The following is a 57,671-nucleotide window of genomic DNA, read 5'->3' on the forward strand; positions in this document are numbered from 1 at the left end:
TAGTTTATCTGTATCGTATGTTCTTTATGCCGGATCAGGATATAGTTGTATTCAGACCCTGGGAAGGCTTCATATGGAGAACGGTACAGTTTTTCTCCGGCTTTTTGAAGTAAATTACATAACAATAAAGACCCTGCGGCGTTACAGCCAAAGTGCTGTTGAAGGGTCGTTATGGAGTCGGTTGTTTGCGGAATTAATTTAAAGGACGCCTTTGTGGGAAGGCGGCCGGAAGAGGGGTAATTATGTTTTGCACGAATTGCGGAACCGAAGTAAATGATGGATCGAAATTCTGTCCTGTCTGTGGCAACAATTTGCAAGCGCAGAATAATGCTCAGGGTGTTGCAGGCGAAGCTGCGGAAGATACTGCAGCAGTAGTGAATGAAGCAGCAGAATCAGCTGAGGCTGCTGTGAATACAGTGGATGGGGCAGCGTCTGCAGAAGATGCTGGTGCTGCTATAGCTGAAGAGACAGCGGATAATGCTGCAGAAGGCGCAGGAACTGTTGATACTGCTGCATCAGAAAATATTCCGGAGGCTGGTGTTAATACGGCGGGAGTTGCAGCAGGTTTTGCGGCCGGAGCGGCGGTTGTCGGAAATGCTGTTTCGGATATGACTGAAGCGGCTGTACAGCCGGAGGGAGAGGCAGTTTCAGGATCCGATGCTTCAGGAAATGTAACTGCTCAGTATGCAAAACGAATCGAGGAGCAGAAAGCGGCATATTCAGGATCATATACAGGCAATCAGTCGGCCCAGAACAGCCAGTACGGCGCACAGCAGGACCAGTTCAACGGTCAGAACAGCCAGTACGGCGCACAGCAGGACCAGTTCAACGGTCAGAACAGCCAGTATGGTGCACAGCAGGGCCAGTTCAACGGTCAGAACAGCCAGTACGGCGCACAGCAGGGCCAGTTCAACGGTCAGAACAGCCAGTACGGCGCGCAGCAGGGCCAGTTCAACGGTCAGAACAGCCAGTACGGTGCACAGCAGGGCCGGTTCAGCGGTGAGACAGCACAGTTTAACTCACAGCACAGTCAGTTTAATCAGGGACAGGCAAATAGTGGTTTCAATGGGGCACCTTATGGTAATCAGCAGTTCAATACAGCCGCAGCTCAGCCTAAGAGCGGTATAGTGACTGCGGGAATGGTGCTTTGCATTATCGCTCTTGTTCTTTCCTTCTTCCAGATCTTCTATGTGCTTGGAGGAGTTTTTGGAATATTCGGCGGAATAGGCGATGAAGGATTCTTCGGATTTATTTTCGGTGTCATAAGTTTTGTTCTCCATGTGATCAAGCTTTGCGGTCTTCTGGGTTCAGCTCTTATCATGTATCTCATCTGGAAGAAGTGGGATGACAGCAAAGCAGAGCCGCTTATGGCCGGAGCGCTTACAGGCGGTCTTGCAGTGATTTTGACAGTGGTTCTGAGAGCGATATTTACTGCTGTTTTTAACGGCGTAATTTTCGGATATACCTATGCCGGTATGTTTTCGGGAGCTTTCCTGAGCGTTGTGTTTGCTATCGCCATGATGGTTGCTACTTATGTTCTTATCAATGAGAAGAAGATAAATCCTATTGCGGGTCTTCAGGGAGGAAACCCCGGTGATGTTCTGAAGAACGATCTTAAGGCGGTCTACGATATGGCTATGGAAGCAAAGGACGAATTTCAGTCAGGGAAGAACGGTTCTGCCAATGCCGGCGCTTACAGCAATGTGAACCAGAATGCCGGATACGGAAATCCTGTGAACGGTCAGCCTCAGCCAAACAACTTTGGCGGTGGTATGCTTTCAACAGACAGAAGCATAGTTGCATATATCCTTCTCGGTCTTGTTACCTGTGGTATCTATGATCTGTATATGCTTCACTGCATCATTCAGGATGTGAACATTACCTGTGCGGGCGACGGAAAGAAGACTGCTGGAATTCTGGAGTACATCCTTTTTGGTATTCTTACCTGTGGAATTTACGATTACATCTGGCTGTACAATCTCGGAAACCGTCTTCAGAACAATGCTCCGCGCTATGGAATGAATTTCCAGGAGGGTGGTGCAACTATCCTTTTGTGGTGGATATTCGGAGCATTCCTTTGCGGAGTCGGTCCGTTTGTGGCAGCTAACATCATTATCAAAAATTCAAATGCATTAAATGCAGCGTATAACAACATGGCTGCACAGCAGAACGGAAATTTCTGATCCTGAGATAAAGCGGTCGGAATTGTGAAAATCCCTGTGAGAGTTTGAGGCATCATTCTCCGCAGGGATTTTGCTAATGGAGAAAATAAATGGTTTTCATTTTTACAGCATTGTACCCTGAGGCGAAGCCTCTCATAAAAATGTTTGGATTGAAAAAACGTACAGACAGAAGCAGGTTTCAGCAGTTTGTGCCGGAGGATTATATCAAAGCGGCGTCCGGAACTGATGGAATGGAGAAGGAGAACAAGGAAGGAAAAATAAAACCCGGAATGGTGCTTGCAATTACGGGAGTCGGACCGGTCAACGCGGCTGCGGCGGTTTCTTCTGTTCTCACGGAATATAATGCGGGATCCGGAGACCAGCTTCTGTCCTTCGGAACTGCGGCGGCTTTGCATGGACGGAAAGAAGGCTCTGAGAATCCTGAGGGGACTATGTTCCTTCTTAATAAGCTGTTGGATCAGAATTCTGACAGATGCTTTTATCCGGATATGCTTATTGATGCCATGGTCCCTGAGGCATCAGCGGTAACGGGCAGCTCGGTTCTTTCTGAAAGGGCTGCCGCGTTTATGGATATGGCGGCCCGGGACTATGATCTTTATGACATGGAGGCGGCAGCTGTGTATCAGACAGGAGCATTTTATATGGGGCCTCATCAGATGAGCTTCATGAGAGTAGTCACTGACATGGGCGTTTCTGATAATGTTTCTGACGTGAGGATGCTGTCTGACCGGGTAACCGGATCCGTCGAAAAGAATGTGGAGCAGATCCTTGGTTATGTGGAAAAGCTTCGCGAGATTTCTCTTGAGGATGAGAAAAGAATGAAGATATTCGGGGATGGTGAGGAGAAATATGTGGAAAAAGTCATTGCAGATGCACATTTCTCAAAGGTTATGAAGGACAGTTTTACACAGTATGTGAAGTATGCGGCTCTCAGCGGCATAAACTGGAGAAGGATAGTGGAAAAGCTCTATGATGAGGGCGTGCTTCCGACTATAGATAAACGTAACGGAAAGAAGGTGCTTGATGTTGTCAGAAATGTCATTTCGGAATAAACCTTTTTCTCATATATATGTTGAGGAAAAGGTTATGGCGGATCCTTTATGCAGGGAAAAAGCTGAAGAAATAATCAGACATTTTCCAAAGGCGGAGATCATTAAAATAAACCATTATAAGGATGTATTTAACAGACACAAACAGAACTGTGTCAGGCAGCATGAATCCCAGGCATTGATACTTGCAGTGAAACAGGGAAAACTTGTCTATCCCGGTGCGGAGGTGTGCCAGAATATGGGACATAAGCATTTTTACTATACCTCCTGCATGATGAACTGTCTTTTTGACTGCGAGTACTGCTACCTTAAGGGCATGTACCCTTCCGGGAATATGGTGATATTTCTGAATCTCGGGGACATCTTCAAAGAGGTGGAAGATCTTCTTTCCGAACATCCTGTTTATCTCTGCGTTTCCTATGATACCGATCTTATGGCTATAGAGGCACTAACGGGATATGTGGGAGAATGGATAAGGTTTACAGAAGAACATCCGGATCTTGTGATAGAGGTGAGGACAAAGGCCGGAAATATTGATTTTGGAAAACTGCCGGCAAAGGGTACAGGAAAAAGCATTTTTGCATTTACGGTATCGCCGGATTATGTTGTGGAGCATTATGAACACAAGACCGGAAGCCTCTCTGACAGGATCAAAAGCATTAAAAGGGCTATGGAACTGGGATTTACCGTAAGGCTGTGTTTTGACCCTATGATTTATTGTCCGGACTGGAAGACGGAGTACGGGAAAATGATGGATAGAATAACTTCTGAGATAGACATGGACAGGATCCATGATGTCAGCGTGGGGAGTTTCAGACTGTCGGAAGATTATCTCAAGGCCATGCGGCGAAATATGCCTGGAAGTGCGGTTGTACAGTATCCGTATCAGAATGACCATGGAGTTTATCATTACAGTGAGAAACTGACGAATGAGATGGAAAACTGGATGGTGAATCGTCTCAGGGAGTTTATTCCTGATGAACGGATTTTTCGCTGGAAAGAGCAGGAGGGATAGAGGCGGTTTACGATAAGCGTTAAAATCCGGCATTGAAGCGATTTGTGCTGAGGGCTACCGGGAGACAGGCTTATGATACTTATGTCATAAAACAAACGCTATAGCTGATATGTAAAAATTGGTATGAATTATGTGAAGGAAAATGGGGTATAGTATGAATGAAACAGCAAAAAAGAAAACTGCCATCGTGACCGGAGCCTCATCGGGTATCGGAAAAGCCATAGCACACAGGCTCGTGAAAATGGGGTATGAGGTTTACGGCATAGGAAGAAACTTTGATGAGGAAGAAATACCGGGATTCCATCACGTTATCTGTGATCTGAGAGAAACCCGGGAGATGCTTGCGGCTATAAAGCGGATAGTTAAGACTCCTGGCACTGAACCGGAGGTTCTGGTAAATAATGCCGGTTCCGCATACTATGGCCTTCATGAAGAATTGAATCCGGAGAAGATACAGGAGATGGTGAGAGTCAATCTTGAGATTCCCATGGTCATCACCCAGCAGCTTCTCAGAATTCTGAAAGAGAATAAAGGGTATATCTTCAATATCTCCTCTGTTACGGCCATATCCAGCAATCCCCACGGAGCGGCATATGGTGCAACCAAAGCAGGGCTCCTGAGTTTTGGCCGAAGCCTTTTTGATGAGGCGAGAAAATACGGAATAGGCGTTACTTCTATTCTGCCTGATATGACGGATACGGCACTTTATCGAAATGCTGATTTTGAAGCTGATGCTGCCATGGATGCCCATCTGGAACCGGAAGATGCGGCAGATGCCGTGGAGTATGCATTAAGCGTGAGAAAAGGAGTTTGCGTGCCTGAGATAGTTATAAGGCCACAGCTTCACAGAATTAAAAAGAAAAGCAGGGATTTTTGCAGATAAAAAAAGTAAGGATCCAGCTCATGGACAAAGGGGGATTTGTCTACAAGTTAGACCCTACTATCTATGATTTTAATCTTAAATCAATGAAAGTCAAATAAATAAAGTATAAAATTTATTCAAAATATTGCGGTTTTTACGGAGGAGAGGTGCGGTAATGGAGAATATGAAAATAACGGTTGCCGGAGTCGGAGCCATCGGAGGATTGCTCGCGGCTATGCTTGGAAGAAAGTATGAAGACCGTATTACGCTCATTGCGAGAGGCGAACATGCAAAAGCCCTGAGAGAGAAGGGACTCACCATGGAGAGCGAGTTTTACGGTGACAGCTTCATGAAACCGGCGGCGGTAGCGGAAAAAGGAGAGGAGATACCGGTACAGGATCTGGTGCTGATATGCTGCAAGAATTATTCTCTTGACCAGCTTTCAGAGCAGATCAGGCCATGTATAGGTCCTGATACCATAGTGATGCCTGTTATGAACGGTGTGGAGCCGGGGGACAGAGTACGTGAGAAGTTTCCGGAAGCCATATGCATAGATGCGCTTATTTATACCATAACAGCAAAGGCTTCCGACCATTCTGTTAAACAGTCGGGTCCTTACACGCACATGTTCATCGGCTCAAAGTTAAAAGATGAGCGCCATACCGAAGCTGCGAAAAAGGTACATGAGCTTTTTAAAAGCGTGGGATTTGATGCAAGATACAGTGATGACATCATGTCGGAGATATGGCAGAAGTTCATCCTGAATTGCGGTTTCAATGTCATAACCGCGAGATATCTCACCAATACGGGAGGTGTCCGCAGAAACAGTGAGTGGGCAAAGGATTTTCATGAGCTTATGAAAGAGGCGGAAGCAGTCGGACGTATGGAAGGCGTGAATATTCCGGAAGGAACAGCAGAGAAGAAATATGAGTATTGTATGGAAAATCAGAAAGATGATGCTACCTCTTCTCTAAAGAGGGATGTGGAAGCCGGAAGGCAGGCGGAACTTGATGCCTTTCTCGGGGCTGTGATCAGAAAGGCCGGGAAATACGGCATAGAGGTGCCGTATTCCGAAAAGTACCACAGGGAACTGTCGGGAATGATAGATGCATACATGGCATAAGTGTTATATCATAAATAATAATTAACGGAGACTCCAATGGCGGATGAACAATCTGCAGATGGAGTCTCCTTTTTTATCTGCCATAAGGCTGTCATGTCACCGGAACAGGTACCGGTGCTAAAAAACCGGATAGGAATTACCTATGATTATGAGAAGAAATACCTATAATTATAACGGACACGAATGGTCATGTCTGTTATAAACCTTTGTGCTGTTTTTTAAACAAAATTGAAAAAATAATAAAAAACAGGTTGATTTTGCGAGGGTTTGAACTTACTATATAACTATGATTCAAATATGTTTTGAAGAGATATAACCAAGAGAAGGGGGTAAACAAAGTGAAACAGGGAAATCAAGTCCTTAATCAAGTCCTAAAATACGGTGATCAGGCAATTGACGCAGGTGATGCAGTTCAGGGTTTCAAGGAAGAAACAAAGGTGAACTCAAAGAAGAGCGGAAGCGGGGCTTTGCTGGGTGCAGCATTCCTCATGGCAACCAGTGCCATCGGTCCGGGATTTTTGACACAGACCTCATCATTTACAGGTCAGCACCAGGCAAGCTTTGGATTCGTTATTCTGGCATCGGTCCTTTTGGCAGCCATCGCACAGCTAAACATCTGGAGAGTTCTCTGTGCCACAGGCCTGAGAGGACAGGACATAGCAAACAAAGTCCTTCCGGGACTCGGATATTTTCTTTCCGCACTGATCGTTCTCGGCGGTCTGGTATTCAATATCGGTAATGTCGGCGGCGGTGCTCTCGGATTCAACACATTACTGGGTATCCCCACAACAGTTGGTTATGTGCTTACAGGTGCCATTGCCATCGCGGTATTCCTTTCCAAGAATGCAAAGGGGGTTATGGATACCCTGGTTAAGATTCTCGGCGGAATCATGATTGCAGTTATCTTCATCGTTATCCTCATCGTAAAGCCGCCTGTAGGTGATGCTGTAAAGAACACTGTGATTCCTGCAACAGGCTATGGCGCATTGTTCCCGGCTATACTTACACTCCTTGGAGGAACAGTAGGCGGATACATCACATTCTCAGGTGCTCACAGACTCATCGATGCAGGAATGACAGGTGAGAGCAAGATGAAGGAAGTAACCAAGAGTTCGGTTACGGGTATCTTGATTGCAGCCCTGGTAAGAGTATTTCTTTTCCTTGCGGTTCTCGGAGTAGTAGCAAAGGGAGCGACACTGGACAGCGGAAATCCTGCAGCGGATGCTTTCAGACAGGGAGCAGGAGAAATAGGTTACAGATTTGCGGGACTGGTTCTTCTTTGCGCAGCAGTAACATCGGTTATAGGTGCAGCTTACACATCGGTTTCTTTCCTTAAGACCTTTAGCAAGAAGATAGCAGATCATGAGAATCTCTGGGTTATCGGATTCATCGCAGTTTCAACACTGGTAATGATCATTTCCGGTTCACCTGCAGCTCTCCTCATTATCGCAGGAGCTGTAAACGGACTGATTCTTCCTATATCCCTCGGTATCTCACTGGTGGCTTCCCAGAAGAAGTCAATCATGGGAGCTGACTACAAGCATCCTACAGTTCTCCTTGTTCTCGGTATCCTCGTAGTTATCATATCAGCTTATGTGGGTATCACATCCCTTGGAAACTTCAGTAAGCTTTTCAGCTGAGTACAGGTTTTTAGGAAAACATGTTGATGAGTTATATACGGGTCTTAAAGAAATCGACTTGTATGGTTTACGGATGTAAAATGTAAAATAGATACAGATATTCATGGAAGGTTCCGTGAATGTTTGGCCGGGTTAAGCCGTCGAATGCTGAAGCATGTTATCATGCATTTCATTCGGCGGCTAACGTTCAAGTAGGAGAAGTTTCCTGTCTGAACCAGGCTGTTTATATGGATCGGGAATGGATAGTTCCCGGTTGGATTAGGAGAAATATATATCTATGCAGAAGATAAAAATCGTGCCGGAGGGAGATTCTTCAATTCTTGTGGTATTTGAACAGACCATCTGTCCGGAGGTCAATCAAAAGATCGCAGCTGCGGCAAAGCTCATTAAGGCACAGCAGATATCGGGAATCATTGATATGATCCCTACCTACTGTTCACTTCTTATTAATTACAATCCTCTGGTCATAAGCTATGAGGCGCTGAGAGACCGAGTTGATTCCATAGTTCGCATGGAATCCAGAACGGAAGGCGGAAGAAAAAAGGTATGGGAGATTCCGGTGGTTTACGGAGGCGTTTACGGACCGGATCTTGAAACCATTGCGGAACATGCAGGTCTTTCCAGAGAAGAGGTTATAAAGATACATTCAAGTCAGGATTATCTCATATATATGCTGGGATTTCTGCCGGGATTTACCTATCTCGGAGGTCTTGATGAAAGGATACACACACCGAGACTTGCGACGCCCAGAGTAAGGATACCTGCAGGTTCGGTGGGAATCGGAGGTTCCCAGACCGGTATCTATCCCATGGATTCACCGGGAGGGTGGCAGCTTATGGGCATGACTCCCGTAAAAACCTACGATGCAGGAAGAGAGGTACCCATACTTGTGGAAGCGGGAGACTATATCCGGTTTATCCCTGTATCTGAAGAAGAATATCTATCCATAAAAAAAGAGGTGGATGCAGGTACATATAAGGTTAATGTTGAGGAAGGGTAGACCGGTGCAGCTTTGCGGGGACATACAGCAGAGGCTGAAGAATTCTGTTATGCATCCGGAGCCTCGCAAAGGGAATTTTACTTTTACGATATGCCGGAATTAAGGAGAGATCAATGGGCTTCAGAGTAATTAAAGGCGGACTGCTCACCACGGTGCAGGATCTGGGACGAAGCGGTTATCAGAGCCAGGGCTTTAATGTGGGCGGAGTAATGGACAGGAGATCATTCCGGATAGCCAATCTGCTTTTGGACAATCCGGAAAATGAGGCGGTACTTGAATGTACCCTCATAGGACCGACGCTGGAATTCACTTCCAGCCAGATCATAGCCATCACAGGAGGAGATTTCAGACCCGAACTGAATGATGATCCTGTACCTATGTATACCGCCATATATGTCAATAAAGGAGATGTTTTGAAGGTGGGTTCGGCAAGGACCGGAAGAACCTGTTATATAGCATTTTCAAATTATATGCAGATTCCTGTGGTTATGGGATCCAGGAGCACAAATCTGAAATGCGGAATAGGCGGATTCAAAGGAAGAAAACTGAATGATGGTGACTATATTTCTACCAGAATAAAGAGGAGAAAGTATCTGCCCTTCTTCCTTTCACGCTCACTTCCTCTGCATGAATTCGATAACAGTACGGAAACTGTAAGAGTGGTTATGGGACCTCAGGATGATATGTTTTCATCCAAGGGGATAGAAACATTCCTGAACAGTGAATTTACCGTATCCAGCAATTTTGACAGGATGGGCGTTCGAATGGAAGGTCCTTTCGTGGAGAGCAGGACCGGATCGGATATCATTTCCGACGGAATAGCTCTCGGCGCCATACAGGTGCCGGCTCACGGTAAGCCCATCATACTTCTGGCGGATCATCAGACAGCCGGGGGATATGCAAAGATAGGAACCGTGGCAAGTGTGGATCTGCCCAAGGTGGCGCAGCGCCGTATAGACGACAAAATAAGATTCAAGAGTATAACGGTGGAAGAGGCCCAGCATCTCATCAAGGTGGAGGAGCATGAATATCAGGAATTCAGAAACCGTATTCATAAACCGTGTAAGGAAGTACTGGAAGTAAGACTTACAGCCCAGAGGCTTGAGAAGCTGTTCGGCTGAACTGTATAAAGGGGATGGAAAGGAAGAACCGATGATGGATTTAGAGAAGATAGAGGGACTTGTAAAGATACTGGAAAAATCATCACTGAAGACTATGTCAGTGAGGGACGGAGAGTTCAAGATCACCATGAGTAAGCTTGATAATCCTCCTGTTATTTCGGGAGCGGCAGGAGCTTTGCCCATGACAGTGACAACTTCAGTTACAGAGGACGGAAAAGCATCACAAACCGATAAAGGAGCAGTGGATGATGAGACAGAGGTGAATATCACATCACCTATAGTAGGAACCTTCTACTCCGCTGCAGGGCCGGATATCCCTGCATACGTAAAGGTGGGAGACATGGTAAAGGCCGGAGAGACAGTATGTATCGTAGAGGCCATGAAGATGATGAATGAGATAAGTGTTGATTATGACTGCGAGATCGAAGCTGTGCTGGTATCCAATGAGCAGAAGGTGGAGTACGGTCAGCCTCTTTTCAGAGTAAAGAAAGTCTGATTCTCTGACAGGCTAAAAACGCCTGTTATAAGGCCGGCCCCGGATATGAGTATACAGGGGTAAGGTACAGAACCAGTGTGGAGGTTTAGATGTTTAAAAGAGTTTTGGTTGCAAACCGCGGAGAAATAGCAGTCAGAGTCATTCGTGCCCTCCGTGACATGGGAATAGTCTCAGTAGCGGTTTACTCAAAGGAGGACAGGGATGCACTTCATGTGCGTCTGGCTGATCTCAGGGTCTGTATAGGTGAGGGTCCTGCCAGAGATTCGTATCTTAATATGGATGCCATCATTTCGGCAGCTCTCAACATGGAGTGCGAGGCCATTCATCCGGGTTACGGTTTCCTTTCCGAGAACAGTGAGTTTGCAAGGAGATGTGAGGAAAACAATCTGGTATTTATAGGTCCGGCATCCTGGATAATTGATGAGATGGGAAATAAGTCCGCTGCAAGAAAGAAGATGATGGAAGCGGGAGTTCCGGTAGTTCCCGGAACCAAAGAGCCGGTGTATGACTCCGCAGCGGCTCTTACGGAGGCGAGAAACATTGGCTTCCCTGTTATGATAAAGGCCAGCTCAGGAGGCGGCGGAAAGGGCATGCGGGAATGTTTTTCCGAGGATGATTTTGAAGATGCATTTAATACTGCACAGCGTGAGTCTGCCAATGCCTTCGGAGATGACACTATGTACATCGAAAAGCTGGTGGTGCATCCCAGGCATGTGGAGGTTCAGCTTATAGGAGATAACTTTGGCAATGTTGTCACTCTGGGTGAAAGAGACTGTTCCGTACAGCGTAATCACCAGAAGCTTATTGAAGAGTCACCATCCCCGGCCATTGATGAGGAGACCCGCAGCAGGATGTACAGGGATGCAGCCATTGCAGCGAAGACGGTGGGATATAACAGCGCAGGAACCATTGAATTTATTGTGGATCAGAGCGGTGAATACTATTTCATGGAGATGAATACCCGTATTCAGGTGGAGCATGGAGTTACCGAAATGGAGACGGGGACAGATCTTATGGTGGAGCAGATCAGGGTTGCTGCAGGGGAACCTCTCAGCTTTGCGCAGGAGGATATAGTTCTTAAGGGTCATACCATAGAGTGCCGTGTGAATGCAGAGATCCCCGAGAAGCATTTCATGCCCAGCCCCGGAAAGATCACGAATCTTCTGCTTCCGGGAGGAAACGGAGTGAGAGTGGACACGGCTGTATACACAGGCTATACCATTCCCTCGGAATATGATTCCATGATCGCAAAGATCATCGTCCATGCACCTACGAGAGAGGCGGCCATAATGAAGATGAAGGCGGCGCTGGACGAGACTGTCATCATGGGTGTTGATACAAATCTTGATTTTCAGTATAAGATCATGAACAACCTGACATTCATGAACGGGAAAGCGGATACAGGATTTATAGCGGCATTTACAGAAGGAGGCAGATAATGCAGGTAGATTTAAACAGTGATCTGGGAGAGAGCTTCGGACGATATACATTGGGCATGGACAGCGAGATTATTCCGCTTATAACAAGTGCCAATGTTGCCGCAGGCTTCCATGCCTCTGACCCGCTGGTGATGAAGAAGACGGTTGAGTCGGCAAAGAGTTCGGGCATCGCAGTGGGAGTCCACCCGGGATATCCGGATCTTATGGGCTTCGGAAGAAGGAACATGGTGGTTTCCGATGAGGAATCCTATGCCTACACCATGTATCAGATAGGAGCGCTGGATGCTTTTCTGAAGGCTCAGGGCATGAAACTTCAGCATGTAAAGCCCCATGGCGCCTTTTATAACATGGCAGCCAAGGACAGAAGCCAGTCGGAGGCAATATGCAGAGCCATCAAAGACTATGATCCCGGGCTCATTGTTATGGCACTTCCTTCAGGAGAACTTTACAAGGCGGCAAAGGATATGGGACTGAGAGCTGCGGCAGAGGTTTTTGCCGACAGAGCCTACGAGGAGGACGGAACTCTGGTAAACAGAAAGAAGCCCGGAGCCATGATCACCGACGAGGAGGAATCTCTTAAGCGTGTTATCCGCATGGTTAAAGAACATAAGGTAAGGGCCATAAGCGGCAAGGATATAGATATCACTGTGGATTCGATCTGTGTTCACGGAGACGGAGTCAAGGCGCTTCAGTTTGTGAAGAGGCTGAGGGAAGGCCTTACTGCCGAGGGCATAAGCATTAAACCCCTGAGGGAATTTTTGTAATAAGGAAAATGCCTTCATGGAAATTTAATATGTGAGATGATTGATTAAGAACTGCTTTTTAATGACGATTTTTATCGACTTTAAAGGCAGTTCTTTTTCGACGCACTCCTTGAAAATATTAGTGAAATAATTGAAAAATTTGCATGGATGAAAGATGGTGTTGATTCGGAGATATTAAACTTTTTTTGATTTTTGCCGATAAGAGAAGTACAGGGAATGAGTGTATAGTTAATCAAGGATAGATAGGAGATCAAACAAGGATGTTAGATATATATATTCATATTAGACCCATAACGTATGAGGATTGCGGCTTGCTGGGAGGCAGATCTGCCTTTGCGGCAGGTACGGAGCTGCATAACATAAGAGGGAAGAGCAGAGTGGATTTCATGGAGGAAGTACTCCATCTTCTCATCAGAAAATCAAAGTACGGCAGATTTATTTATCCATTCAAACGAATTGCGGTGTGTTTTATAGATCTGGATGGTGCTGTCAGTGTTGCGTACACAGGCGACGGCGATATAGAGAATAATGCATACTCATATATAGACAGTAAGGGAAGAACAGGAAAAGTCTTCAGGTATTATGATATCGGAGAGATGCTCTGCAAAAGAAATATACAGGTTTACGGAATCTTTCAGCAGCAGGACGATGATACCTACAGAGCCATAGGGAACATATCGAAGGAAAAAGATACCGGAGATATCTCTTCTCCGGAGGGTATATGGCAGGATAAGGAGCTGACTCATGGCTTTGATGTTGTGAGATGCCTTGACCTTCGCGGAAGCTGTAAGGCAAAGGTTGTGGAAGCTTCGTCTTTCCATAATTATGTAAAGTATGATCTGGGTGAGGATTTTTTCATCGAAGGTTATGACAATTACAATACAGGTTCCAGAGAATACTGGGTAGGAAGAGACTACACCAAGGAGAAGTACCTTCTTAACTGCTTTGAACTGGATGAGGAGGGAAAAGAAGAAATAGTCAGCTCCGATTGGAAGATAAGTGTTGACCGCAGGTTTGCGGAGATACTTTGTAAGCTTACAGACAGATACGAATATATCTTCATTGATAACGACTACAGGATATCCATGGCGGGTATCAATATAGAGAAAATAAAAGAGAAGCTTTGAGATGCTTTAAAATCCGTTTGACTTATATATGAAAAGAAACTAATCTATAAATTGCTATGGTTAAAAAATTTTAGCTAAAAAATATGAGCAAACGGAGATGATATGTCACTTTTGAAAATTCATGGAAAAGAGATAAAGATACCACTTATTCAGGGAGGAATGGGGGTTGGAGTTTCTCTTGAAAAGCTTGCGGGTGCTGTTGCGAAGTGCGGAGGCATGGGCTGTATCAGCACAGCAGATTGCGGTTACAGAGAAGAAGATTTTATGAGGGCTCCCGAGGAGGCCAATTTAAGAGCTCTTAAGAAGGAGATACAGAAGGCAAAGGAGATTTCAGAAGGAATGGGCCTCATCGCCATCAATGCCATGGTGGCAACACAGCAGTATGCCGAAGCTGTTAAGACTGCAGTAAAGAACGGTGTGGATGCTGTTATTTCAGGAGCGGGACTTCCGCTTGATCTTCCGGAGCATGTACCGGAGGGAGAAGCTCTTATAGCACCTATAGTATCAAGCGACAGGGCTTTCAAGGTTATCGCAAAGTCATGGGAAAGGAACTACCATCGTTTCCCTGATTTTGTTGTTCTTGAGGGACCTAAAGCCGGAGGACATCTGGGATTTAAAGAGAAGGAGCTTCTGGAGGGAAGCTGCGGATCTGTTACGGATATACTGAAAAAGCTGGTGGAAGCAGTAAAACCCTATGAGGAAGCCATAGGAAGAAGGATTCCTGTTTTTGCTGCCGGTGGAATCTGGGACAAGGCTGATATTGAGGAGGTTCAGGATCTCGGAGCAGCCGGCGTGCAGATGGCCACAAGGTTTATAGCTACCGAGGAGTGCGATGCATCCCGGGAATATAAGGAGACTCTCATTAAGGCTTCATCTCAGGATGTCAGAATCATTCACAGTCCGGTGGGTATGCCTGGAAGAGCACTGTTCACACCGCTTATCAAGAGGCTTGAAGAATCGGGCAGGATACCGCCCACTCATTGTTCCCGCTGCATCAAGACCTGTAATCCCGGTCAGGTGCCGTATTGTATCACCAGGGCTCTTATCGAAGCGGTAAAGGGCAACTATGAAGAGGGACTTTTCTTTACCGGGGCCAATGTTGAAAAGCTGACAGGCATGACAACTGTTCCGGAGCTGGTGAAGGAGCTGGGATTCTGAGCAGTTTGTAAAGTCGGAGAAAAGCTTTCTTTGGGGATAGGAGTCATTACTTCCGGAAATATCTTTCTAAACTTTTTGTGAACTGAGATTATATGGATTGACACCGGTTTAGGCCGGTGTTATTCTTTTTTTATTCGTTAGCACTCAATTTAATTGATTGCTAACAAGCGTAAACATTAGCCTATAAAGGCACAGTTCCCGAGAGGAACAGACAGGAGTATAAATGAAAGTATTACCACTCTATAATGTGTTGGTCTTACCAGATTCAAATATTTATTTTCAGACTCAGGCGTTTCGTGCTATTGCAGGAAACAATGTTTATCAGGGAGATTCTGTGACTATCCTTGTTATGAAGGAACAGCAGATCCGGGAGCAGATAACTGATAAGAGCTTTTATCCCATCGGTGTTGAGGGAAAGATTGAAGAGATAAGCGGAGAAGGCTACGTAATCATAAAGACCGAGAATCGTGTGGATGTAAAGGAAATTGCTGTGAATGATCAGCATGAGATATTTGTTGACACGGTAAAGCGGGACAGCATCAAGGATATGGATGTAAATGAGGCCCGGCAGAGACTTCTTAAGATCAAGGTTGACCTGAAGGAGCTGGTATCCAGATTCCGTTGGGGATCCATTATGGAAAGCCATATTGATCAGTATACTTCCATAGAAGAGGCTGCGGCGGTTCTCAGCTCGTGGATATCCATTACCAATGAGGAGAGATATGCCGTACTGGAGATGGATTCTGAAAAGGAGAGGTTCGAGGCTCTTGAGAAGATAATCTATGAGTATGCCGAAGTGACCAGGGTAACTACCGATGCCCAATTCGCGCAGCAGGAAGACTATCAGAAGCTGTACAAGGAGAATGCACTTAAGAAGCAGATCGACTACCTCCAGAAGGAGCTGGACGAGATGCATCCTGAGCAGGTGACTGAGGTCCGTAAGTTCGAGCTGAAGATTCAGGAATCAGAGATGAACGAAGAGGCGAGAAGGGAAGCGGGCAAGGTACTTAACCGTCTAAAGAATGACGGCGACAATTCTGCCGAGTCAGGTATGCTTTATGACTATCTCGACTTTGTAACGGGACTCTCCTGGAAGAAGGAGGAACCTGAGCAGATTGATCTTTCGGAAGCTGAGAAGATTCTTGATGAGGATCACTTCGGAATGAAGAAGGTGAAGGAGAGAATCATTCAGCAGATAGCTGTGATGAATCTGAAGAGAAAACAGTCAGGCTCCATCATTGTATTTGTGGGTGCTCCTGGAACCGGTAAGACTTCCATAGGAAAGTCCATCGCAAAGGCTCTCCACAGGAAATATGTGAGAGTATCTCTCGGCGGTGTCAAGGATGAGGCGGATATCAGAGGTCACAGACGTACATACATCGGTGCCATGCCGGGACGTATCATGGATGGAATAAGCAAGGCCGGAGTATCAAATCCCGTTATGGTTCTTGATGAGATCGATAAGCTTTCAAGCTCCTACAACGGAGATCCCGCAAGCGCACTTCTCGAGGTGCTGGATCCGGAGCAGAACAACACCTTCACAGATCACTACATGAATGTGCCCTATGACTTAAGTGATGTGTTGTTCATCTGTACCGCCAATACTCTGGATACTATTCCGGGTCCGCTTCTCAACCGTATGGAGGTGATTCAGTTCCAGGGCTACACACCCAGAGAGAAGTTCCAGATAGCGGAGAAGCATCTGCTTCCCAAGGCTCTGGATGCCGTTGGTCTGAATCCGGGAGACATTAAGGTTAATGATGATGCCTTGGAAACTATTATTTCCGATTACACCCGGGAAGGCGGCGTCAGAGGTCTTAAGAAGAGACTGGATACCCTTTGCCGTATAGCGGCGGTGAAGTTTGTCAGGGAGAATGGGGTGCCGGAGATCGAAGATAAAACGGATGGTAAAGCCGTGAATCTGACAGAAGATACGGTTTCAGTGGATGCAAGTGTAAAACATGATGTAATATCCGGAGATGGCCTCCAGGAATCCGGAGAAGAGAAAGAAACAGCTGTCTGCATAGAACCAAAGATAGTTGTGACAAAGGAAGAGCTTCGGGAATATCTGGACATGCATGCTCTGACTCATAACAAGGTGAAGGATGAGGCACGTCCCGGTGTAGTGACCGGTCTTGCCTGGACTCAGGTGGGAGGCGAGATACTTTACATCGAGTCACTGTTCACAAAGGGAGAGGGTAAGACTGTAGTAACGGGACAGCTTGGAGATGTGATGAAGGAGTCTGTGCAGATCGCACTTTCACTGGTCAAGGCGAAATTCCCTGAGCTTGCTTCAAAGTTCAAGGAGAACGATCTCCACATTCATGTGCCTGACGGCTCAACTCCGAAGGATGGTCCTTCAGCGGGAATCACCATGACAACGGCTCTTGCATCCCTTGTAACAGGACGTCCGGTTTCTCCTCACATCGCCATGACAGGTGAGATTTCCCTTGAGGGAACCGTTAATGCCATAGGCGGACTTCCGGAGAAGCTTATGGCGGCAGAGCGCGCCGGAGTCACAAAGGTATTTATTCCGAAGGATAATGTTGAAGACCTCCGTGATGTGGCTTCCGAGGTAAAGGACAAGCTGGAGATCATTCCTGTGGAGTATGTTGAGGAAGTACTCAAGGCTGCAGGAATTATGACAGAGGATAAATGAATTTCTGTTATGGCTGACATTAAAAACCGGCAGTTGTGAATTGACATACGTGGTGATACGGTTTTAGGAGACAAACTGTGAGACGGTGATCCTGAGAAAGGTATACTAAAGAATCCGGAATTCAGGATAAGCATCAGTCTGTCATAAATTTATACAGTATATATTGAGTGCAATGGGGCAAATGATTAAATCATTTGCCCCATATTGTTTTATAGAAACGTATGCGGAGGACAGATATGAACGTAGCGGAGATGGTTGTAAAAGCCCTTGAACATGAACAGGTGGAATATGCTTTTGGCATTCCGGGAGAGGAAAATCTGGACCTGGTCAGGGCTCTTGATAAGTCGGAAAAAATTGAAACCATCATCGTCCGCCATGAACAGGGTGCTGCTTTCATGGCGGATGTTTACGGAAGACTCACAGGAAAGGCAGGAGTCTGCTTTTCCACCCTTGGACCGGGAGCCACCAATCTGATTACCGGTGTGGCAGATGCAAACGGTGATGGTGCACCACTGGTTGCCATAACCGCACAGGTTTCAACGGACAAGATACCACTGACTTCTCATCAGTATCTGGATCTGGAGGCATTGTTCCAGCCCATCACAAAGAGAACCAAAATGATAATGTCCAGAAACTCTGTAAATGAGATCGTGCGTCTCGCTTTTAAATATGCTGAGGGAGAGAAGCCGGGAGCTTCGCATATCTGTATACCCCAGGATGTGGCGGAAGAAGAGGTGCCCGAGGGAGTTTCACAGAAGCTTCTCCACAGGCCGGTAAAAGGGAAGGAGTATGCGGATAAAAATGAGCTTGAGGAGGCCGCGGCCATAATCAACAGATCCCAGAGACCGGTTATCCTGGTGGGACATTCGGCGGTGCGGTCCCATGCCGAGAAGGCGCTTACGGCATTTGCGGAAAAACTCCATATCCCCGTCATTAATACTATGATGGCAAAGGGAATCATTTCATATACAAGTGAATATTTTCTTTCCACCATAGGCATCCCCCAGAGAGACTACCCCAATATTTGTCTCGACATGGCGGATCTCGTAATATGTATAGGCTATGACATAGTTGAGCTTGCTCCGTCGAAGTGGAATGTGGATGGAAAGCATACCATCATTCACATGGACTCAAGACCTGCCCATGTAAACAAATTGTACCAGCCTGAGGTGGAGGTGGTAGGTGACATAGAGAATTCACTGGAGGAGCTGCTTCTCTATGTGGATGCAAAGAAAAAACCGGAAGTCTTCTTCGATATAAAGAAGTCCTTTGAAACAGAAAATGCAGAGTATAAGACAGACGATTCTTTCCCGGTAAAGCCCCAGAGGCTTTTAAGCGACGTAAGAAAGATCCTTGGACCCGATGACATAGTTTTATCGGATGTGGGAGCTCACAAGATGTGGATTTCCAGACATTATGAATGCTATAAGCCCAATACCTGCATCATTTCAAACGGCTTTGCCACCATGGGAATATCTCTTCCCGGGGCTATAGCGGCCAAGCTTGTGCATCCGGAAAACAGAGTCATAGCCATAACCGGAGACGGCGGATTCATGATGAATTCCCAGGAGCTGGAAACGGCGGTGCGCCTTAAGCTCAACATAGTTGTTCTGATACTTAATGACAGCAGCTACGGACTCATCAAATGGAAGCAGAATGACCGCTTTAATGAAAGCTTCTGTGTTGATTTTACAAATCCGGATTTTGTGATGCTGGCTGAATCCATGCATGCAAAGGGATTCAGAATAGAAAGCACAGATCATCTTATAGAGACTCTGGAAGAAGCTTTCCGGTGTGAAGGACCGGCAGTTATCGACTGCCCTGTTGATTACAGTGAGAACGAGAAACTGAGCCGGCATCTTAGAGAGGTCATGGAGAGATACAGGCAGTGACAATATTTACAAAGCCGAAGGGCTGAATCTTGATTAATCCATCGAGAATCAGCTGTTCGGCTTTTTTGCCATGATGAATATTATAAAAACCTTCGGCAAAGTTTTGGATAAATAATAACGTCAATTTCGTTATTTACATTGAACCTAAAACAAGCTTCATATAGTTGCTTCGGTTATAAAGAATTCTTCCTACCTCGACTTTGTTGGCTCTGATCCGATAGAAGGCATTATATTTTTTGCAGGAAATATAATAAATCCCTGTAAAGACATCTTCATAACAAAGACGCTTTCCAAGTTTTGGGTTTTTACAGATTTCTTTAAGTTCATTTCTTAAGGCTGAAATGTAGTTATCAGTGGTACTTAAATCCGTTGATGAAGTGTAAACTTCATTCCATACCTGATCTAAATCTTCCAAAGCTGCAGGAGAATAAACTAATTCATAATACATGTCATTTCTCCATCAGTTGTCGCTTCTTTTGAAAGTGTTTATCAACATCGTCGTCGCTGATCCATCCTGATTCTTCTCCCGATAAGAAACCTTGGTTGAGCTCATTCATGAGTCTGACCATGGCCCTTGCCTTGTCAAATAATTCATCATCTTCTATTTTATGGATACTATATTCGCCATGACCGTTCTTGGTAAGGTAGACCGGCTTGCCTGCTTCTACCTTATCTAATATTTGCCCATAATTTCTTAATTCTGATATAGGTGCTATTGTCGGCATGATATTACCTCCCTGACATTAAAAATTTGGATTTAGATTAATTTGATTATAAGTTAATTGCTATATGTTTCAATGTATTATTCGTAAAAACTTTCGAAAAAATCGCTATTTTTGCTGTATTGCTTCATCGTAAGACAGTGTAAGAATTAGTATGAAAGGTTACACAGGGAATAATGCAGATGCTGGATAAAGCCTGAACAAGACACTTATATCATTAAATCGTAAGAGGGTTTCATAGAATCTATACTTGTTTTGGCAGGGCTATGAATCTAAAATAACTGTTAAGTTATAGAGATATTATGAGGAAGGTGAATATGAAACTTATATATAAAAGATTTCGTGATCTTGTTAAGGCAGCTGTCCTTATGACAACAGTTCTCAGTGTGGTTGGAGGATGTGCGACCACAGCCCTTGCCTCCACTAAGGTGGCCTGCATAGGGGATTCTCTTACCAGGGGATATCTTCTTGATAATGAGGCAGATTCCTATCCGGCACAGCTTCAGAAGGCTTTGGGCGGAGGCTTCGAAGTTAAGAACTTCGGACAGACTGCATCCTATGTTATAGATGATGGGCCCCTTGAGTATGTGGACACCGAGATGTATCCGGAAAGTGTCAAGTATGATGCGGACATACTGATATTCATGTTCGGCGCCAATGATATCCGCGCATATAACTGGACTCCCAAGTATTTTGAGAATCAGTACAGAGAGGTGGTTGAAACTTATTTAAGGAGCAATAGGGTAAGGAAGATTTATTTCATAATTCCGCCTGAGGCCAGGGATGAGTATTTCGGGCTACAGAGAAATGCTGTTGAACCTACACTTAAGCTTGCGGGTGGACTTGGAGCCACTGTCATAGACAGCTATAATCTCGCTATAGGCCATCCTGAGTATTATATGCCGGATAAAGTACATCTCTACGGAGAGTTTTACGGTAAGCTTTCAAACCTTGTGGCTTCTGCCATAAAGGGAGAGGCCGAGGCTCAGGAGATATCAGGAGTAAAATATATCAATGCGCCAGAGGAAAACATAACTCAAGAAGTAAGTCAGGAGAATAATGAGCTTTTTGCAGCAGCGGAGAAAGCAAAGGCTGAGAGAGATGCGGCCAATGCCGAAGCGCTGAAAGCTTTGATTGAGGCTCATCCTGATTACGAGACCACAGGACTTTGGGACTGAGCTTTTACCGGAAGGAGAACTTTGATGAACATGATCATCAAGGTTCTCCTTCGTTTTATTTTTAAGCGTGTTCAGATGAAAGAGATATGGTGGTATTATAGGAAAGATTGCATGATTAAAATTTATAAAGAATTAAATTGCGCAAAATACAATTTTATATTACCTTTAGAATGAACGAGATAGTATATAGATAGATGAGAGGATTTCTGCTCATTTTTGAGCGGTGAAATATACATGAGTTTAACTTACGAAATTAGAAATGATAAAGGAAATACCATAGCCTGTGTAACTGGATATGAGGGGAGCATAAAGAATCTGAATATTCCGGAATACATGGTCCTTGAAAAGGAAGAGAATACAGGCCGCCGAAGTTTTGAGGATGTCGGCACAAAGGAAGATGCTTCCGGTTCCGGGTTTACAGGCGAAGGAGCACTGATTCCTGTCACTGAAATCAATAACAGGGCCTTTGCATCAAGGACTGATCTTGAGACAGTGACACTTTCCGACAAGATCAAAAAGATACGTCCTTATGCTTTTCACAGCTGTCATCATCTTCATTATCTGAGTCTTACGGATGGTGTGGTGGATTATTATGACGGAGCCCTGCGTCAGTGTCAGGAACTTCAGGAAGTGGAAATAATTTTTAATAAGAAGAACAGTTTCAGACTGCTGAAGGAAATGATAGGAGACGGTGATGCCATGATTCCTGTACTTATTCACTTTCCTGTAGATGAAGAGCTCCAAAATGTGGATGAACTTCTGTCAGAGCTTCCTGAGAGAGCTGTGAAGAGGGTCAGTGCAGAGCTTCCGGATGGAGGTTCAGAAATAATGACTATTGTTACAGCAGCGCTTACATTTCCATCATATGCGGATAATTATGAGGAGGATACCTTCAGCAGAGCTTTTCATGAGCATATAGAGGGTTCCGGTTATGTGACAAGACAGCTGGTTACCAGAACAGACATTGATTTCACAGGTTACGACAGATTGTTTTCGAGATTTATCTATGATGAACCTGCCAGCGCTGTCAATGCAGCTTTCGGCAGACTTATGTATCCCTACAGACTTAGCGAAGAGTTCAGGAAGCAGTATGAGGATTATCTGAGAGAGAAGAGTCCGGAGATACTTCCAAAGCTCATAGCGGGATATAATGCACCACGCTTCGGACATGAGGGAGAGCTCATATGGATTCCTCAGGATAAAACAAGGACTGAGGAGAGGATAAGGTTCATGGTGGAACAGGAGCTTATTTCGGAAGAAGCAGTGGCACCGGCTCTTAGGATGGCAGCAAAGGAAGGAGCAGTGACCACCAGCGCCCTGCTGATGGACTATCAGAACCGGTATTTCAGGAATAGGGATTCAGGAAAGGGAGCCTTCGGACCCGAGATATTTGAACTGTAAAAATATTTGATGGCAGACGGTAAAGGAATTTAAAATGCTGTCCAAGAACTATTTGATAAACAGGTATATTCGATGATGCCTGAGTATGAAGATATGATACCGGAACAGTAACAGAAACTGATTTTTGAGAGAAGATTTATGGCGGAGAAAAAACTGATGAAGGCCCATCAGGACCTTAGTGATTTCGGAAACAGAATATTGACGGAGGCTCGGACGGAGCTGTACCTCGCCATGCGTTTTATGGGAAGGGCTCTGGACAGCCTTTCTTACACCCTGGATCTCAGTACGCAGAGAATGGGTACAGATGCAAGGACAATACATTATAATCCGACCTTTGTATTTCATCTTTTTGTGGAGAGTCCGCAGAAACTGGACAGGCTGTATCTTCATATTATTCTTCACTGTATATTCAGGCACATGTTCACTTCGGACCAGTACGAGGATAAGGAGCTTTGGGACCTTGCAGCGGATATACAGGTGGAGTCGGTGCTGGATTCCATGGATTATGACATTATCAATCGTCCGGCCTATCCCTTCAGGGAGCAGTGGTATGAAAAACTTAAAGCGGAATGCAAGGTGCTGACGGCAGAGAGGATATACAATTATTTTAAACTTAACAACATAGATCTGGATACGAGGCTTCGGCTTCATGAAGAGTTTTACAGATGTGACCATCAGTTCTGGAAGAGACTGGAGGATGGGGAAGAAGGTCCTGACAAAGGGGACGAGAATTCTCCTGATAGTGATATGATGCCTCCGGAGGCTGCCTCTCCTGAAAATAAGGATAAAAACAGTGATCCTCCGGAAGAGGAGAAGCAAAATGAATCTTCCGGAGATTCCCCTGAAAAATCCGATGATTCAAAGGATGACAGAGATGCTTCCGGAAGATCTCATGGACCGGACGGAAAGGAGTCCACCGGAGATGCACCGGCTGATGGGGGGAATCCCGGAGCAAAAAGACAGGAAAAGGCAGGCAAAGGAGCCCCGCTTCATAATATCTCTCCCGAAGAGCTTGCTGAAAACTGGAAGGATACGGCAGAGCGGCTTAAGACTGAGCTTGAAACTTTTTCTAAGGATGCTTCGGATGAGACAGGCAGTCTCGGATGGGTGCTGGCTGCCCAGTACAGAAAGGAAACGGACTTCAGAGAGTTTCTCAGAAAGCTTACGGTGGTGAGAGAGGAAACAAGGGTGGATCCCGACAGCTTTGACTACGGTTACTACAACTATGGTATGGAATTTTACGGGAATATGCCTCTTATAGAGGAGAATGAATTCTGTGAGGACAGGAGGATATCGGATCTGGTCATCGCTATAGATACTTCGGCCTCAACGAAGCAGGAGCAGGTTCAGAAGTTTCTTAATGAAACGGCTGCGCTTCTTAGGAACAGGACCACCTTCTTCAAACAGATAAGGGTTCATATAGTTGAATGTGATGACCGGGTTCAGAGGGATGTGACATTACAGAAGCCTGAAGAGATAGAGGAGTATGCGGAGAACTTCCAGATGAGGGGAGGTTACGGTACGGATTTCCGGCCGGTATTTGAGTATATCGAGGAGCTCCGGAAAAAGAGGGAGCTTCCGGAGATGAAGGGAATGCTCTATTTTACAGACGGTTATGGCCGGTATCCCGAGAAGCAGACGGACTATGATACAGCCTTTGTCTTTGACCCCCTCGGAGATATCAATGACAAGGATGTGCCGGATTGGGCAATGAAGCTTTACTTGAAAGAATAAATCGCTGAATCCGATCATAGATAATTGGATACATGTACTCTATTTCAGAGAGACGATAGTCATTAATGATAACAGGCGGAGAGAATATGAATATAAAAGAAGCAAAGCAGGAAGTTGTAAATACAGTTAAAGCCTATCTCATGAAGGATGAGACAGGAGCCTACAGGATACCTGTGGAGAAGCAGAGACCGGTACTTCTTATGGGACCTCCCGGAATCGGTAAGACTGCCATCATGGAGCAGATAGCTGAGGAGCTTAACATTAACCTTGTATCCTACACCATAACTCACCATACGAGGCAGTCGGCCATAGGCCTTCCGTATATCAGTAAGAAAAAATACGGTACGGAGGAGTATTCTGTTACAGAATACACCATGTCAGAGATCATTGCGGCGATCTATGACCAGATTGAGAAATCGGGAGTTAATGAGGGCATACTTTTCCTGGATGAGATAAACTGCGTGTCGGAGACATTGGCACCTACCATGCTGCAGTTCCTTCAGTACAAGACCTTCGGTTCCCACAGAGTCCCTGAGGGATTTGTGATAGTGACTGCGGGAAATCCCCCTGAGTACAACAAGTCGGTAAGGGATTTCGATATAGTTACTCTGGACAGAGTGAAGAGGATCGATATAGCCGAGGACTATTCGGTGTGGAAGGAATATGCCTATAAGATGGATGTTTCCGGGGCCATCCTTGCATATCTTGAGATAAAGAAGGAAAATTTCTATTCAGTTAAGGCGGGGCTTGAGGGTAAGCACTTTGTTACCGCAAGAGGCTGGGAGGATCTGAGCCGTATAGTTAAGGTTTATGAGGACATGGGACTTCCTGTAACGAGAGATCTGGTGGGGCAGTACATAGGTGATCCTGAGATCGCAAGAGATTTTGCCACCTATTATGAGCTTTACAACAAGTATCGAGTTACTTATCAGGTCCCTGAAATACTTGAGGGCAATTTCCCTAAGGACCTTTCTGCAATCATTTCTGCTTCCTTCGATGAAAAGCTGTCTCTTCTCGGACTTATGGTGGATACTCTTAACCATGAGTTTAGACATTATGCCGAGCAGCTTGACATACAGAGAGCGGTTTTCGGAGAGGTTAAGAAGCTTAAGGAGCTGTCTGAAAAGGCCGGTGGAAAATGCGATCTTCTTGACGCTCTTCGTACAAATCATGATGCTATGAAGCTTCATATGGAGAGGAGCATAAAGGCTCACATGCTCAGCCGTTATCAGTTAAGGATACAGAAAAAGACACTTCTTGCCCTTGAGGAGCTTGAAAACAAGATGACTCTTACCGGAGGGGATAACGAATCCCTTTACGGAATCGCAAAGCAGTGGTTCACAGAAAGAGAGTCTGCGAGGGCTCTTTCCATAAACAAGACCGGTGGGCACCTTACCAATGCTTTCGCTTTCATCAACAGGGCTTTTGGCGAGGGACAGGAGCTGGTCATCTTCCTCAGTGACATTAATGCCGGTTTCTACAGTCTTAAGTTCATATCCGAGTGCGGAAATGATGCGTACTATAAGTATAATGAGTACCTTTTACTGAAGGATCAGCGGGCAAAGCTCAGGGAAGAGGTGCTGAAGGTTATGGAGCTGTAAGGGCTGATATGGCAAGCTTGACATCTTTGTGACAAACCTCTATGATTTAACTCATATTGTGCAAAAATAAATACAAAGCAGTACAAAGCAGGCGATAGCCGGGCGTTGTACCACCGGTGCCGGCATTTCCATAATCGGGGATGGAACTTTAGCGCCAAAACGCAAAAGGATTAAGGCACTGAGGTTTCAAGGTAGAGTAATGAATAATATGAGACAGAGGCAGGTGCAGAACAGGAAACGGTTTTTGCCTGCAGTGTTAGCTATAGAGGAGCTTATAAGAAGCGGTGATGAACGGATCATCATCGCGATAGATGGGCGTACAGGGGCAGGCAAGACTACGGTTTCCAAGTATCTTCATGAGAAGTTTGGCGGTAACCTGTTCCATATGGATGATTTTTATCTCCAAAGCCATCAGAGAACAAAAGAACGTTTGATGGAGGTTGGAGGAAACGTGGATTATGAGCGTTTCAAACGGGAAGTTCTTGATGTTGTGGAAAGAGGAGAGGTGGTTCATTACCGTCCCTTTAACTACCATACCATGGACTTTGATGCAGAATTCGCAAGAGATATTCCGCCAAAGAGACTTAATATCATAGAAGGTACCTATTGTTTGAATCCCTATTTCGGAGATCCATATGACCTCCGTATATTCATGGATGTTGAATACAATCAGCAGATTGAGAATGTGATCGAAAGGGAGGGGACTTCTGAGCTTGATGATTACATCGACAAGTGGATACCTAAGACAGATATCTATATAGAGAGAATGGGCGTACAGGAAAGATGCAACATAAGCATTGCATTTTCAAAGGATTGACTCCCAATTTCTTAAAATTAGTATATAATAATGGCAGTTTTTATTCATTTATCCATGTTCAAAATGAAAATCATTTAAAACGAAGGGGAGATAAAATATGGGTAAGCTTTTCAAAACTAATTTCTCAACTGCAGTGATCGTTCTGATTCCTGCCTGCATCGGTATCAATTATATCGGCAAGCTTTTTGCTCAGGTGCTTAAGCTTCCGCTCTGGCTTGATTGTATCGGAACATGCATAGGTGCCATCCTTGGCGGACCTGTAATCGGAGGCATCTGCGGTGCGGCCAACAACCTTATCTACGGATTTACAACAGGAGACAATATCACTCTGGTTTACGCACTTACATCACTTTTCATAGGTATTTCTGTAGGTGTTATGTCGAGACTCGGATTTATGGAGAGTTTTCCCAAGGCAATGATCACAGCCTGTGTCGGCGGTCTTGCAGCAGTTATCGTTTCCACACCCCTCAACATCATTTATTGGGGAGGCCAGACCGGAAACGTATGGGGAGATGCTGTTTTTGCAGCAACCCAGGCTGCCAACTTACCTGTATGGTTAGGATCACTTCTCGATGAGCTGGTAGTGGATGTACCTGACAAACTTATTACAGGTGTCATCGTATATCTTATAGTCAGCAAGCTTCCCGGGAAGCTCACATCACTCTATGATGCAAATGCAGTGGTTGAGTCACTTGATTAATGCCTTGTTTTTGTTAAACTGATAACGGAACATTGAAACTTAAGCGGTCATGTCTGTCATGGCCGCTGTTTTATTCTCGATAAGGCCTTCACGCGGGCGTTGTGCTTGCACAAAAGCATATGTGAAGGCCAACGTGGAATAGAGCAGGGTGTATTTCCACTACTCTGTTAAAGGATCTATATAAAATATGAAATCTATATCACTTTATTCCGATAACGGCTCATGGCTTGTAAAACTTCATCCTTTTTCAAAGATGTTCTATCTGGTGGCGGCAATTCTTATTCCTCTTATATCCGGACGTCTGTTTATGTTCGCAATTACGGTATTCATAAGCATCTGCATGCTGGGAAGTGCCCGGATGCTGAAAAAAGCGCTGCCTCTTATAGCGTTTTCATTTACCATCATATTGACCATTTTTATAATTCAGGGAATCTTTTATAAGGACAATGACTCCCTTCTGCTTTCTCTCGGTCCTGTGAACTTTTACAGAGAGGGACTTTTGTACTCGGCCCATATCGGTTTTAACATCCTGAATATGCTGCTGAGCTTTTCTGTACTGGTGCTTTCCACCAGCCCTTCCGAACTTGTGGAAGAACTTGAAAAAAAGGGTTTCAGTCCGAAGTTTGGATACATAATTAATTCTGTCTTTCAGATAGTTCCGGAAATGATGGGGACCATGCACACCATTTCAGATGCGCAAAGAAGCCGCGGAATGGAAACCGAGGGTAAACTGATGACGAGAATAAAGGCCTTTCTGCCTCTCATTTCCCCTGTAGTAATGTCCGCCCTGACTTCCACCCGGGAAAGAGCAATAGCACTTGAGGTAAGGGGCTTTGGATCAAAGGTGAAAAAGACATATCTTTACAGTCATCCTTACAGCACTGCGGATCAAATCATGAAGTGGGTGAGCATCCTTTGCTTTCCGGCAGTCATCATCCTTAGAGTGACAGGTATTCTGTAAAAGAATTAATCAAATATGACCAAGGAGCTTGTAATGTCTCTGATTGAAATAAAAAATCTAAAATATCGTTATCCTGGAACAACCGAGCTTGCCCTTGATGATATAAGCCTTAGTATTGAAAAGGGGGAGTTCATAGGAATAGCCGGGGAGAACGGTGCCGGAAAGAGCACACTTTCCCAGGCTCTTCTCGGACTCATACCACAGTTTTATAAGGGTGCATACGGTGGTTCTGTGGTTGTGGACGGCCTTACGGCAAAGACCGCGCCGGTGGCCGAATTATGCAGTAAAGCCGGGCTGGTCTTTCAGAATCCCTTTAATCAGCTCAGCGGTGCCAAGGACACAGTTTATGATGAAGTTGGTTTCGGCCTGCAGAATCTGGGAACAGAGCCTTCTGAAATCCATGCCCGTGTTGAGGAAGTTCTGAAACGGTTCGGGATATGGGAGTATCGTGACAGAAATCCCTTTGATCTTTCCGGAGGGCAGCTCCAGAGAGTTGCCATAGCTTCGGTGCTGGCCATGAATCCAGGTATCCTGATCCTGGACGAGCCCACATCACAGCTTGATCCGGCAGGCTCCGAGGAAGTGTTCCATACCGTGGATGAGCTTACGGAAACCGGCATTACCATCATCATGATAGAGCAGAAAATCGAAAAGCTTGCGGAGTACTGTGATAAGATCATACTTATGCATCACGGAAGGCTCATTGATTTTGATACTCCGGAAAAGATCTTTTCAAGGGATGATCTCATGGAGTATGGCGTAATGCCTCCTGTCTATACTGAATTTGCAAGGAAGAATGCTCTGAGACTTCCTGACGGAAATTATCCTGTAACTAAGAAGGGGCTTCTGGAACTTATAAAATCCAGGGGTGTTGATCGTGAAAAACTTTTAACAGCGCTTTTGAAAATAATCAGTTCCGATGTCTGTGAACCGGGCATGGAAGGTGATAAAATAAAATCTCCGGGAAAAGGCTTTTCGGCAGAGGCTTCCGGTTCAGAATCATCAGACCGGACTTTTACCGTTGAGGACCTGCATTTTTCATATATAAAAGGAAATGAAATCTTTAATGGAATAAATCTTTGTCTGGACAGAAGACCTACCGCCATCATCGGACAGAACGGCGCCGGGAAGACAACCCTCGTTCGCATCCTGAAAGGACTTCTCAAGCCTGACAGCGGCAGACTTGATTTCAGAGGTCAGGATATAGCTTCAAAAACAGTTGCGGAGCTGGCAGGTAAAGTGGGTTATGTTTTCCAGAATCCTGACGACCAGATATTCAAATACAATGTTCTGGATGAGGTTATGTTCGGCCCTCTAAACATTGGCATGACTCGTGAAGAGGCAGCTGAAAGAGCTCATGAAGCCTTGAGGACCGTAGGACTTCAGGAGGTTTCAGGGAAGAATCCCTATGACCTTGAGCTTTCGGACCGTAAAATGGTGGCTATTGCTTCGGTTCTGGCCATGGATACGGATGTTATCATACTTGATGAGCCTACCATAGCTCAGGACTATAAGGGAAGGAAGAAGATCCGGGAGATAATAAGAGATCTTTCTTCAAAGGGAAAACTTGTCATAGCCATACTTCATGATATGGACTTTGTGGCTCAGTCATTTGAAAGAGTCATAGCCATGGCACACGGAGAAATCCTTGCAGACGGAACTCCGGATGAGATATTCAGAAATCATCCGGTTCTTGAAAAGGCGGCATTGAATCCGCCTCATCTTGTTTCCCTGATGGAAGAGCTGGAAATGGAAGCATGAGGTTTGAATGATTCGGAGGGTACAGAGTGAAAAAAGAAGATCTTATACTTGTCATAGATATGCAGAAGGTCTATACGGCCGGCGGGCCCTGGGCCTGCGGAAATGTGAAGAGAGCGGCAGGCAGTATATCAAAACTGCTTGACAGAGTGATAGATTTGGAGGATAAAGCTCCTTCCGCAATGCTGACACGTTTCATTGCGGCTGACATGGATGATGCCTCCGGAGTATGGTCGGAGTACAATGATGTGAACAGGGAAATAAACGAGGACCCTGTTATGAATGAGTTCATACCTGAGATTGCAAGATATGTAGAGGAGTTTCCCTATTTTGACAAGTGCACCTACAGCTGTTTTTCCCAGCCTTATGTGAGAGCGGCCGGGGATAAGGCCATGGTTCACGGCGGCGATATAGTGCTTACCGGTGTAGTGGCTGAATGCTGTGTGCTGTCGACGTTTTTTCAGGGAGCAGACCTTGGATATCATTTCATTTATCTTACCGATGCCTGTGCCGGGCTTGATGATGAAACCGAGGCTGCCGTTCTGAAAGTGCTTCAGGGGCTTTCTCCGCTGCATGTTGAATTTATGACAACAGAAGAATATTTAAAATGATGATAAGAGGGGTTAATCATGAAAAAATCAGTTTTTCGTTCGGTTGTTATTGCGCTGACGGTGAGTGCCATGATCAGTGCCAATGCTTATGCCGACAATTATGTGACAGAAGTTGCGGGGACGGACGCAGCGGCGGCTTCAGCGCAGGTTGGAGCAGCTGCGACTATGTCATATGAGGAGAAGATGGCGCAGGTGGCTGCAGTAAACGGTGTGAATTCAAACATGGACATGACAGCCATCAATCAAGCTGCAGCGTCTCCAGCGGAGGCTATGGCCACGGGACAAAAGATGGAATCGGTGAACGGCATGTCTGTTACCTATCAGATGGCAACTGGAGAAACGGTTGTTCTTGACGGAATCACCATAGCTTCCTGGGTTACCGGAAATGATGGCAATGTTGTCACAGTTGACCAAAATCAGGTGGCAGCGTATGTACAGGGCTTAAAGGATATGTATGATTCAAAAGGGGTCCAGACCTGGAACAGCGCAGACGGCACGGTAAAGACATTGGCAACAAGCTATGGATACTATATTGATCCGGCAGGTGAAGCTGCAGCACTTACGGCTGATATTCAGTCCCTTCAGTCGGTTGTGAGACAGCCTGTATATGCAGCGGTTGCGGCTCAGGGCGCCATGCCTCAGTGGGGCAATACATTTGTTGAAGTGGATATTTCTTCACAGCATGCATACTTCTATCAGGACGGAACATGTGTCTGGGAGAGTCCCATAGTTTCGGGAACAGCTACAAATCCGGGGAGAGCAACACCTACTGGTCTGTTTACCGTGAATTACAAGACCACAGACAGGGTTTTGAGAGGCCCTATAGGCAAGAACGGAAAGCCGACCTATGAGTCACATGTGGATTACTGGATGCCGTTTAACGGAGGCATAGGACTTCACGATGCAAACTGGAGATCCTCATTTGGAGGCGATATCTATGTGAACAACGGAAGTCATGGCTGTATCAACCTGCCTCATGACAGAGCACAGGCTTTGTACGGAATGATCGATAAAGGAACAGTTGTTGTTGTCTGTGACTGAAACGGGGTAAAATTCATCAGGATTTGTTCATAATTGCTTATAAATCCTTTAATTACGCCGATAATAGGGGTGCTGAAAAGGATTTGTTTGGTCGATTTTATAAATATTTTATAAAATTCCACTGTTTTTCATAAGGTTTTACTCAAGAAACGGTAAGGAATGTTTATAGTATCTTTAGGTCAAGTTCATATTTAAGTTTTAGAATAGCCTCTGTTGTGTGACAATGGAGGTTATTTTTTGATTATTAGAAAAGTATTATTTGGCAGTACAGAGGCCGGAGCTCAAGGGAAGGATAGATACAGATTCGTCTCTGCACCCTTAAGAAGAGGTGTGAAAAAACTTGGTGCTTCTGTTTTAGTAACAATGTTGGCTATAACGGCGTTTACAGTACCTTCTTTCGCAACAAGTAAAACTTATGACAATACATATCTGGAAGAAACAGTAAACGCAGAATATGAAAAAAGAATGAAAGCAGCAGAGAACTCATCTATAGAGGAAGGTGCGGTATCTACGGAGGGAACCAGCGGAGAAATCGACAATGCTGCACTAAGCATTCCGGAGGCAGAAAGCGTGGCTCAGGAGGCGGTTGACATCGCTATTGAGCAGAAGTCTTCCGGAGAAGCGGTTATTGAGTTTGCTTCACAGTTCATAGGAAATCCTTACAGATACGGAGGAAGCAGTCTTACTTCCGGAACAGACTGTTCGGGATTTGTTATGAGCGTATACAGAAACTTTGGGATATCATTGCCCCATTCTTCATCGGCACTTCGCTCTGTGGGAGTTCCGGTGGCAAGTCTTGCCGAGGCACAGCCCGGTGATATCATTTGTTATTCAGGGCATGTAGGTTTGTATCTGGGAGACGGCAGATTGTTATCTGCTCTTGGATCCCGTTATGGAATTACTATAAACAGCGCAACATACAAAAGAATACTGGCAATCAGAAGAGTAGTCTGAAGACATAGGGCAGATGTGAGGAAGGTGGGTTTTGCGGCAGGTCCTAAGGACATGGCTGCAGCGTCAGCCCTCTGGAAGAGATCCGATATCGGCTTTTGACACTCAATTATGGCATGATTTTGATATTTAAAGGGCTGCGTGGCATGTGAAAAAGATTTTTTTTGCCAGGCAGCTGATGTGAATAGATAATAAATTATGTGGATAAATTTAAGAGTTTTTATATAAAAACGGCAAAAAAGGAGCTTCGGCTCCTTTTTTTGTCCACATTATATGGATAAGTCTGTGTAAAAGTATAAAAGTTATTAAAAACGCAGAAAACTATGTTGATAACTTTGGGGAATTGTGCAAAAAAATTATTTATTTTTGACTTTTTTTATTAGTTATTTATAATTAGATATATGGGTGATAAAAAAGAAAACAAAGACAACAAAGATAACAAACTGATCATGCTTAAGGCTATCGCAAATCAAACCCGAATAGATATTCTGAAATGGCTGGCAGAGCCGGAGAAGTATTTTCCGGGACGCAAGGAAGAAAGTTTAAATGACATTGACTTTATGGGAGGGGTCTCAGTCACAGACATTCAGAAAAGGGCGGGAAAGGCGCAGTCTACCACGTCTCATGATCTTGACCTGCTTGTAAAGGCGGGATTTCTTGAAGTGAAGTATGTGGGAAGATACAGCTACTTCCGGCGCAATCAAAAGGCGCTGAAGAAGCTTGCGAAATACATCAAAAATGAGATATGACCTTAAAAAGGCTCCGGCTTAGGTTCAGCTTTTCGCTTTACAGCGCAGAGTTGAACAAAAGCCGGAGTCTTCTTGTTATCAGGAATTTCCTGTTTGGTTATATGGCTTCTTATCCCTTTACTTTGCTAAAATGGCCTCACGGATGGGAGCTGCGATCTTCTCAAGCTCAGCCTCGTCCGAGATTTTATTTTTGTCAGGATCCATGGCAAAGGTTCCGCCCCATTCAAACTGATCTTTGTACTTTGGAACGAGGTGCATGTGAAGATGATGACCTGTGTCACCGTACATACCGTAGTTGAGCTTGTCCGGGTTATATACCTTATGAATTGCATCAGCTACTGTGGTAACATCCGCGATAAAAGCATTCCTGTCCTCCAAAGAGAGTTCAAGCATCTCTGAAACGTGATACTTTGATGCAACTATACATCTTCCGGGGTGACTCTGCTCTTTGAAAAGATAAACTGTAGAAGCTGGAAGCTCGCAGATCTCATAGCCGAATTTTTTTACCAGTTCTCCCTTAGCGCAGTATGCGCAGTCAGGATGTTCTTTTGCCATATCCTGTGACATAAAATACCTCCGATTTGTAGCATCAGCTCCTTTTGACATGAGTCAAAAGGACTGAAAATATTGCCGGTTCAATGGGGAACCGTTACCTGAACTGTTTTATGTAATCGCTTACATTGCTAGTATATCACTATGTCCTGCTATAAGATAGGATATTTTCTGTTTATTTATAATATTACCTAAGGTTATATAATAGCCGGATAAACATAAAAAAATGCCATTTGAAACATTTTTTATTATGATTATATTTAGTAGTTGAATAATTTAAAGCGTAAAAGCGTTGAAGGAGAAGAGCGTTTACAGGAGTTCTCTTCAGAGAGCGATGGATGGTGTGATCATCGCGAGGATGGTAAATGACTTATCACTCCCGAGCTGCAGCTTTGAACGGCATTCGGTGTTTTTTCGGTTGCCAAGTAAAGGCTGACGTAGATCCCACGTTACAGGGAAAAGGATTGTTAGATCCATGAGTGCAGGACATGGTCCTGAAGTCGGGTGGTACCGCGTGATATGATTTTGCGTCCCGGGAGTATAAAAGCTCCCGGGATTTTTTTCGTCCCGGCAGGATTATTTTGGAGGCTTAAAATGAACAAAAAGAAAAGAAGTAAATTTTCCGGTAAGCTTGGTTACGTATTGTCAGCTGCCGGAGCATCAGTTGGTCTGGGAAATATCTGGAGATTTCCTTATCTTGCCGCAAAGTACGGCGGTGGAATTTTCCTGATCATCTATATTCTTCTGGCGGTGACTTTCGGCTACACCATGATAATAGCCGAGACAGCCCTCGGAAGAATGACAAAGAAGTCACCTGTGGGAGCATTTAACCATTTCGGACATGGCTGGCAGTTCAGCCTGAGCGGATGGATCAATGCCATAATCCCGATTCTTATCGTTCCTTACTACAGCGTTATAGGCGGATGGGTAGTCAGATATCTGGCAGAGTATTTTGTAGGCGGTGGTGTTGAGAACCTTGCAACTGACGGATATTTTACAGGCTTTATAACAGATGGTTTTCAGGTTGAAGTCTGTTTCCTGATTTTCTCACTTGCTGTTCTTACCATCATTTATCTCGGAGTACAGAACGGTATCGAGAGAGTATCCAAGTTCATGATGCCTATACTTGTGGTACTGGCTGTGATCATCGCAGGATACTCAATGACAAGACCTGGAGCTGTTGCAGGAATAAAGTATTTCCTTATTCCGAATCCGAAAAATTTCTCATGGATGACAGTGGTTTCCGCTATGGGACAGATGTTCTATTCCCTTTCTATCGCAATGGGAATCCTTGTTACCTTCGGTTCTTACATGAAGAAAGAGGTTTCTATCGAAGAGGCTACTGAGCAGGTAGAGATATTTGATACAGCCATCGCTATCATGGCAGGCCTCATGATCATCCCGGCAGTATTCGCTTTTTCGGGCGATGCGGCTGCAGAGAATCTTCAGGCAGGACCTTCACTCATGTTCATCACCATGCCTAAGATCTTTGCAAGTATGGGTCTTGGCGCACCTATGGGTATCCTTTTCTTTGTGCTTGTGCTTTTTGCGGCGCTTACTTCGGCCATAGCTCTCAGCGAGTCTGCAGTTTCCACATTTGAGGATGAGCTTCACTGGAGCAGAAGAAGATCTACAGTGTTTACCGGAGTTATCATGATAGTTCTCGGAACACTTTCAGCACTTGGTTACGGTCCTCTTGATACAGTGACCATTATAGGAATGCAGTTCCTTGATTTCTTCGACTTCCTTACCAACTCGGTAATGATGCCTGTGGCTGCAATGTGCACATGTCTTCTTATTGTGCGTGTTGTAAACATTGACAAGATCGCAGAAGAGGTTATGCTTGAGGGCAAGCGTTTCCGCCGTAAGCCGGTGTTCGATTTCATGATCAAGTACCTTTGTCCGTTCTTCGTTGTGATCATCCTGTTCTCATCAGTTGCCAGCGTATTCGGACTTATAAGCATGTGATGACAGGCTGATTTCTCCGGCGGGATAAAAGTGAAATTTTATAATCCTCCGGATGAAGAATGATTTTCCGGGCAGACGGCAATACAGAATAAGTATTATTTAAAGGGCGTGTTTTTCTTTATTAAAATGAAAGGCACGCCCTTTATAAATTGAAGAAACTGTAAAATATGGTACAATATAAAGTGCTTTTAAAGGGAGATGAATCGTGCATATTTGGTGGTGGGAATCTAATGAAAAAACATTCTCGCAGTATTAACTAAAAGGGAGGGATTTAAGTGAAGTTACATAACATTATCCTGGCAACAGCAGCTTTTATGGCAGCATTTGCTTTGTCATCCTTTGCATCAGAGATCAGTACGGTTCGGCTTGACCTTTCACCGGATAACGAGGGCAGTATGGGAGCGGGAGAACTGTCGGTGGGTGAAGAGCCGGCAGTCTATGACGGAACATATTTTGTGTATGATTACAGCACTTCGGGTGACAAAAAGACACCTAAGACGGCATATACATACACTATAGATGTACATCCTTCAAACGGGTATACATTTTCTTCCAACTGTTCCGTAGAGGTCAGTGCGGCAACTTCTGTAAGCATACAGTCAAGAACCGCGGATCGTATAAGGATAAAGGCCACTACATTCCCGTTTTATGTTCTGAAGAATCCAACGAACTTTAGTGATAACGGCAATGAGATAAGCTGGAACAAGGTTGAATATGCCGACAAGTATTCCGTATATATCTATTGGGAAGACAGTGAAGGGGAAGATCACGAAACTCATACCACGGTTTCCAATTCAAAGCATAAGGTCAGTGTTTCCAGCTATAACACCGGAAACAAGACACTGAAATATATATCGGTACAGGCTCAGGCCAGCGGCGAGGGAGGAAAGTTTATAGCCGGTTCACAGTATGTGACCAATGAAGGCACCGTAGATGATGACAAGAGTTCTTCGGGCTATACTTTCAATATTCCTGTGGCAAGGTCCAATTCCCTGACTACATCATCCACTACAACAACTGTGAAAAACAGTGCGGAGAAGGTTTTCGGACCGGGATTCAATCTTCAGAACATCCCCGGAACCACAGGATCTTCCGAAGGAACATGGATGCAGTATATGAATGACTGGTATTATCTCCAGAATGGACAATTTCTTACTGGATGGATATGCCCGGATGGAGTAAACTGGTATCTGTTGGGCTCAAACGGAGCCATGCTCACAGGACTCCAGAGAGTAAACGGCAGATGGTATCTGCTGAACACGACGCAAGGTTCCACCTATGGGGCAGTGCTTCATGGATGGTGGAAGATAAATGACAAATGGTACTATTTCAATGAACAGCATGATGGTACTTTTGGAGCTATGCTTACCAATACAACAACACCTGACGGACTTCATGTAGGTACGGACGGGGCATGGCTCGGATATTGATAACATTTTGGGGAGGAGTATTAGAAATGAAAAAAACAGCACTTGTAATTATGGCGGCAGGGCTTGGTTCCCGCTTCGGAGGCGGAATCAAGCAGCTTGCGAAGCTTGGTCCTTCAGGAGAGATCATTATGGACTATTCTATCCACGATGCACTGGACGCGGGCTTTGATAAGATCGTTTTCATCATTCGTAAGGATATAGAAAAGGATTTTCGCGAGATAATAGGCAATCGTATCGAGAAGATCGCAAAATGTGAGTACGTTTTTCAGGAGATTGACAAGCTGCCGGAGGGTTACAGTGTTCCTGAAGGAAGAACAAAGCCGTGGGGAACAGCCCATGCGCTGATTCAGGTAAGAGAAAATATAGATTGTCCTTTCGCGGTTATCAATGCAGATGATTTCTACGGAAAGGAAGGCTTCAGGCTCATTCATGATTATCTTGTAAATGAGATGGATGAGGATGCAAAGGTCTTTGATATGTGCATGGCCGGATATATCGTAGGCAACACACTCTCAGATAACGGTACTGTAAACCGTGGCGTATGCAAGATGGGAGAAAATGATTATCTCAAGGAGATCAATGAGACCTATGATATTGCAAAACATGCAGACGGAAGCCTGGTGGGAACTGACGGAAACGGCAAAGAGGTACGTGTAGACGGAGATGCCATCGTTTCCATGAATATGTTTGGTTTCCCGAGCAGTTTTTTGGATACATTGATAGAGAATTTCCCTGCATGGCTGGATGCCCATGGCAAGGAAATGAAGTCAGAGTATCTCCTTCCATATGAGGTGAGTCAGCTTATGCTAGCCGGCAGGGCAAGTGTTAAGGTGCTGAAGGATCACGACAAGTGGTTCGGAGTTACATACGCAGAGGATAAGGAAGCAGTTCAAAAGTCCCTGCTTGAGTTGGTTAATCAGGGGGTATATCCTGCCAGCTTATACTGAGGAAACGCTTTACGGGTTTCCCTAAAGATATTTGGGCAGAATGGAATAGAAGTTTTTAATGGCTGATACATACAGAGAAAATAGAAAAAATGAGCTGAGAAAGAGGATAGTTGATACAGACCGTCTTAAGCAGCAGGAATCAAAGCATATTCGAGAAGGAAGGAAGAGTACAGGATCACGACGGATCATATTTATTCTTATGGCGGTTGTCATAATCCTGACGCTTGCGGCGATAAGCTATTACCTTCTTCGAAGAAGGTATCAGGGCTTTAGTGTAAACTGGTCAATTGATACCACAGCAGAGGCGGGGGCCATTGAATCTGATTATGAGGATTATCAGATTTATGCGGACGGTTTCCTGAAGGTGACAAGAGATGGTGCCACTTATATAAATTCCGCAGGAAAGGTCATATGGAATCAGGCTTTCGAGATGAACAGCCCCTGTGTGACGGTGAACGGAGATTATTGTGCCATCGGTGATCAGGGAAAGACATCCATTTTCATCATGAATACATCCGGTACTACGGGACAGGCGGAGACTAACCTCCCCATTAACAAGCTGTCCATAGCCGAAACAGGAGTTGTATATGCACTTCTGGAGGATTCCTCCGCAAGTTATATAACTGTATTCACCAGAGAGGGAGCGGCTCTTGATATCTCCATAAAATCAATTCTCGACGGAGACGGATATCCTATAGATATCGCGGTATCCCCGGACGGAACGGAGCTTATCACATCCTTTGCATATATTGATAACGGTTCTATCGGCAACAAGATCATATTCTACAATCTTGACGAGATAGGACAGAATGCGGGCAGCAACCGTGTTGTGGGAGGATTTACGGACGACTTCGCAGGACATCTGACCGGTCGTGTACATTTTTCCGATAATACTTATGCTCAGGCATTTTATGACGGCGGTATAGCATTTTTCAGCACGAAAGTCCTCACCAGTCCGGAGCTTTTGCAGAATGTAGCCATAGAAGATACCATAAAAGCCATATCTTATTCAGATGATTATGTGGGAACCGTAACATTGAATTCAGACGAAAATACGCCGGAGGCTTACAATCTCACAGTATATCGTGTGAACGGACAGATGGTTTTCAGTGTGCCTGTCGGTTTCAATGTCTCAGGATTTGATATAGATGAGGACATGGTATTTCTGTACAACGACAAAAATCTGAGAGTCTATGATATGAGCGGAAACATAAAATTCGACGGAAGCATAGATAAAACCATTTCAAAGGTAAGTGCCGTATCAAAGGCAGCAGGTCCTTTGGGAATGGACGTTCTGATAGGAAGCTCAGGATATATGGAGTCGATTAAATTGAAGTAATGAGCGGGTCAAGAAGCCACAAATCTTTGCGGGTATATGGGATTTGGGCTTTTTGACCTTTGCAGCATTATAAAGTGGGTGAAAAATCTTTAGCCCACATCTTAATTTTTATTTCAAAAACTATATTACGGAGGGGCTGTTATGAATCAGTATGTTGTAGGTATTGACGTTGGAGGGACCACGGTAAAGTGCGGAATCTTTACTATCACCGGTGTTCTTATGGACAAGTGGGAGGTTCCTACAAGAAAGGAAGAGGAAGGAAGATACATCTTACCTGACGTAGCAGATTCCCTTAAGGCGCATCTTGCGGAAAAGAAGATAGAGCTTAATGATATCGAAGGTATCGGTATAGGCGTTCCGGGACCTGTTGAGCCAAACGGATATGTTCATGTATGTGTTAATCTCGGATGGCATGATCACTGGCCTGCAAAGGAGATGCAGGAGCTCATGGGCGGGAATATCAGATGTGAAGCAGGAAATGATGCCAATGTTGCAGCCCTGGGTGAAATGTGGCAGGGCGGTGGAAAAGGCCACAACAACATTCTGATGGTAACTCTCGGAACAGGAGTAGGCGGCGGCCTCATTATGAACGGTCGTATAGTTGCAGGAGTTCACGGTGCGGGAGCAGAAATCGGACACATCCATGTACGAGAGGATGAGAAGGAACAGTGCAACTGCGGCGGTCATGGATGCCTTGAGCAGGTGGCCAGCGCCACAGGTATAGTCCGCGAAGCAAAGCGCGTCCTTGCGGCTTCAGATGAAGCTTCAACCATGAGAGATTTTGGAGAGGCATTGACAGCGAAGGATGTCTGCGATTGTGCAAAGGCAGGAGATGCTCTTGCGGAAAAGAGCCTCGGAACCAGTCTTAGATATCTTGGACTTGTGCTTTCCCAGGTATCCATGGTGGCTGATCCGGAACTTTACGTTATCGGCGGAGGAGTTTCAAAGGCAGGAGAGTATCTAATCGATGGAATCAGGAAGCATTATGATGAGCTGACACCGCTTCTTAAGGAAAAGGCTGATATAACACTTGCCACCCTCGGCAATGATGCCGGTATCTACGGAAGTGCGAGAATGGTGCTTTCCAACGAGTGACCCTGCAGAACCTGACGGGAAATATAGACATTGAAAAAATCGTTATTTATCAAATTTATAGTCGCGTATATCATTTTTGGTGTCCTTGGATTCACGGTGGTGGCACTGTTTTCTTCCAGACTTACCTACAGGTATCTTCTTCAGGAGCAGGCCAACAGTCTCTACAGTGAGGCGACCCTCATAGCTACCACCTATTCCGAAACCAGGGATACAAGTCTCAGTGAAGATGTGGTAAATGAACAGATGAATGCTGTTTCCACCTTTCTCCATGTAGATATATGGATTGTGGACAGGAACGGAAAGATACTCAGCGACGCAAATAAAAAGGGATATAAAGACCGGCAGATAGAGAATTTTGATACTACCCGCACCGGTGGCAGATACGAGGTTGGAACCTATCATGATATGTTTCCTTCGGAGGTGCTGACGGTCATGGCGCCGGTTACAAGGGCGTATACCACAAGCGGATATGTGATCATTCATAATTCGGTACAGAATATCCTTTCTTCGCAATACGAGATACTGAATATAGTATATGTGACTTCTCTCATTATCTTTCTGCTTTCCATGGGTATACTGGTGGTGTTTTACATCATCGTATACAGGCCGCTGAATAAGATAACCATAGGAGCCACAAAGTATGCGGCGGGTGATTATGCATACAAGATAGAGACTAATTCACGGGATGAAATGGGATATCTTGCAGAAACCCTTAATTTCATGTCTGATGAGATCTCAAAGGCGGATGACTATCAGAGGCAGTTCATAGCCAATGTCAGCCACGATTTCAGATCGCCTCTTACTTCCATAAAAGGTTATCTTGAGGCCATACTTGACGGAACGGTGCCCAAGGAGCTGGAGGAGAAGTATCTCAGGAGGCTTATATCGGAAACCGAGAGACTTACGAAACTTACAAAATCCATGCTGAATCTGGGGTCTTTGGATAAGAAGGGATTCCTCAGCAGAACGAATTTTGACATTAACAGAGTCATAAGGGACGTCTGTGCGAGCTTTGAGATGACCTGCCAGAAGAAGGAAATGGTGTTTCAACTGACCTTTGCGGAGAAAAAGGAGATGGTCTATGCGGACTACTCAAAGATACAGCAGGTGCTATACAATCTTATAGACAATGCTTTGAAGTTCAGCAATCCTAAATCCTCTATTTCCATAAAGACGGGTATAAGAGGAAACAGAGTGTTCATTTCGGTGAAGGATACCGGAATAGGCATACCAAAGGCGGATCTCAGTAAGATCTGGGACAGATTTTATAAGGCGGATCAGTCAAGAGGCAAGGATAAGCACGGTACAGGACTGGGACTCAGTATCGTAAAGTCCATCATCAATGCTCACGGGGAAAACATTGACTGTATCTCAACAGAGGGTGTTGGAACGGAATTTGTATTTACTTTGCCGCCGGCGTACTATCCGGAGCAGAACGGTGAAGGATAAAGCTGTTATCATGATACGTATTTCGGGAGTATTTTCCTGAATCTGATTCTGATAAGAGATAAATAAAAAGGTGGGCGGATTTCGATCCGCTCACCTTTTTGCATGAGACATCCTGATAAGTTATTTATGTGAAATCTCATGTAATGTGGTACATGTACCCGGATATATTCTATTTTTATCCGACTCTGAATTTATAACCGATACCCCAGACTGTAGAGATCTCCCACTCTGTGTTGCCTGAGATCTTTTCACGGAGACGCTTTATATGTACGTCAACTGTTCTGCTGTCACCTGCGAACTCATATCCCCATATATGGTCAAGCAGCTGTTCTCTGGTGAATACCTGATTGGGAGATGAAGCAAGGAAAAACAGAAGCTCCAGCTCCTTGGGCGGCATCTCCACGGCGTGACCCTTATAGAATACAGAGTAGTTTGTTTTATTTATTATGAGATCTGTGTACTCTATGAAGTTGCCGCTCCTGAGAGTCTCCTCACCTTCGTTCTGGGAATGGGTGCGGACAGATTCCTGAGAAGCTTCCATGGTCTGTTCATGAGTATATCTTCTGAGGACTGCTTTTACTCTTGCAACCAGCTCCTTTGACTCAAAGGGCTTTATCATATAGTCATCTGCCCCGAGCTCCAGTCCCAGAACCTTATCAAAGGTCTCTCCTTTTGCGGAAAGCATGATGACAGGAACAGGACTAATGGCTCGGAGTCTTCTGCAGACCTCGTAGCCGTCTATTCCCGGAAGCATGAGGTCGAGAATCACAAGATTAGGCTTATATTCCGGAAAGAGCTTTAGTGCTTCTTCACCGTCTTCGGCGCACATGGTATCGAACATCTCTTTTTCGAGATACAAAGAGATGAGCTCAGATATAGAGGTGTCATCATCAACAATTAATATTTTTTGCTTTTCAGCCATTTCCCCCCCCGATTTATACCTATTTACTCTTGAAAAATACGATAGTCACGCCGTCCTGTCCTTCACCGAACTCACCAAGACGGAAGGACTCAACATATTTAAGCTTCTTCAGCTGCTGATGAACAGCCTTTCTGAGTGCACCGGTTCCTCTTCCGTGAACCACCCGGACCTGAGGCAGGTGAGCGAGATATGCGTCATCCAGATACTTCTGAAGTTCGGGAATGGCTTCAAAGGTAGTCATGCCGATAAGATTGATCTCCGGAGAAATGCCCATGGTCTTCTGCATGCGGATGCTGCCGCCGGAGGTGCTTCCCTTTTTGTGCTTTCCCGGAGCTTCGATACCGGGACCTGATACCTTTCCGGTATCCACAAGCTCGATGTCTCTGACTGAAACTTTTGTGCGGATGATACCTGCTGTAACGTAAAGCTCACCCTTATGGTCAGGAAGGGTGGAAACAGTGGCATTAAGGTTCATGGAAGCTACATGAACGGTATCACCGAGGTGAAGGCTCTTGGCAGATACAGGCTTGGAAGGCCCCTTGACCTTCTGGGCGTTTGAAAGACTTGCCTGGGTTTCCCTTAGCTTTTTGTTAAGGGTGGATCTCGTTTTCTCTGCATCGAGAGTGGCTGATCCGTTCTGCTCCTGCCTGCGCAGCTCCTTAACTATGCCGTCGGCAGTTTCCTTGGCATCTGCAAGGATCTGGGCAGCTTCTTCCCGGGCTTTTTGGAGTATCTTGTCACGGCCCTTCTCCACGCCCTTGGAGTTCTCCCGGGCTCTGCGTTTGTATTCCTCAATCTCTGATTTATAACGTTCGATTTCCTGCTTTTCCCGTTCTATGGTGACACGGCTTTCCTCAAGACTGGCAATAACGTCTTCGAACTTTACATCTTCCTGTTCAAGACGGCTCTTTGCATCATCGATGATGTAGGATGGAAGTCCCAGCTTCTGTGAAATGGCAAAAGCATTGGACTTACCAGGAACACCGATGAGAAGTCTGTAGGTCGGGCTCAATGTTGTGACATCGAACTCGCAGCTTGCATTTTCGACTCCCGGAGTTGAAAGGGCATAGACCTTGATTTCGGCATAGTGAGTCGTGGCAACTGTTCTTGTCTTCATATTATGAAGGAAGTTGAGTATGGCCATGGCGAGGGCCGCACCTTCTGTGGGGTCGGTTCCCGCACCCAGCTCGTCAAAGAGACAGAGGCTGTGGCTGTCTGCCTTTTCAAGGATTTTTACGGTGTTGGTCATGTGGGCAGAGAAGGTTGAAAGGCTCTGCTCGATGGACTGCTCATCTCCGATGTCAGCGAAGATCTCCTCAAATACGGAAAGCTCCGAACCTTCCTTTGCCGGAATGAACAGACCGGACTGTCCCATAAGCTGGAAGAGACCTATGGTCTTTAAGCAGACCGTCTTGCCGCCGGTGTTGGGACCTGTAATAACCAGCATGTCAAAATCCTTGCCGAGATATACCGTGGTAGGAACTACCTTTTTCGGATCTATCAAAGGGTGTCTGCCTTCGATGATGGAAATGTAGTACTTATCATTTAGAACAGGCATGGTGGCATGCATTGACTCTGCGAACTTTGCCTTGGCAAAAACAAAGTCAAGATGGGCAAGGATCTCGATGTCGTTATGTATGGTTTCTGTATATGGCATGAGAGAACCGGAAAGAGTTTCCAGAACCTTCTCGATCTCTTTCTTTTCCTCGGCTTCCAGCTCCTTGATATCGTTGTTCAGCTTTACTATGCTCATAGGTTCTATAAACAGAGTGGAACCTGTGGAGCTCTGGTCGTGGACCATGCCGGGGAAAGCGGACTTGTACTCAGCCTTTACGGGAAGACAGTATCTTCCGTCCCTCATAGTGATGACAGCATCCTGCAGCATGGATCTTGAGCTGTTCAGAATGCTGTTAAGAGAGCTGTGTATACGCTCCTCAAATACATGCTTCTTTTTCCGGACAGCAAAAAGACCCGCACTGGCATCATCTGCCACAGAATCTTCGGAAATGATGCATCGGGTGATTTCTTTGTTTATCTGGGTGAGAGGCTCAATGTCACGAAAATATCCTGAAAGACTGTCATCCTCGGTTAATTCTTTCAGCTTCTCCGGGTCAGGTTTGTTTTTTGTATAGTGGGCATTGAGTCTTACAGCTCTGGGAACCGGTTTTTTCGGCTCCTGGGCTTTTTCACTGTCTCTTGCATAGGATTTGGCACGTCCCGCAGCAGTGAGAACCCCGCTGATCTGAAGCAATTCGGATATGGAAAGTGATGCTGCGATATCAAGTCTCTTGAGACTGTTGTTCACATCCTTTACACCCGAAAATGAGATGTTGCCGTAAAGACCTATACGTGTCATGGCAGCATCCGTCTCAAGAAGGTTTTGCTCAATCTCCGAAATGTCAGTGGAAGGCAGAAGATCATGTATAAGCTGCTTTCCCTTGGGGGAATTTGCATAACCCTCCAGGCGTTCTTTTATTTTATTAAATTCCAATGTATTTAAAGCTTTATCATTCATGCATCTCAGTATAGCAAATGCATCAAGTTTTTGCCACTTTCTTGCTTGTCTATGGGGAGTTGTATATAATATTCTCTATGGACGATAACGACTTTATTAAAGAAAATATAGTGGGTAGACAGGAGAGCTGGAAGAAGAGAGTCAAGCATTATGCCAGAGTCACAGTATCTGCTGTTTTGTTCGGAACCCTGAGTGCCGGAGTCTTCGCCATACTGGAACCGAAGTTCGCCGGTCATTTCTATGAAGATGAGCCGGAAACTGTGAGATTTGAAACCGAGCCCGAGACAGCCGAATCCGAGACTGTGGAAGTGACTGAGCCTGAGACCACTAAAACCGAGCCTGAGACGGAAGAGACGCCGAAGGAGACTGTTTCCGTAGAGAATGTGGTAAGGGATGAGATACGGAAATACCAGTTCAGTGCAGATGACTTTGAGCGTATGAACAGTACCCTCCAAAAGGTTGCATCAGGAGCGGACCATTCTTTGGTGGAGGTACGGAGCCGTGAAACTGCCAATGATTTTTTCGGACAGCTGGTGAAGTCCGGAAAGAGTTCGGCAGGGGTAGTCATTGCCAGAACCTCAGGGGAAATACTGATACTTACTTCCGATACAGTGGCCAGTGATACAGGCAGCATCGAAGCTGTATTTTACGGTGATAAGATTTACAGTGCAGCTGTGAAATCAGTGGACGAGGTGGATGGCATAGCGGTTGTGTCGGTGCCGCTGTCGGGTCTGACTGCGAGAGACGGACAGAACATCAGGACCATTTCCATCGGTGATTCCTCAATGATACACAGAGGGGATATGATCATCGCAGTGGGAGCTCCTGCCGGAGTTTACAGCTCGTCAACAGTGGGTTCCATAGCAGCTGTTTCTTTCAATACCATAAGCGCGGACGGTAATGTCAAAGACATGATTGCGGACATAGACATTGACCCTACCTACGGAAGCTTTGTGATAAACACAGAAGGGGAGCTGATAGGATGGGTGAAACCGGAGGATAAGAGCGGTGGCCATGGCTATGAACATATCGTGGGAATCTCTGATTATCTTGACGTGATAGAAACCATTTCCAACGGTACGGAGTTTGCTTATCTCGGTCTCAAGGCCCAGGAAATGACTCAGGAGATGGCTGAGGCAAGACTTCCTGAGGGGCTCTATATACGTGAGAGCATACAAAATTCCCCGGCCTATGATGCCGGCATACAGAACGGTGATGTGCTGGTAGGCATAAATGACAGGGAAATCCGCAGGATGACGGATTATCATGAGGCTCTTAAAGAGCTTCGTGCCGGTGAAGATGCGGATGTGACGGTTATGAGGCAGAACGGTGCTGAGTACGTCAGCGTTCATTTCAGCGTTACCGTTGCAGGACGATAAAAAACATGATAGTATGAGCGACGTGAGTCTGCCCGGGTATCCAAAGATCCGGCAGCACAGGTGAAAATAATCGAATTATTGCTTTGGATTAGAAAGAATATTTGATGGAAATAAACGAGTTTTTTAAAGAGAGGAATATGGAGACGGCTTCAGCCGGCATGAGATTCATAGATACATTTTATGACGGACTCAGAGTTTCGGATGTATATCTTGTGAAGACGAAGAACGCAGCTCTGACAAAGAACGGAAAGGAATATCTAAACGTTACGCTGCAGGACCGTACAGGTCAGGTAGATGCCAAGGTATGGGAACCGAATTCACCGGGAATCAGTGATTTTGACGTTCTTGATTATGTTTATGTGGAGGGTAATGTTACTGTCTACAACGGAACCAATCAGCTCAGCATTCAGAGACTCAGAGTTGCAAATGAAGGTTCCTATGAGCCGAAGAACTATCTTCCGGTTTCTTCACGTTCTATAGAGGAGATGGAGGCAGAGCTTGATCAGATGATCAAGTCTGTAAAGAATACTTACCTGAGTAAGCTGCTCAACATCATATTCATAGAAGATGAGGCGTTCCATAAGGAGTTCCTGCAGCACAGCGCTGCAAAGTCAGTGCATCACGGATATGTGGGAGGACTTGCGGAGCATACTTTGTCAGTGGCTTCCGTATGTGACTATTTTGCAAAGCATTATCCTGATCTTCGCAGAGATCTGCTCATAACAGCAGCTCTTTGTCATGATATAGGAAAGGTTAAGGAGCTTACCGCATTCCCGAGGAATGATTACAGTGATGAAGGTCAGCTTATCGGGCATATCGTGATCGGATACCAGAAGGTGATGAATGTTGCCGGAAGTATCCCCGGTTTCCCGGACACCCTGGGAGCAGAGCTTGGACACTGTATCCTTGCGCATCACGGAGAGCTTGAGTACGGTTCACCTAAGAAGCCGGCCCTTATGGAGGCTATGGCACTTTCCTTTGCGGATAATGTTGATGCCAAGCTTCAGACCATGAGAGAGGCTCTTGATGCAGCGGATAAGAACGGAAAGGCTGCAGAAGGAAACGGATGGATAGGATTCAACAGACTTATCGATTCAAATATGCGTAAAACAAGCGAGTCCTGAATTCCGGAACCGGATTCTGAATCGATGGGATTCTATTAAATAAAGCGAAAAAAGAATTAAATTACCATAATATGTTACCCCGTTTCTGTCGATGTACCCATTAGATTGAGTACGACCGATAGAAACGGGGTCTTTATATATGCGGGGTTATTATGGATACATCGAACTATAGTCAGGATATTGTAACGAAGCTTGATAATCTGGAAGAGTATAAGACAGAGACATTTGAAGCCACCATACGAATTTGCAATGAGCTTTTAAATGTGGCGAGACGCAGAAAGGACAAGTCTCTTTCCAGCTTGTGCAATTACTATATTGCCAGATACTATTTTAATATGAGGAACTGCAGTGAGTGTGTGAGATATCTGAAAAAGTCTATCAATGAGGCTAATGAATCAAACGCGCAGCTTGAGATGTGCCGTTCGCTGGTGCTGCTGGCAAGCACATTTACCAGACAGGGTAACAAGACCAACGCCATGCAGACATTATCCACTGTTATCAGGATAGCTGAGGGAAAGATAGCGGATCATGGTGAATTCGGACATATACTTATCCGTTCCTATGAGGATCTTTCGGATGTCTGCTATACCATAGGAAATTATCAGGAGGGGCTTAAGTATCAGCTGGCAACGGAGAGACTCTTCTACCTTATAAATAAGGAAAGGTTTTTCCCTATGTACTATATGCGTCACCTCTGTTCACTGGTACGCTGCTATGTGCTTCTGGGAGATACCACCAATGCCGGAGATATCATATCCCAGATAGACAATTTTGTTCAGGAGAATAAGAATACTTCTCTTGAACCTTATGTTTCCGTATCCCATATTATCTGGAATGAGTATACGGGTGACCACAAGTGGGATGACGTATACATTGACAAGCTCAATACCTTCTTTTCCACCAGGAATTTTCAGGGACTGTTTATTCCGGAGTTTTTCTTTGTGCTGAATCTGCTGGCGGATAATGACACCTATGTGGATTATTTCAAGAATCTGGTTGTCAAGATGGAAAATTTCCTGAATTATACTGATATCTATGGTTTTAAACAGGAGCTCAGCAACATCAAGATCAATTTCTATGAGACAACCCAGAATGATTCGAAGAAGAAAGATGAGCTGGATCGTTTCAGGGAGTATACCAATGCTGCTCTTCAGGCACAGAACCGTGCCATGAGCCTTTTGATAGAAGTTGAAACAATGAGCATCTTGGATTATGATGTTAGGGCTGCATTGGAGAGGCGTACAGTGGAGGACGATCTGACAGGTCTTCCTAATCGCAGATCCTTCAATGACAATGCGGATCAGTTTTTCGAGAGGTGTTCCGCAAAGGGACTTAATTTTGGTATAGCCATGATGTCTATTGACAATGTTAAGCGTATCAACGATATGTATGGTTATACTATAGGGGACCGCTGCCTTATAGAGCTGTCCAATATACTGAAGAGATATGTTACGGATCATCTTTTCGTGGCCCGTTATGTGGGAGCTGAGTTTATACTTCTGTTTGAAGATTTTTCGGATGATGAAGTCATTGACAGACTCAGGAACATCAACGATGATGTGCTTAAGTCCATAAGAATCCAGGATCTTCCCGAATTTACTCTTTCCCAGGGAGTATGTATCCATAAGCCGGAAGGGCTGAACAGAATCTGGGACTATACCTCATGTGCCGATCTTGCACTTGTGAAGGCCATGCAGATAGGAACGGGACAGGCGATACTGGTACACAATATCAGTGAGCTGAACAATGCTCACAGCATCACACTTAATGTTGCGGGGAAGGTATTCGGCGAAGCTCAGTGATGTGCGGCTGATGATGATCTGAGCCGGAATTGTGCTCCGGAAGTTCAGGCTTCTGTACAATTTGCCTGTGCTTTTTATGGCACACAGTTAAATAATGTTTGATTTATGAGGGTCATGAACTGGCCCTCATTTCTTGGCGTAAGGGGATTTCACTGCGCCATTGGAGATAAGAAATGAATAAAAATGAGCAGTTTACAGTAAAAATAGAGGATTTTTCCGGTGAAGGACTGGGAATAGGTAAGACCGGTGAGGGGTTTGTCTGGTTCATAAAGGATACTGTCATAGGTGATACGGTGCTGGCGGCAGCCACTAAGGTTAAAAAGAATTACGGCTTTGCGAGACTTGTAAAGGTCCTGGAGAAAAGCAGAGACCGTCAGGAACCGAAGTGCGGAATTGCAAGACGCTGCGGAGGCTGTCAGCTTCAGCAGATGAGCTATGAGGCCCAGCTTAAGTTCAAACAGGATAAGGTATATAACAATCTTCGACGTATCGGAGAGGTGGATGAGAAACTGCTTAATGAGGTCTTTGAACCGATAGTGGGTATGAATGAGCCCCTTCGTTACAGAAATAAAGCCCAGTTTCCGGTTTCCAGAAACAAAGACGGCAGAATCATTGCGGGTTTTTATGCAGGACGTACCCATGATGTTATTGAGTGTGAGGATTGTCTTCTGGGAGTCACAGATAACAAGGTGATACTCGACCGTATCATCGGATGGATGGAAGACTATGACATTGAGCCTTATGACGAGAAGACAGGCAAGGGGCTGGTAAGACATGTGTTAATAAGAAGGGGATTTACAACAGGACAGAGAATGGTTTGTCTTGTGATAAACGGAACTGAGCTTCCTCACAGGGAGGAACTGGTGGGCGTACTTTGCGGAGGAAGAGACACAGATTCAGAACTTAAGTGTTCCGGTTCGGCTGTTGTGGATCAGCCCGGTGAAGTTTCCGGATCAGGTGAATCCAAGGGTAAGAACACTTTCGGTGCTGATGAATACTCTGGTTCATCTGATGTAAAAGTGGATTCTCTCAGTTTCAGTGTAAATATGGAGAGGACCAATGTCATCATGGGAACTAAGATAGTTGATGTTTATGGTTCCGGGTACATCGAGGATTATATCGGAAATATTAAGTTCCGTATTTCTCCACTCAGTTTCTATCAGGTGAATCCTGTTCAGACTGAGAAGATGTATGGTGCCGCTCTTGAATTTGCAGAACTGAAGGGAACGGAAAATGTATGGGACCTTTACTGCGGTATCGGTACCATCTCACTTTTTATGTCCCGCAAGGCCAGACATGTATACGGAGTTGAGATTATACCGGAAGCCATCAGGGATGCAAAGCAGAATGCTGAAATTAACGGGATTGAGAATGCCGAGTTCTATGTCGGAGCGGCAGAGGAGGTTCTTCCAAAATGGTATGAGAAGCATCCGAATGAGCGCATAGATGTTGTGTGCGTGGATCCCCCCAGGAAGGGCTGCGATGAGAAAGCATTGGCAACTATAGTACAGATGGCACCCGAAAAGCTTGTATACGTGAGCTGCGATTCCGCAACTCTGGCAAGGGATGTGAAGTACCTGAGAGCCAACGGATATGAGCTTAAACATGTGCGCCCGGTGGATAATTTCCCACAGACGGTACATGTGGAGACTGTCGTGGGACTGCAAAAGGTGAAGTAGTCGAAGTCCTTGAATTTACGCACTTTTTCGAGCATTTCACGTTTGAGAAGACTGATAGGTCGGAGCGTGAAAAGCGTCTGAAGAAGTATATTCGTGTGATTGTAGCTGTCGAACTCGACACGGTAGGTGCAAAACTAACGCCTACGTCGTGACGGTAGGTGCAAACCCGAATCTGTATAGATAAAACAAAATAAAATCGTCGAAAGGCGCTTAGCTTACAGCATTTCCTGTAGGTTAAGCGTCTTTTTTTGTTTATCCAAATTTATAAGAAAGGGGGACACCAATGGTTTTTGATTATTTCTATGGCAGAGAAACTGAACAATACGCTTTTTATCAGATTCCCAAGGTCTTGATCACAGATGATAAGTTTTCAGGAATAACCATGGATTCAAAACTTCTGTATTCGCTCATGTTGGACCGATCATCTTTGTCAGCTAAGAATGGCTGGCTTGATGAGGAAGGCAGAGTTTATATCTTTTACACGCTGGAGCAGATTATGGCTGATATGCACTGTGCCAATCAGAAAGCTACAAAGCTCTTAAAAGAACTAGAGACGAAAGCTGGTTTGATTGAACGTCAAAAACAGGGACAGGGTAAGCCAACAAGAATTTATGTGAAGGATTTTGCAACAGGATTACGCTGATGAAATTGATTTCGATTCATTACCGGATCCTGATGTCTATCTTCAAAAAAGATATATATATGAATCTTATAAGGCGTATATGAAGTTCCGTAATAAGAAAACGAAGTAGAACATTGAAGGATATCATGAGGTGTAGTAAAATAAATTCACTAATATGAATGTTATATAAGTGAATGGCAAGCGAGGTATCACTCATGATTATCAGTGAAAGAATCATAAAGGTTTTGAAAGAACGCAATATGACACAGGCGGAGTTCGCAAAGCAGGTGGGAATTTCTACCAGCACCATAAGCGAATGGAAAAAGAGAAAGACTAATCCTACTGTAGAAAAGATAATGGACATCTGTAATGTTTTGCAAATTACCCCGGAGCAACTTCTTACCGGTAAAGGAATTGAGGATGAAGAGGAAATTGCTGCAGCAAGTCCTGAAAGCAAATTTACGCCGGGAGATATTCAGATGATTGAAGATTATCATAATCTCAAGGAAGAACAGCAGAAGCGTCTTATGGCTTATATGGAAGCACTGAAGAAGATAGAGAGCCTTGAGGATATGTAGTTAAAATTATTCGATTAAAAATTTGGACCAGTGGTTTGCGGTCGATTTTTTCGACCACAAAAAACATCTTTGTTTGAATATAGAATACATGAAGTCACAATTTGTGACTTCAAAAAAAGAAAATGCAAAGGAATATAGTGTTTATGAAAAATACAACAGACTTACTCACAGTTGAGTCTATTAGAAACTGTGTATATATGATACGCGGACAACAGGTGATGCTCGACAGTGATTTGGCTGATATTTATGGATATGAGGTAAAAAGATTAAATGAGCAGGTTAAGAGAAATATAAACAGATTTCCAGAAGATTTTATGTTTCAATTGACAAGAGAGGAAGTTGATTTGGTGAAGTCGCAAAATGCGACTTCACGTAATGGTTCATTTTTTGAAGGGCAGGATGGTGGTAGAAGAAAAATGCCTTATGCTTTTACAGAGCAAGGAATCTATATGTTAGCGACAGTTCTTAGAGGTGAGTTAGCTGAGCAACAAAGCATTTTTATTATGCGAGCTTTTAAGGAAATGCGTCATTATATCCGTCAGAATCAGCAGTTTGTAACTCAGTCCGAAATGAGCATGGTTACTGCTAAGGTTTCAGAGTTATCTGTGCAAATGGCAGGAGCAATTGATCATCAGAAGAAAACGGATACTGTAATGGATTTTTCGGAGATCCTACAGAATGAGCATAAAGGTTTTGAACATGAAAAACTGTATGTATTTGGCAAGGATGTAACCCTTTTGGAGAGGATTGGGACATAAGAAAAAACAGTATCTCTGTATATCAAGTTCAACAAGCTGGAGAACTGTTTCGTGATCGTCATTTCGTTCCATGAACAGAAATATCCGCTTACATACTATTTCAGATAATCAGGAGGCAAATCGGAGGTGACCATTATGACAGAGAAGGGAAGAAGAGATTTCTGCATAGAGTGCAGGAAAGAGACAGAGTACCTTTTGCAGAAGAAGGACATCGTGAAGAATATAAGGGATAAGGAATATTCCTTTGTAATTACTGTGGCTGTCTGCGCAGAATGCGGGGAGGAAATGAGCATTCCGGGTCTTATTGATAAGAATGTTCAGGAAATCGATGAGCAGTACAGGACGGCAGAGGGGCTTGTATCGATTGATGATATCGAAAGGCTGATGAAGATCTATAAGATTGGAAAGGCTCCGTTGTCTCTGGCGCTTGGGTTCGGAGAGGTGACGATTCCGAGATACCTGGAAGGACAGGTGCCTTCCAAAGAGTATTCGGATATCATGAAAACAGCGCTTTCATCTCCGGCATACATGAAGCAGAAGCTCATGGAGAACAGGGAGAAGCTGACGGATGCGGCATACAGGAAAGCTTTTACCGCGGCAGAAAGCATAGAAAGTCTGTTTTCCGTATCAGATAAGATGCTCCGGGTGATCGCATATATCTTTGAAAAGCTGGAGGAGGTAACGCCCCTCATGCTTCAGAAGCTGCTTTACTTTATCCAGGGAGTGTATTCCGCATTATATGGAAGACCAATCTTTGAAGAGGATTGCAGGGCTTGGGTACACGGTCCGGTCTATCCGGAGGTATATGAGCTGTTCCGGGATTTCAAATATAATCCGATAGATGATGCGCGGTTCGCGCTTCTGGAAGGGACAGAGGATGCCCTGACGGATGATGAGAAACGTGTAATTGACCTTGTTGTGAATACGTTTGGGATGTATGGCGGAAAGGTACTGGAGAGGATCACACATAATGAGGATCCGTGGATGGAAGCGAGAAAAGGATATGGAGACAGCATTCCTTCCAGTGAGCTTCTGCCGAAAGAACGGATCATGAAGTATTATATCCTTATAAACCAGAAATACGGCATAGACACGGAGGACGGTCTTCGGACATATATCCATGACATGCTTGATAAAGCATCATGATTCATAATAATTGAATCCGGTTTATAAAATCAGAGCATAAGGCTCAGAAGAGTTAAATCTTCTGGGTCTTATTTTATGCAACTTTATGAATATAGAGTAACGTTGGAGAATGGTCAATAAGCACAGAAAAAAACGTGCGGTATAAAACAGCACGTTAAGATAGACAATATTTAGGAGGAGCCGTAATTAATCTGCGGCAAACCTGCGGTAGGTGGGAAGATTAATTCGACGCATTACATAAAGGCCTATTCAAAGCTATCCGGAATAAGGGCAGGCTTGAAGAAGACTGCATGATTTTGTAGTTGATGTCATATGAGCTTGATGTTAGAATTAATTCATGTAAATGAAATTCAATATACTGAAATTCGGAAGGGCGTTATGACAATTACCAAAAGAATCATAAAACTTATAAAGCAGAGAAAAATGACACAGGTGGAATTTGCCAGGCAAATAGGCATTGCCAATTCTACTATCAGTGAGTGGAAAAAGAAGGGTTCCTGTCCTTCTGCGGATAAGGTAATGGATATTTGTAATGTTTTAAAGGTTACTCCGGAACAGCTTCTGACAGGTAAAGGAATTGATGATGAGGAGGATATTGCTACATCAAATCCGGAAAGCCGTTTTACACCATATGATATTCAAATAATCGATAATTATCATAATTTAAGGGAGGAACAGCAAAAGAGGCTTGTGGCTTATATGGAAACGCTGAAGAAGTTGGATGATTTAGAAAACCTATGATAAAGGTAGCAAATAGCGGGCTGGGAAGAATATGGAGAAGAAAGTTATAACATTATATAAGAAAAAATTTGATGATATTAGGCATGAAGAGAATGGCGTGGAGTTTTGGTATGCCCGAGAGTTGATGGAACTGCTTGAATATGCTCAATGGCGAAATTTTGAGAAGATTATAGAAAAGGCAAAAGTTTCCTGTGATAACAATGGGATATGTGTATCAGACCATTTTGCTGACGTCAGCAAAATGGTCGAAATAGGCAGTAAGGCGAGGAGACCAGTGGATGATTATATGCTTACCCGCTATGCTTGCTATCTTATTGCTGAGAACGGTGACCCACGCAAAGAGCAGATTGCTTTTGCACAGGGGTATTTTGCTGTACAAACGCGAAAACAGGAACTTATAGAGGAAAGAATATCTTACATAGAGAGAACCGATGCTCGCATTAAACTTAGAGAATCTGAGAAGCGCTTATCACAAAATATTTATGAGCGTGGTGTTGATGAAGAAGGATTTGCAAGGATTCGCTCTAAAGGTGATCAGGCTCTGTTTGGAGGATTTACTACAAAGGAGATGAAAGAACGCCTTGGTGTTAAGGACTCCAGACCACTCGCTGATTTCTTGCCAACGCTTACGATCGCAGCCAAGAATCTTGCTACAGAGATGACAAATTATAATGTAGAGGAAAAAGATTTGCAGGGGGAGACGGATATAACAGTGGAACATGTTGATAATAACAGTTCGGTAAGAGAAATGTTGGGACAGAGAGGGATAAAGCCGGAAAACCTTCCACCTTCAGAAGATATAAGAAAACTGGAACGTAGAGTTAAAAGGGAGGATAAACAACTTGCTGAGAAAGCGGGAAAGCTTCATGAATAAACTTCGTCCTGACTATCTCAAATAGATGATATTTTGAAAATAATATTTCAAGGTCACAATTTGTGACCTTGAATAAGAATTTTTAGAAATAAAAAGAAACGGGCAAGTTCTGTCAGGCATAAGCCCTACCCGATGAAAACCCATTTCTTCACCCGTGATAATAAAGGGATTTTTCTGATCAGTCAAGAAAAATTGAAAGGATTATTATGAAGAAGACTCCGGAAAAAATATTGCAGGGCGACCTGACTTCCAAAGGATGCTTGAGGATATTGAAGATGGCAAGGACGAGGTTAAACTATATTCAGAGTTTACGGATTTAGAGAAAAAGAAATTTCTTGGTTCGTTTCTGAAGGATATTCTCATTCATGACGATGAATTGGAGGATGGAAGATTCCTAAAAGCGATTCGCTTTAGGTTCCCTGTTTACTACGGTGGATTGGAAACAGAGGAGATTGATTTGGATTCCTCGAATTTTTGGGACAAAGAAACAACAGGCGAGACTGTAGTGCTGCTTACAATAGTGAACTAATAGAAATTCTTGAATTTACGCACTTTTTCGAGCATTTCACGTTTGATAAGACTGATTATTCTGAGCGTGGAAAGCACATGAAAAAGTATATTCGGGTAGTTGTAGCTGTCGAACTCGTGACAGTAGGTGCAAAAATAGAGCCTATGTCGTGACAGTAGTGCACTACTTGAATATGTCTGATATAAACAAAATAAGAATCGTCGGAAGACGCTTAACTTACAGCATTTCCTGTGGGTTAGGCGTCTTTTTTGTTTTATTCCAAATCTAAGAAAGGAGGAACGCCAGTGGATTTTGATTATTTTTATGGCAGAGGGGCAGATCAATTTGCTTTTTATCAGATTCCTAAGATTTTGATTACGGATGAAAAATTTGCAGGAATAACGATGGAATCTAAAATTCTCTACTCCTTATGCTTGCAGGCTTTTTTACGTTTCCGGAGAAAAAACTTGACGAGCTAACGGTTTATAGCT

The 57,671-nt window shown here is 44.6% G+C and carries 52 protein-coding genes and 1 other annotated feature (1 of these 53 only partly in view); of the genes, 47 read left to right on the plus strand and 5 right to left on the minus strand.

Features of this window, described 5'->3' with window-relative positions:
* The 17 genes from T515_RS01565 to T515_RS01640 form a co-directional block, all read left to right on the plus strand.
* Positions 1-113, plus strand: partial view of a DUF2752 domain-containing protein gene (locus tag T515_RS01565; RefSeq protein ID WP_036606828.1) — the end only. The gene continues 322 nt to the left of window position 1, outside the view; only the last 113 of its 435 coding nucleotides appear in the window; its start codon lies off the left edge, out of view; its stop codon occupies positions 111-113.
* Positions 114-242: 129 nt separating this feature from the next.
* Positions 243-2,183 carry a DUF4234 domain-containing protein gene (locus T515_RS16260; protein ID WP_051671321.1) on the plus strand — a complete coding sequence of 647 codons (1,941 nt, stop codon included), beginning with the start codon at positions 243-245 and terminating at the stop codon, positions 2,181-2,183.
* A gap of 89 nt (positions 2,184-2,272) precedes the next feature.
* The gene (locus T515_RS01575) at positions 2,273-3,235 is read left to right on the plus strand and encodes a hypothetical protein (protein ID WP_036606830.1); all 963 of its coding nucleotides are present in this window, start codon (positions 2,273-2,275) and stop codon (positions 3,233-3,235) included.
* Between the two features lie 34 nt (positions 3,236-3,269).
* The gene (locus T515_RS01580; protein WP_242839306.1) at positions 3,270-4,247 is read left to right on the plus strand and encodes a spore photoproduct lyase family protein; all 978 of its coding nucleotides are present in this window, start codon (positions 3,270-3,272) and stop codon (positions 4,245-4,247) included.
* A 154-nt stretch (positions 4,248-4,401) separates the two neighbouring features.
* Positions 4,402-5,130 (plus strand): SDR family oxidoreductase, encoded by a 729-nt coding sequence (locus T515_RS01585; protein ID WP_036606832.1) that lies wholly within the window; start codon positions 4,402-4,404, stop codon positions 5,128-5,130.
* 154 nt (positions 5,131-5,284) lie between these two features.
* Positions 5,285-6,232, plus strand: a complete 948-nt coding sequence (locus T515_RS01590) for a ketopantoate reductase family protein (RefSeq protein WP_036606835.1) — start codon at positions 5,285-5,287, stop codon at positions 6,230-6,232.
* 36 nt (positions 6,233-6,268) lie between these two features.
* On the plus strand, positions 6,269-6,400 hold the full coding sequence (locus T515_RS18140; protein WP_278245392.1) for a hypothetical protein: 132 nt from the start codon (positions 6,269-6,271) through the stop codon (positions 6,398-6,400).
* Between the two features lie 320 nt (positions 6,401-6,720).
* Positions 6,721-7,872 (plus strand): NRAMP family divalent metal transporter, encoded by a 1,152-nt coding sequence (locus T515_RS01595; RefSeq protein ID WP_051671357.1) that lies wholly within the window; start codon positions 6,721-6,723, stop codon positions 7,870-7,872.
* Positions 7,873-8,149: 277 nt separating this feature from the next.
* Positions 8,150-8,872, plus strand: a complete 723-nt coding sequence (gene pxpB / locus T515_RS01600) for a 5-oxoprolinase subunit PxpB (RefSeq protein ID WP_036606838.1) — start codon at positions 8,150-8,152, stop codon at positions 8,870-8,872.
* 113 nt (positions 8,873-8,985) lie between these two features.
* Positions 8,986-9,993: a biotin-dependent carboxyltransferase family protein gene (locus T515_RS01605; RefSeq protein ID WP_036606841.1), complete on the plus strand. Its 1,008-nt coding sequence runs from the start codon at positions 8,986-8,988 to the stop codon at positions 9,991-9,993.
* Between the two features lie 34 nt (positions 9,994-10,027).
* On the plus strand, positions 10,028-10,489 hold the full coding sequence (gene accB, locus T515_RS01610; protein ID WP_036607183.1) for an acetyl-CoA carboxylase biotin carboxyl carrier protein: 462 nt from the start codon (positions 10,028-10,030) through the stop codon (positions 10,487-10,489).
* Positions 10,490-10,578: 89 nt separating this feature from the next.
* Complete coding sequence (accC, locus tag T515_RS01615) at positions 10,579-11,928, plus strand: acetyl-CoA carboxylase biotin carboxylase subunit (protein WP_036606844.1); 1,350 nt, start codon at positions 10,579-10,581, stop codon at positions 11,926-11,928.
* Positions 11,928-12,692, plus strand: coding sequence for a LamB/YcsF family protein (locus T515_RS01620; protein WP_330372623.1), 765 nt, complete (start codon positions 11,928-11,930; stop codon positions 12,690-12,692). The genes accC and T515_RS01620 overlap by 1 nt, the downstream gene beginning before the upstream one ends.
* A gap of 260 nt (positions 12,693-12,952) precedes the next feature.
* Complete coding sequence (locus T515_RS01625) at positions 12,953-13,819, plus strand: hypothetical protein (protein WP_036606849.1); 867 nt, start codon at positions 12,953-12,955, stop codon at positions 13,817-13,819.
* A 102-nt stretch (positions 13,820-13,921) separates the two neighbouring features.
* The gene (locus tag T515_RS01630) at positions 13,922-14,977 is read left to right on the plus strand and encodes an NAD(P)H-dependent flavin oxidoreductase (RefSeq protein ID WP_036606851.1); all 1,056 of its coding nucleotides are present in this window, start codon (positions 13,922-13,924) and stop codon (positions 14,975-14,977) included.
* A gap of 223 nt (positions 14,978-15,200) precedes the next feature.
* Entirely contained in the window at positions 15,201-17,636 is a 2,436-nt protein-coding gene (gene lon / locus T515_RS01635; RefSeq protein ID WP_036606854.1) for an endopeptidase La, read from the plus strand.
* A gap of 236 nt (positions 17,637-17,872) precedes the next feature.
* Positions 17,873-19,528: an acetolactate synthase large subunit gene (locus T515_RS01640; RefSeq protein WP_242839307.1), complete on the plus strand. Its 1,656-nt coding sequence runs from the start codon at positions 17,873-17,875 to the stop codon at positions 19,526-19,528.
* A 133-nt stretch (positions 19,529-19,661) separates the two neighbouring features.
* Here the strand turns inward: T515_RS01640 and T515_RS01645 are convergent, their stop codons facing one another.
* On the minus strand, positions 19,662-19,976 hold the full coding sequence (locus T515_RS01645) for a type II toxin-antitoxin system RelE/ParE family toxin (protein ID WP_036606860.1): 315 nt from the start codon (positions 19,974-19,976) through the stop codon (positions 19,662-19,664).
* Position 19,977: 1 nt separating this feature from the next.
* Positions 19,978-20,253 carry a hypothetical protein gene (locus tag T515_RS01650; protein ID WP_036606862.1) on the minus strand — a complete coding sequence of 92 codons (276 nt, stop codon included), beginning with the start codon at positions 20,251-20,253 and terminating at the stop codon, positions 19,978-19,980.
* 314 nt (positions 20,254-20,567) lie between these two features.
* On the opposite strand from T515_RS01650, the gene T515_RS01655 reads away from it, so the two are divergent.
* From T515_RS01655 to T515_RS01710, 12 genes are all read left to right on the plus strand, one after another.
* Positions 20,568-21,428 carry a GDSL-type esterase/lipase family protein gene (locus T515_RS01655; protein ID WP_036606864.1) on the plus strand — a complete coding sequence of 287 codons (861 nt, stop codon included), beginning with the start codon at positions 20,568-20,570 and terminating at the stop codon, positions 21,426-21,428.
* Positions 21,429-21,662: 234 nt separating this feature from the next.
* Positions 21,663-22,829, plus strand: a complete 1,167-nt coding sequence (locus T515_RS01660; RefSeq protein ID WP_036606866.1) for a leucine-rich repeat protein — start codon at positions 21,663-21,665, stop codon at positions 22,827-22,829.
* 138 nt (positions 22,830-22,967) lie between these two features.
* On the plus strand, positions 22,968-24,563 hold the full coding sequence (locus T515_RS01665; protein ID WP_036606868.1) for a DUF2201 family putative metallopeptidase: 1,596 nt from the start codon (positions 22,968-22,970) through the stop codon (positions 24,561-24,563).
* A gap of 86 nt (positions 24,564-24,649) precedes the next feature.
* The gene (locus tag T515_RS01670; RefSeq protein WP_036607185.1) at positions 24,650-26,164 is read left to right on the plus strand and encodes an ATP-binding protein; all 1,515 of its coding nucleotides are present in this window, start codon (positions 24,650-24,652) and stop codon (positions 26,162-26,164) included.
* Between the two features lie 199 nt (positions 26,165-26,363).
* Positions 26,364-26,981: a uridine kinase family protein gene (locus T515_RS01675; RefSeq protein WP_036606870.1), complete on the plus strand. Its 618-nt coding sequence runs from the start codon at positions 26,364-26,366 to the stop codon at positions 26,979-26,981.
* A 97-nt stretch (positions 26,982-27,078) separates the two neighbouring features.
* The gene (locus T515_RS01680) at positions 27,079-27,681 is read left to right on the plus strand and encodes a membrane protein (RefSeq protein ID WP_036606872.1); all 603 of its coding nucleotides are present in this window, start codon (positions 27,079-27,081) and stop codon (positions 27,679-27,681) included.
* 187 nt (positions 27,682-27,868) lie between these two features.
* Entirely contained in the window at positions 27,869-28,642 is a 774-nt protein-coding gene (locus T515_RS01685) for an energy-coupling factor transporter transmembrane component T family protein (RefSeq protein WP_036606874.1), read from the plus strand.
* A 33-nt stretch (positions 28,643-28,675) separates the two neighbouring features.
* The gene (locus tag T515_RS01690) at positions 28,676-30,403 is read left to right on the plus strand and encodes an ABC transporter ATP-binding protein (RefSeq protein WP_036606876.1); all 1,728 of its coding nucleotides are present in this window, start codon (positions 28,676-28,678) and stop codon (positions 30,401-30,403) included.
* A 26-nt stretch (positions 30,404-30,429) separates the two neighbouring features.
* On the plus strand, positions 30,430-31,011 hold the full coding sequence (locus T515_RS16265) for a cysteine hydrolase family protein (protein WP_051671323.1): 582 nt from the start codon (positions 30,430-30,432) through the stop codon (positions 31,009-31,011).
* 18 nt (positions 31,012-31,029) lie between these two features.
* Positions 31,030-32,052: a L,D-transpeptidase gene (locus T515_RS01700; protein ID WP_051671324.1), complete on the plus strand. Its 1,023-nt coding sequence runs from the start codon at positions 31,030-31,032 to the stop codon at positions 32,050-32,052.
* A 237-nt stretch (positions 32,053-32,289) separates the two neighbouring features.
* Positions 32,290-33,006 carry a C40 family peptidase gene (locus T515_RS18250; protein WP_051671325.1) on the plus strand — a complete coding sequence of 239 codons (717 nt, stop codon included), beginning with the start codon at positions 32,290-32,292 and terminating at the stop codon, positions 33,004-33,006.
* A 398-nt stretch (positions 33,007-33,404) separates the two neighbouring features.
* Positions 33,405-33,752: an ArsR/SmtB family transcription factor gene (locus tag T515_RS01710; protein ID WP_051671326.1), complete on the plus strand. Its 348-nt coding sequence runs from the start codon at positions 33,405-33,407 to the stop codon at positions 33,750-33,752.
* 117 nt (positions 33,753-33,869) lie between these two features.
* On the opposite strand, the gene T515_RS01715 is transcribed toward T515_RS01710, so the two are convergent.
* Complete coding sequence (locus T515_RS01715) at positions 33,870-34,319, minus strand: HIT family protein (protein ID WP_242839308.1); 450 nt, start codon at positions 34,317-34,319, stop codon at positions 33,870-33,872.
* A 268-nt stretch (positions 34,320-34,587) separates the two neighbouring features.
* Positions 34,588-34,842 (plus strand) — a binding site (T-box leader).
* 56 nt (positions 34,843-34,898) lie between these two features.
* On the opposite strand from T515_RS01715, the gene T515_RS01720 reads away from it, so the two are divergent.
* The 6 genes from T515_RS01720 (at position 34,899) to T515_RS01745 (ending at position 42,532) form a co-directional block, all read left to right on the plus strand.
* Positions 34,899-36,272, plus strand: coding sequence for a sodium-dependent transporter (locus T515_RS01720; protein ID WP_036606878.1), 1,374 nt, complete (start codon positions 34,899-34,901; stop codon positions 36,270-36,272).
* Between the two features lie 275 nt (positions 36,273-36,547).
* A complete protein-coding gene (locus T515_RS01725; RefSeq protein ID WP_036606879.1) occupies positions 36,548-37,702 on the plus strand; it encodes a hypothetical protein in 1,155 nt (384 codons plus the stop codon).
* Positions 37,703-37,728: 26 nt separating this feature from the next.
* Positions 37,729-38,649: a nucleotidyltransferase family protein gene (locus T515_RS01730; protein WP_036606881.1), complete on the plus strand. Its 921-nt coding sequence runs from the start codon at positions 37,729-37,731 to the stop codon at positions 38,647-38,649.
* Between the two features lie 58 nt (positions 38,650-38,707).
* Positions 38,708-39,988, plus strand: coding sequence for a DUF5711 family protein (locus T515_RS01735; protein ID WP_051671327.1), 1,281 nt, complete (start codon positions 38,708-38,710; stop codon positions 39,986-39,988).
* Positions 39,989-40,129: 141 nt separating this feature from the next.
* Complete coding sequence (locus tag T515_RS01740; protein ID WP_036606883.1) at positions 40,130-41,083, plus strand: ROK family glucokinase; 954 nt, start codon at positions 40,130-40,132, stop codon at positions 41,081-41,083.
* Between the two features lie 30 nt (positions 41,084-41,113).
* Complete coding sequence (locus tag T515_RS01745; RefSeq protein ID WP_036606885.1) at positions 41,114-42,532, plus strand: HAMP domain-containing sensor histidine kinase; 1,419 nt, start codon at positions 41,114-41,116, stop codon at positions 42,530-42,532.
* 175 nt (positions 42,533-42,707) lie between these two features.
* On the opposite strand, the gene T515_RS01750 is transcribed toward T515_RS01745, so the two are convergent.
* Both T515_RS01750 and T515_RS01755 read right to left on the minus strand, forming a co-directional pair.
* A complete protein-coding gene (locus T515_RS01750) occupies positions 42,708-43,454 on the minus strand; it encodes a response regulator transcription factor (protein ID WP_036606888.1) in 747 nt (248 codons plus the stop codon).
* Positions 43,455-43,473: 19 nt separating this feature from the next.
* Positions 43,474-45,969: an endonuclease MutS2 gene (locus T515_RS01755; protein WP_036606890.1), complete on the minus strand. Its 2,496-nt coding sequence runs from the start codon at positions 45,967-45,969 to the stop codon at positions 43,474-43,476.
* A gap of 110 nt (positions 45,970-46,079) precedes the next feature.
* Between T515_RS01755 and T515_RS01760 the strand changes: the two genes are divergently transcribed.
* From T515_RS01760 to T515_RS17270, 12 genes are all read left to right on the plus strand, one after another.
* A complete protein-coding gene (locus T515_RS01760; protein WP_197026379.1) occupies positions 46,080-47,348 on the plus strand; it encodes a S1C family serine protease in 1,269 nt (422 codons plus the stop codon).
* A gap of 158 nt (positions 47,349-47,506) precedes the next feature.
* Positions 47,507-48,472: a 3'-5' exoribonuclease YhaM family protein gene (locus tag T515_RS01765; RefSeq protein ID WP_036607196.1), complete on the plus strand. Its 966-nt coding sequence runs from the start codon at positions 47,507-47,509 to the stop codon at positions 48,470-48,472.
* A gap of 152 nt (positions 48,473-48,624) precedes the next feature.
* Positions 48,625-50,274 carry a GGDEF domain-containing protein gene (locus tag T515_RS01770; protein WP_036606893.1) on the plus strand — a complete coding sequence of 550 codons (1,650 nt, stop codon included), beginning with the start codon at positions 48,625-48,627 and terminating at the stop codon, positions 50,272-50,274.
* Between the two features lie 173 nt (positions 50,275-50,447).
* Entirely contained in the window at positions 50,448-51,953 is a 1,506-nt protein-coding gene (rlmD, locus tag T515_RS01775) for a 23S rRNA (uracil(1939)-C(5))-methyltransferase RlmD (RefSeq protein WP_036606895.1), read from the plus strand.
* 283 nt (positions 51,954-52,236) lie between these two features.
* Positions 52,237-52,596: a replication initiator protein A gene (locus T515_RS01780; protein ID WP_051671328.1), complete on the plus strand. Its 360-nt coding sequence runs from the start codon at positions 52,237-52,239 to the stop codon at positions 52,594-52,596.
* Between the two features lie 194 nt (positions 52,597-52,790).
* Positions 52,791-53,153 carry a helix-turn-helix domain-containing protein gene (locus T515_RS01785; protein ID WP_036606897.1) on the plus strand — a complete coding sequence of 121 codons (363 nt, stop codon included), beginning with the start codon at positions 52,791-52,793 and terminating at the stop codon, positions 53,151-53,153.
* Between the two features lie 143 nt (positions 53,154-53,296).
* Positions 53,297-53,911 carry an ORF6N domain-containing protein gene (locus T515_RS01790; RefSeq protein ID WP_051671329.1) on the plus strand — a complete coding sequence of 205 codons (615 nt, stop codon included), beginning with the start codon at positions 53,297-53,299 and terminating at the stop codon, positions 53,909-53,911.
* Between the two features lie 135 nt (positions 53,912-54,046).
* On the plus strand, positions 54,047-55,057 hold the full coding sequence (locus T515_RS01795) for a Panacea domain-containing protein (protein ID WP_036606899.1): 1,011 nt from the start codon (positions 54,047-54,049) through the stop codon (positions 55,055-55,057).
* Between the two features lie 378 nt (positions 55,058-55,435).
* A complete protein-coding gene (locus T515_RS01800; protein ID WP_036606901.1) occupies positions 55,436-55,798 on the plus strand; it encodes a helix-turn-helix domain-containing protein in 363 nt (120 codons plus the stop codon).
* Between the two features lie 31 nt (positions 55,799-55,829).
* On the plus strand, positions 55,830-56,672 hold the full coding sequence (gene dinD, locus T515_RS01805; protein WP_036606903.1) for a DNA damage-inducible protein D: 843 nt from the start codon (positions 55,830-55,832) through the stop codon (positions 56,670-56,672).
* A 256-nt stretch (positions 56,673-56,928) separates the two neighbouring features.
* Entirely contained in the window at positions 56,929-57,201 is a 273-nt protein-coding gene (locus T515_RS17535) for a hypothetical protein (protein WP_036606905.1), read from the plus strand.
* A 284-nt stretch (positions 57,202-57,485) separates the two neighbouring features.
* Positions 57,486-57,659, plus strand: coding sequence for a replication initiator protein A (locus T515_RS17270; RefSeq protein ID WP_197026380.1), 174 nt, complete (start codon positions 57,486-57,488; stop codon positions 57,657-57,659).
* The last annotated feature ends 12 nt before the right edge of the window (positions 57,660-57,671 follow it).

The organism is Oribacterium sp. P6A1, from assembly GCF_000702885.1.
In the GTDB taxonomy this organism is placed as follows: domain Bacteria; phylum Bacillota; class Clostridia; order Lachnospirales; family Lachnospiraceae; genus Oribacterium.

Bases quoted from the DNA above. Each gene is read 5' to 3' on its own strand.
- T515_RS16260 (WP_051671321.1), top strand. From the start codon at position 243: ATGTTTTGCACGAATTGCGGAACCGAAGTAAATGATGGATCGAAATTC.
- T515_RS01575 (WP_036606830.1), top strand. From the start codon at position 2,273: ATGGTTTTCATTTTTACAGCATTGTACCCTGAGGCGAAGCCTCTCATA.
- T515_RS01580 (WP_242839306.1), top strand. From the start codon at position 3,270: ATGGCGGATCCTTTATGCAGGGAAAAAGCTGAAGAAATAATCAGACAT.
- T515_RS01585 (WP_036606832.1), top strand. From the start codon at position 4,402: ATGAATGAAACAGCAAAAAAGAAAACTGCCATCGTGACCGGAGCCTCA.
- T515_RS01590 (WP_036606835.1), top strand. From the start codon at position 5,285: ATGGAGAATATGAAAATAACGGTTGCCGGAGTCGGAGCCATCGGAGGA.
- T515_RS18140 (WP_278245392.1), top strand. From the start codon at position 6,269: ATGGCGGATGAACAATCTGCAGATGGAGTCTCCTTTTTTATCTGCCAT.
- T515_RS01595 (WP_051671357.1), top strand. From the start codon at position 6,721: ATGGCAACCAGTGCCATCGGTCCGGGATTTTTGACACAGACCTCATCA.
- pxpB (WP_036606838.1), top strand. From the start codon at position 8,150: ATGCAGAAGATAAAAATCGTGCCGGAGGGAGATTCTTCAATTCTTGTG.
- T515_RS01605 (WP_036606841.1), top strand. From the start codon at position 8,986: ATGGGCTTCAGAGTAATTAAAGGCGGACTGCTCACCACGGTGCAGGAT.
- accB (WP_036607183.1), top strand. From the start codon at position 10,028: ATGGATTTAGAGAAGATAGAGGGACTTGTAAAGATACTGGAAAAATCA.
- accC (WP_036606844.1), top strand. From the start codon at position 10,579: ATGTTTAAAAGAGTTTTGGTTGCAAACCGCGGAGAAATAGCAGTCAGA.
- T515_RS01620 (WP_330372623.1), top strand. From the start codon at position 11,928: ATGCAGGTAGATTTAAACAGTGATCTGGGAGAGAGCTTCGGACGATAT.
- T515_RS01625 (WP_036606849.1), top strand. From the start codon at position 12,953: ATGTTAGATATATATATTCATATTAGACCCATAACGTATGAGGATTGC.
- T515_RS01630 (WP_036606851.1), top strand. From the start codon at position 13,922: ATGTCACTTTTGAAAATTCATGGAAAAGAGATAAAGATACCACTTATT.
- lon (WP_036606854.1), top strand. From the start codon at position 15,201: ATGAAAGTATTACCACTCTATAATGTGTTGGTCTTACCAGATTCAAAT.
- T515_RS01640 (WP_242839307.1), top strand. From the start codon at position 17,873: ATGAACGTAGCGGAGATGGTTGTAAAAGCCCTTGAACATGAACAGGTG.
- T515_RS01645 (WP_036606860.1), bottom strand. From the start codon at position 19,976: ATGTATTATGAATTAGTTTATTCTCCTGCAGCTTTGGAAGATTTAGAT.
- T515_RS01650 (WP_036606862.1), bottom strand. From the start codon at position 20,253: ATGCCGACAATAGCACCTATATCAGAATTAAGAAATTATGGGCAAATA.
- T515_RS01655 (WP_036606864.1), top strand. From the start codon at position 20,568: ATGAAACTTATATATAAAAGATTTCGTGATCTTGTTAAGGCAGCTGTC.
- T515_RS01660 (WP_036606866.1), top strand. From the start codon at position 21,663: ATGAGTTTAACTTACGAAATTAGAAATGATAAAGGAAATACCATAGCC.
- T515_RS01665 (WP_036606868.1), top strand. From the start codon at position 22,968: ATGGCGGAGAAAAAACTGATGAAGGCCCATCAGGACCTTAGTGATTTC.
- T515_RS01670 (WP_036607185.1), top strand. From the start codon at position 24,650: ATGAATATAAAAGAAGCAAAGCAGGAAGTTGTAAATACAGTTAAAGCC.
- T515_RS01675 (WP_036606870.1), top strand. From the start codon at position 26,364: ATGAATAATATGAGACAGAGGCAGGTGCAGAACAGGAAACGGTTTTTG.
- T515_RS01680 (WP_036606872.1), top strand. From the start codon at position 27,079: ATGGGTAAGCTTTTCAAAACTAATTTCTCAACTGCAGTGATCGTTCTG.
- T515_RS01685 (WP_036606874.1), top strand. From the start codon at position 27,869: ATGAAATCTATATCACTTTATTCCGATAACGGCTCATGGCTTGTAAAA.
- T515_RS01690 (WP_036606876.1), top strand. From the start codon at position 28,676: ATGTCTCTGATTGAAATAAAAAATCTAAAATATCGTTATCCTGGAACA.
- T515_RS01700 (WP_051671324.1), top strand. From the start codon at position 31,030: ATGAAAAAATCAGTTTTTCGTTCGGTTGTTATTGCGCTGACGGTGAGT.
- T515_RS01710 (WP_051671326.1), top strand. From the start codon at position 33,405: ATGGGTGATAAAAAAGAAAACAAAGACAACAAAGATAACAAACTGATC.
- T515_RS01715 (WP_242839308.1), bottom strand. From the start codon at position 34,319: ATGTCACAGGATATGGCAAAAGAACATCCTGACTGCGCATACTGCGCT.
- T515_RS01720 (WP_036606878.1), top strand. From the start codon at position 34,899: ATGAACAAAAAGAAAAGAAGTAAATTTTCCGGTAAGCTTGGTTACGTA.
- T515_RS01730 (WP_036606881.1), top strand. From the start codon at position 37,729: ATGAAAAAAACAGCACTTGTAATTATGGCGGCAGGGCTTGGTTCCCGC.
- T515_RS01735 (WP_051671327.1), top strand. From the start codon at position 38,708: ATGGCTGATACATACAGAGAAAATAGAAAAAATGAGCTGAGAAAGAGG.
- T515_RS01740 (WP_036606883.1), top strand. From the start codon at position 40,130: ATGAATCAGTATGTTGTAGGTATTGACGTTGGAGGGACCACGGTAAAG.
- T515_RS01750 (WP_036606888.1), bottom strand. From the start codon at position 43,454: ATGGCTGAAAAGCAAAAAATATTAATTGTTGATGATGACACCTCTATA.
- T515_RS01755 (WP_036606890.1), bottom strand. From the start codon at position 45,969: ATGAATGATAAAGCTTTAAATACATTGGAATTTAATAAAATAAAAGAA.
- T515_RS01765 (WP_036607196.1), top strand. From the start codon at position 47,507: ATGAGATTCATAGATACATTTTATGACGGACTCAGAGTTTCGGATGTA.
- T515_RS01770 (WP_036606893.1), top strand. From the start codon at position 48,625: ATGGATACATCGAACTATAGTCAGGATATTGTAACGAAGCTTGATAAT.
- rlmD (WP_036606895.1), top strand. From the start codon at position 50,448: ATGAATAAAAATGAGCAGTTTACAGTAAAAATAGAGGATTTTTCCGGT.
- T515_RS01780 (WP_051671328.1), top strand. From the start codon at position 52,237: ATGGTTTTTGATTATTTCTATGGCAGAGAAACTGAACAATACGCTTTT.
- T515_RS01785 (WP_036606897.1), top strand. From the start codon at position 52,791: ATGATTATCAGTGAAAGAATCATAAAGGTTTTGAAAGAACGCAATATG.
- T515_RS01790 (WP_051671329.1), top strand. From the start codon at position 53,297: ATGAAAAATACAACAGACTTACTCACAGTTGAGTCTATTAGAAACTGT.
- T515_RS01795 (WP_036606899.1), top strand. From the start codon at position 54,047: ATGACAGAGAAGGGAAGAAGAGATTTCTGCATAGAGTGCAGGAAAGAG.
- T515_RS01800 (WP_036606901.1), top strand. From the start codon at position 55,436: ATGACAATTACCAAAAGAATCATAAAACTTATAAAGCAGAGAAAAATG.
- dinD (WP_036606903.1), top strand. From the start codon at position 55,830: ATGGAGAAGAAAGTTATAACATTATATAAGAAAAAATTTGATGATATT.
- T515_RS17535 (WP_036606905.1), top strand. From the start codon at position 56,929: ATGCTTGAGGATATTGAAGATGGCAAGGACGAGGTTAAACTATATTCA.